The organism is Paenibacillus sp. XY044 (genome assembly GCF_002257645.1).
Taxonomy (GTDB): domain Bacteria; phylum Bacillota; class Bacilli; order Paenibacillales; family Paenibacillaceae; genus Paenibacillus_AQ.
This window is the reverse complement of record NZ_NQMO01000016.1, coordinates 1-57,671: the sequence shown is the minus strand read 5'-3', so window position 1 is coordinate 57,671 and position 57,671 is coordinate 1. Positions and strand designations below refer to the sequence as shown.

Annotated in this window: 58 protein-coding genes, 1 rRNA gene and 1 riboswitch (1 of these 60 running past the window's edge); of the genes, 55 read left to right on the top strand and 4 right to left on the bottom strand. The window is 52.6% G+C overall.

Translation table 11 applies throughout. The features are described 5' to 3' along the window. The 4 genes from CJP46_RS34510 to rsmI form a co-directional block, all read left to right on the top strand. Positions 1-392, top strand: partial view of a PSP1 domain-containing protein gene (locus CJP46_RS34510; RefSeq protein WP_094600141.1) — the end only. It extends 409 nt beyond the left edge of the window; the window shows 392 of its 801 coding nt (coding positions 410-801); its start codon lies off the left edge, out of view; it ends in the stop codon at positions 390-392. Between the two features lie 29 nt (positions 393-421). Next, positions 422-787, top strand: coding sequence for a DNA replication initiation control protein YabA (gene yabA / locus CJP46_RS34505; protein ID WP_094600140.1), 366 nt, complete (start codon positions 422-424; stop codon positions 785-787). Positions 788-900: 113 nt separating this feature from the next. Continuing rightward, positions 901-1,668, top strand: a complete 768-nt coding sequence (locus CJP46_RS34500; protein ID WP_094600139.1) for a tRNA1(Val) (adenine(37)-N6)-methyltransferase — start codon at positions 901-903, stop codon at positions 1,666-1,668. Beyond that, a complete protein-coding gene (rsmI, locus tag CJP46_RS34495; RefSeq protein WP_094600138.1) occupies positions 1,665-2,549 on the top strand; it encodes a 16S rRNA (cytidine(1402)-2'-O)-methyltransferase in 885 nt (294 codons plus the stop codon). The genes CJP46_RS34500 and rsmI overlap by 4 nt, the downstream gene beginning before the upstream one ends. A 305-nt stretch (positions 2,550-2,854) precedes the next feature. Here rsmI and CJP46_RS34490 read toward each other — a convergent pair whose 3' ends face one another. Beyond that, the gene (locus CJP46_RS34490) at positions 2,855-3,109 is read right to left on the bottom strand and encodes an AbrB/MazE/SpoVT family DNA-binding domain-containing protein (protein ID WP_036712714.1); all 255 of its coding nucleotides are present in this window, start codon (positions 3,107-3,109) and stop codon (positions 2,855-2,857) included. Positions 3,110-3,115: 6 nt separating this feature from the next. Continuing rightward, on the bottom strand, positions 3,116-3,286 hold the full coding sequence (locus CJP46_RS36765) for a hypothetical protein (protein ID WP_179281447.1): 171 nt from the start codon (positions 3,284-3,286) through the stop codon (positions 3,116-3,118). Positions 3,287-3,431: 145 nt separating this feature from the next. Here CJP46_RS36765 and CJP46_RS34485 point away from each other — a divergent pair, with 145 nt between their 5' ends. From CJP46_RS34485 to CJP46_RS34425, 13 genes are all read left to right on the top strand, one after another. Further along, positions 3,432-4,712 (top strand): HD domain-containing protein, encoded by a 1,281-nt coding sequence (locus CJP46_RS34485; protein ID WP_094600137.1) that lies wholly within the window; start codon positions 3,432-3,434, stop codon positions 4,710-4,712. Between the two features lie 58 nt (positions 4,713-4,770). Then, the gene (locus tag CJP46_RS34480; protein WP_094600136.1) at positions 4,771-5,541 is read left to right on the top strand and encodes a TatD family hydrolase; all 771 of its coding nucleotides are present in this window, start codon (positions 4,771-4,773) and stop codon (positions 5,539-5,541) included. Between the two features lie 205 nt (positions 5,542-5,746). Next, positions 5,747-5,973, top strand: a riboswitch (cyclic di-AMP (ydaO/yuaA leader). A gap of 271 nt (positions 5,974-6,244) precedes the next feature. Then, positions 6,245-7,414 (top strand): resuscitation-promoting factor, encoded by a 1,170-nt coding sequence (locus tag CJP46_RS34475; RefSeq protein WP_094600135.1) that lies wholly within the window; start codon positions 6,245-6,247, stop codon positions 7,412-7,414. A 235-nt stretch (positions 7,415-7,649) separates the two neighbouring features. After that, positions 7,650-8,207, top strand: a complete 558-nt coding sequence (rnmV, locus tag CJP46_RS34470) for a ribonuclease M5 (protein WP_094600134.1) — start codon at positions 7,650-7,652, stop codon at positions 8,205-8,207. Then, positions 8,204-9,094, top strand: coding sequence for a 16S rRNA (adenine(1518)-N(6)/adenine(1519)-N(6))-dimethyltransferase RsmA (rsmA, locus tag CJP46_RS34465; RefSeq protein WP_094600133.1), 891 nt, complete (start codon positions 8,204-8,206; stop codon positions 9,092-9,094). Before rnmV ends, rsmA begins: the two co-directional genes overlap by 4 nt. A gap of 56 nt (positions 9,095-9,150) precedes the next feature. Next, positions 9,151-10,050 carry a sporulation peptidase YabG gene (gene yabG / locus CJP46_RS34460; protein ID WP_094600132.1) on the top strand — a complete coding sequence of 300 codons (900 nt, stop codon included), beginning with the start codon at positions 9,151-9,153 and terminating at the stop codon, positions 10,048-10,050. Positions 10,051-10,277: 227 nt separating this feature from the next. Then, positions 10,278-10,553 carry a biofilm formation stimulator Veg gene (gene veg, locus CJP46_RS34455; protein ID WP_076176655.1) on the top strand — a complete coding sequence of 92 codons (276 nt, stop codon included), beginning with the start codon at positions 10,278-10,280 and terminating at the stop codon, positions 10,551-10,553. A 135-nt stretch (positions 10,554-10,688) separates the two neighbouring features. Beyond that, positions 10,689-10,868 carry a small, acid-soluble spore protein, alpha/beta type gene (locus CJP46_RS34450; protein ID WP_076176656.1) on the top strand — a complete coding sequence of 60 codons (180 nt, stop codon included), beginning with the start codon at positions 10,689-10,691 and terminating at the stop codon, positions 10,866-10,868. A gap of 360 nt (positions 10,869-11,228) precedes the next feature. After that, the gene (ispE, locus tag CJP46_RS34445; RefSeq protein ID WP_094600149.1) at positions 11,229-12,083 is read left to right on the top strand and encodes a 4-(cytidine 5'-diphospho)-2-C-methyl-D-erythritol kinase; all 855 of its coding nucleotides are present in this window, start codon (positions 11,229-11,231) and stop codon (positions 12,081-12,083) included. Positions 12,084-12,203: 120 nt separating this feature from the next. After that, positions 12,204-13,034: a pur operon repressor gene (gene purR / locus CJP46_RS34440; RefSeq protein WP_094600148.1), complete on the top strand. Its 831-nt coding sequence runs from the start codon at positions 12,204-12,206 to the stop codon at positions 13,032-13,034. Between the two features lie 194 nt (positions 13,035-13,228). Next, positions 13,229-13,513 (top strand): septation regulator SpoVG, encoded by a 285-nt coding sequence (gene spoVG / locus CJP46_RS34435; RefSeq protein ID WP_076176659.1) that lies wholly within the window; start codon positions 13,229-13,231, stop codon positions 13,511-13,513. Between the two features lie 123 nt (positions 13,514-13,636). Then, positions 13,637-15,028: a bifunctional UDP-N-acetylglucosamine diphosphorylase/glucosamine-1-phosphate N-acetyltransferase GlmU gene (gene glmU, locus CJP46_RS34430; RefSeq protein ID WP_179281448.1), complete on the top strand. Its 1,392-nt coding sequence runs from the start codon at positions 13,637-13,639 to the stop codon at positions 15,026-15,028. A 104-nt stretch (positions 15,029-15,132) separates the two neighbouring features. Continuing rightward, the gene (locus CJP46_RS34425; protein ID WP_094600130.1) at positions 15,133-16,086 is read left to right on the top strand and encodes a ribose-phosphate diphosphokinase; all 954 of its coding nucleotides are present in this window, start codon (positions 15,133-15,135) and stop codon (positions 16,084-16,086) included. Positions 16,087-16,161: 75 nt separating this feature from the next. Here CJP46_RS34425 and CJP46_RS34420 read toward each other — a convergent pair whose 3' ends face one another. Further along, the gene (locus tag CJP46_RS34420; protein WP_076176662.1) at positions 16,162-16,362 is read right to left on the bottom strand and encodes a hypothetical protein; all 201 of its coding nucleotides are present in this window, start codon (positions 16,360-16,362) and stop codon (positions 16,162-16,164) included. A gap of 151 nt (positions 16,363-16,513) precedes the next feature. Between CJP46_RS34420 and pth the strand changes: the two genes are divergently transcribed. From pth to lysS, 36 genes are all read left to right on the top strand, one after another. Continuing rightward, positions 16,514-17,074 (top strand): aminoacyl-tRNA hydrolase, encoded by a 561-nt coding sequence (gene pth, locus CJP46_RS34415; protein WP_094600129.1) that lies wholly within the window; start codon positions 16,514-16,516, stop codon positions 17,072-17,074. A gap of 84 nt (positions 17,075-17,158) precedes the next feature. Continuing rightward, on the top strand, positions 17,159-17,389 hold the full coding sequence (gene fin / locus CJP46_RS34410) for an anti-sigma-F factor Fin (RefSeq protein WP_094600128.1): 231 nt from the start codon (positions 17,159-17,161) through the stop codon (positions 17,387-17,389). Between the two features lie 239 nt (positions 17,390-17,628). Further along, positions 17,629-21,153 (top strand): transcription-repair coupling factor, encoded by a 3,525-nt coding sequence (mfd, locus tag CJP46_RS34405; protein WP_094600127.1) that lies wholly within the window; start codon positions 17,629-17,631, stop codon positions 21,151-21,153. Next, a complete protein-coding gene (locus tag CJP46_RS34400; protein ID WP_094600126.1) occupies positions 21,140-22,303 on the top strand; it encodes a foldase protein PrsA in 1,164 nt (387 codons plus the stop codon). Before mfd ends, CJP46_RS34400 begins: the two co-directional genes overlap by 14 nt. 244 nt (positions 22,304-22,547) lie before the next feature. Continuing rightward, positions 22,548-23,090 carry a stage V sporulation protein T gene (gene spoVT / locus CJP46_RS34395; RefSeq protein WP_094600125.1) on the top strand — a complete coding sequence of 181 codons (543 nt, stop codon included), beginning with the start codon at positions 22,548-22,550 and terminating at the stop codon, positions 23,088-23,090. 191 nt (positions 23,091-23,281) lie between these two features. Then, a complete protein-coding gene (locus tag CJP46_RS34390) occupies positions 23,282-24,961 on the top strand; it encodes a putative polysaccharide biosynthesis protein (protein ID WP_094600124.1) in 1,680 nt (559 codons plus the stop codon). Between the two features lie 221 nt (positions 24,962-25,182). Further along, complete coding sequence (gene yabN, locus CJP46_RS34385) at positions 25,183-26,673, top strand: bifunctional methyltransferase/pyrophosphohydrolase YabN (RefSeq protein ID WP_094600123.1); 1,491 nt, start codon at positions 25,183-25,185, stop codon at positions 26,671-26,673. A 320-nt stretch (positions 26,674-26,993) separates the two neighbouring features. Further along, a complete protein-coding gene (locus CJP46_RS34380; protein ID WP_076176669.1) occupies positions 26,994-27,266 on the top strand; it encodes an HU family DNA-binding protein in 273 nt (90 codons plus the stop codon). A 1-nt stretch (position 27,267) separates the two neighbouring features. Then, the gene (locus CJP46_RS34375) at positions 27,268-27,546 is read left to right on the top strand and encodes an RNA-binding S4 domain-containing protein (RefSeq protein WP_094600122.1); all 279 of its coding nucleotides are present in this window, start codon (positions 27,268-27,270) and stop codon (positions 27,544-27,546) included. Positions 27,547-27,762: 216 nt separating this feature from the next. Beyond that, positions 27,763-28,044, top strand: a complete 282-nt coding sequence (gene yabP / locus CJP46_RS34370) for a sporulation protein YabP (protein ID WP_094600121.1) — start codon at positions 27,763-27,765, stop codon at positions 28,042-28,044. Next, positions 28,041-28,619, top strand: coding sequence for a spore cortex biosynthesis protein YabQ (gene yabQ / locus CJP46_RS34365; protein ID WP_094600120.1), 579 nt, complete (start codon positions 28,041-28,043; stop codon positions 28,617-28,619). Before yabP ends, yabQ begins: the two co-directional genes overlap by 4 nt. A gap of 51 nt (positions 28,620-28,670) precedes the next feature. Continuing rightward, positions 28,671-29,036: an FtsB family cell division protein gene (locus tag CJP46_RS34360; protein WP_094600119.1), complete on the top strand. Its 366-nt coding sequence runs from the start codon at positions 28,671-28,673 to the stop codon at positions 29,034-29,036. Between the two features lie 125 nt (positions 29,037-29,161). Further along, complete coding sequence (locus CJP46_RS34355) at positions 29,162-29,650, top strand: S1 domain-containing RNA-binding protein (protein WP_094600118.1); 489 nt, start codon at positions 29,162-29,164, stop codon at positions 29,648-29,650. A gap of 654 nt (positions 29,651-30,304) precedes the next feature. Continuing rightward, positions 30,305-32,716: a stage II sporulation protein E gene (spoIIE, locus tag CJP46_RS34350; RefSeq protein WP_373558073.1), complete on the top strand. Its 2,412-nt coding sequence runs from the start codon at positions 30,305-30,307 to the stop codon at positions 32,714-32,716. 167 nt (positions 32,717-32,883) lie between these two features. Beyond that, entirely contained in the window at positions 32,884-33,621 is a 738-nt protein-coding gene (locus tag CJP46_RS34345) for a vWA domain-containing protein (protein WP_094600116.1), read from the top strand. Then, entirely contained in the window at positions 33,605-34,552 is a 948-nt protein-coding gene (locus CJP46_RS34340; protein WP_094600115.1) for a serine/threonine protein kinase, read from the top strand. The genes CJP46_RS34345 and CJP46_RS34340 overlap by 17 nt, the downstream gene beginning before the upstream one ends. A gap of 75 nt (positions 34,553-34,627) precedes the next feature. Beyond that, positions 34,628-36,073: a tRNA lysidine(34) synthetase TilS gene (tilS, locus tag CJP46_RS34335; RefSeq protein ID WP_094600114.1), complete on the top strand. Its 1,446-nt coding sequence runs from the start codon at positions 34,628-34,630 to the stop codon at positions 36,071-36,073. Positions 36,074-36,125: 52 nt separating this feature from the next. Then, positions 36,126-36,665, top strand: coding sequence for a hypoxanthine phosphoribosyltransferase (hpt, locus tag CJP46_RS34330; RefSeq protein WP_094600113.1), 540 nt, complete (start codon positions 36,126-36,128; stop codon positions 36,663-36,665). A gap of 114 nt (positions 36,666-36,779) precedes the next feature. Beyond that, a complete protein-coding gene (gene ftsH / locus CJP46_RS34325) occupies positions 36,780-38,894 on the top strand; it encodes an ATP-dependent zinc metalloprotease FtsH (protein WP_094600112.1) in 2,115 nt (704 codons plus the stop codon). Between the two features lie 364 nt (positions 38,895-39,258). Beyond that, positions 39,259-40,197, top strand: a complete 939-nt coding sequence (gene nadA, locus CJP46_RS34320; RefSeq protein WP_094600111.1) for a quinolinate synthase NadA — start codon at positions 39,259-39,261, stop codon at positions 40,195-40,197. A gap of 39 nt (positions 40,198-40,236) precedes the next feature. Continuing rightward, on the top strand, positions 40,237-41,853 hold the full coding sequence (nadB, locus tag CJP46_RS34315; RefSeq protein ID WP_094600110.1) for an L-aspartate oxidase: 1,617 nt from the start codon (positions 40,237-40,239) through the stop codon (positions 41,851-41,853). Further along, positions 41,843-42,709, top strand: a complete 867-nt coding sequence (gene nadC / locus CJP46_RS34310) for a carboxylating nicotinate-nucleotide diphosphorylase (protein ID WP_094600109.1) — start codon at positions 41,843-41,845, stop codon at positions 42,707-42,709. The genes nadB and nadC overlap by 11 nt, the downstream gene beginning before the upstream one ends. A gap of 5 nt (positions 42,710-42,714) precedes the next feature. Continuing rightward, positions 42,715-43,482 carry a type III pantothenate kinase gene (locus CJP46_RS34305; RefSeq protein ID WP_094600108.1) on the top strand — a complete coding sequence of 256 codons (768 nt, stop codon included), beginning with the start codon at positions 42,715-42,717 and terminating at the stop codon, positions 43,480-43,482. Between the two features lie 109 nt (positions 43,483-43,591). Continuing rightward, positions 43,592-44,476 carry an Hsp33 family molecular chaperone HslO gene (gene hslO / locus CJP46_RS34300; RefSeq protein ID WP_094600107.1) on the top strand — a complete coding sequence of 295 codons (885 nt, stop codon included), beginning with the start codon at positions 43,592-43,594 and terminating at the stop codon, positions 44,474-44,476. 17 nt (positions 44,477-44,493) lie between these two features. Further along, entirely contained in the window at positions 44,494-45,450 is a 957-nt protein-coding gene (locus CJP46_RS34295) for a peptidylprolyl isomerase (RefSeq protein WP_094600106.1), read from the top strand. 248 nt (positions 45,451-45,698) lie between these two features. Then, positions 45,699-46,637 (top strand): cysteine synthase A, encoded by a 939-nt coding sequence (gene cysK / locus CJP46_RS34290; protein WP_094600105.1) that lies wholly within the window; start codon positions 45,699-45,701, stop codon positions 46,635-46,637. Positions 46,638-46,827: 190 nt separating this feature from the next. After that, complete coding sequence (locus CJP46_RS34285) at positions 46,828-48,426, top strand: anthranilate synthase component I family protein (RefSeq protein WP_094600104.1); 1,599 nt, start codon at positions 46,828-46,830, stop codon at positions 48,424-48,426. Between the two features lie 4 nt (positions 48,427-48,430). Continuing rightward, a complete protein-coding gene (gene pabA / locus CJP46_RS34280) occupies positions 48,431-49,012 on the top strand; it encodes an aminodeoxychorismate/anthranilate synthase component II (protein WP_094600103.1) in 582 nt (193 codons plus the stop codon). After that, positions 49,009-49,896, top strand: coding sequence for an aminotransferase class IV (locus tag CJP46_RS34275; RefSeq protein ID WP_094600102.1), 888 nt, complete (start codon positions 49,009-49,011; stop codon positions 49,894-49,896). The genes pabA and CJP46_RS34275 overlap by 4 nt, the downstream gene beginning before the upstream one ends. A 35-nt stretch (positions 49,897-49,931) precedes the next feature. Next, positions 49,932-50,756, top strand: a complete 825-nt coding sequence (folP, locus tag CJP46_RS34270; protein WP_094600147.1) for a dihydropteroate synthase — start codon at positions 49,932-49,934, stop codon at positions 50,754-50,756. Positions 50,757-50,837: 81 nt separating this feature from the next. Continuing rightward, on the top strand, positions 50,838-51,200 hold the full coding sequence (folB, locus tag CJP46_RS34265; RefSeq protein ID WP_094600101.1) for a dihydroneopterin aldolase: 363 nt from the start codon (positions 50,838-50,840) through the stop codon (positions 51,198-51,200). Positions 51,201-51,209: 9 nt separating this feature from the next. Further along, positions 51,210-51,758, top strand: coding sequence for a 2-amino-4-hydroxy-6-hydroxymethyldihydropteridine diphosphokinase (gene folK, locus CJP46_RS34260; RefSeq protein ID WP_094600100.1), 549 nt, complete (start codon positions 51,210-51,212; stop codon positions 51,756-51,758). Continuing rightward, complete coding sequence (locus CJP46_RS34255; RefSeq protein ID WP_094600099.1) at positions 51,710-51,913, top strand: helix-turn-helix domain-containing protein; 204 nt, start codon at positions 51,710-51,712, stop codon at positions 51,911-51,913. The genes folK and CJP46_RS34255 overlap by 49 nt, the downstream gene beginning before the upstream one ends. Positions 51,914-51,977: 64 nt before the next feature. Further along, a complete protein-coding gene (gene dusB / locus CJP46_RS34250) occupies positions 51,978-53,000 on the top strand; it encodes a tRNA dihydrouridine synthase DusB (protein ID WP_094600098.1) in 1,023 nt (340 codons plus the stop codon). A gap of 272 nt (positions 53,001-53,272) precedes the next feature. Then, positions 53,273-53,749 (top strand): transcription elongation factor GreA, encoded by a 477-nt coding sequence (gene greA, locus CJP46_RS34245; RefSeq protein ID WP_094600097.1) that lies wholly within the window; start codon positions 53,273-53,275, stop codon positions 53,747-53,749. 292 nt (positions 53,750-54,041) lie between these two features. Then, positions 54,042-55,556: a lysine--tRNA ligase gene (gene lysS, locus CJP46_RS34240; RefSeq protein ID WP_094600096.1), complete on the top strand. Its 1,515-nt coding sequence runs from the start codon at positions 54,042-54,044 to the stop codon at positions 55,554-55,556. Positions 55,557-55,640: 84 nt separating this feature from the next. On the opposite strand, the gene CJP46_RS34235 is transcribed toward lysS, so the two are convergent. After that, complete coding sequence (locus CJP46_RS34235) at positions 55,641-56,261, bottom strand: TetR/AcrR family transcriptional regulator (RefSeq protein WP_094600095.1); 621 nt, start codon at positions 56,259-56,261, stop codon at positions 55,641-55,643. A 91-nt stretch (positions 56,262-56,352) separates the two neighbouring features. On the opposite strand from CJP46_RS34235, the gene CJP46_RS34230 reads away from it, so the two are divergent. Both CJP46_RS34230 and CJP46_RS34225 read left to right on the top strand, forming a co-directional pair. Next, the gene (locus tag CJP46_RS34230; RefSeq protein ID WP_094600094.1) at positions 56,353-56,892 is read left to right on the top strand and encodes a hypothetical protein; all 540 of its coding nucleotides are present in this window, start codon (positions 56,353-56,355) and stop codon (positions 56,890-56,892) included. 424 nt (positions 56,893-57,316) lie between these two features. Then, positions 57,317-57,671 (top strand): 16S ribosomal RNA (locus CJP46_RS34225); the annotation flags it as partial.

The window sequence follows — 57,671 nt, the reverse complement described above, 5'->3', positions numbered from 1 at the left end:
TCCGGACACGGATCGAGCTTAGACAAATTGGTGTGCGTGACGAAGCCAAGATGCTGGGCGGAATTGGCCCATGCGGTCGCATTCTTTGCTGTTCGTCCTGGCTCGGTGATTTCGAGCCTGTATCCATCAAGATGGCTAAGGACCAGAGCTTGTCGCTGAATCCGACCAAAATCTCCGGCTTGTGCGGAAGACTCATGTGCTGTCTGAAATATGAGCATGATAATTATGAAAGTGTGAAGGAAGAGCTGCCATCAGTAGGCAAAATCGTCATCACATCGTTGGGAGAAGGCAAAGTGGTCGGCATCAATGCCGGCAGCCGAAGCGTCCATGTCCAGCTGTTTGATATCAGCAAGGTCAAGGAACTGCCATTGGATGATGTTGTCATCAAGTAGACCGTAGAGGTTACTTTCGGGGTGGAAACTTGGAAAAGAAAAATATTTTTGCACACATTCAAGAGATGGAAACACAAATGGAGCAGGTTCACAGTGATCTGGGTGAAATGAAGCTTCTCATCAAAGAGCTGCTGGAGGAAAACAACCGCCTGAGCCTGGAGAATGAGCAGCTGCGCAAAATATTAAAAGGAGCCATACCGGAGGAAGGATCTCCGCTGCCGCAACCGGCCCATGCCAAAGATGAGCAGGAGCATGAGATGGAGGACGTGGTGGGGGAAGGATACGACAACCTCGCGAGGCTCTATCACGAAGGTTTCCATATATGCAACGTCTATTATGGACATTTGCGCACAGAAGGCGATTGCCTTTTTTGCCTGTCTTTTCTGAATAAATGAAGCCGTAGGATAACTCCCTACGGTTTTTTTTCAATGTTTTCATGGTTTACAATGATTTAAGTATGATGTATCAAGGAATGTTAACCCTATGCTGCAGAGAAGGAAAATGAAGAATGAATATTGATAAATCACAAGTAACCTTGCGGCCGACGGAACGTCTTGACGATCTGCTGACGCATGATTTGCATATTATCCAGAGCGACGAAGTTTTCAGCTTTTCCATGGATGCGGTACTTCTGGCACGTTTCGCCGGAATTCCGGCCAAGGGGAAAGTGCTCGATCTGTGTACGGGCAACGGCGTCATTCCGCTGCTGCTCACCACCCGTACCGCGGCGGCCATCGAAGGGATTGAAATCCAGCCCCGTCTGGCGGATATGGCCCGGCGAAGCGTGGAACTGAACTCCTTGGATAACCGGATTCTCATCCGCGAAGGCGATCTGCGAGAGCTGCACAAGGAGACCGGGCACGGTGTGTATGACGCCATTACGGTAAACCCGCCCTATATGCCGTTGAACGGCAGCGATATCAAGCTGAATCCTCACCAGGCGATCGCCCGCCATGAAATCAGCTGCACCTTGGAAGAGGTCATTCAGACCTGCTTCAAGTTGGTCAAGCCCGGCGGGAAGGTCAGCATGGTCCATAAGCCGCAGCGGCTTGCAGATATTATATCGCTGATGCGGCAGCACCGGCTGGAGCCCAAGCGGATTCGTTTCGTACATCCCAGGGCCCATTTAGAGGCGAATATGGTGCTGGTCGAGGCGATGAGGGAAGGGAAGCCGGAGGTGCGGTTGCTGCCGCCGCTCATTGTATATAATGAGAATAACAGCTACTGCCCGGAAATTCTGGATATTTATTACGGAGCTAAAGAGGGGAAAGAATGAGTCTGAGCATACAAAGCAGTTTCCAGGAAAAAGAGGAGGGCGCGCCGGGTTCGCTATACCTGGTGGCCACGCCAATCGGCAATTTGGAGGACATGACCTTTCGGGCGGTGAACACGCTGAAATCCTGCGACATCATCGCCGCAGAGGATACAAGGCAGACGCGCAAGCTGCTCACCCATTTCGACATTTCCCCGTCCATGCTGTTCAGCTACCATGAGCATAATAAGGCGGCAAGCGGGCCTGAATTAATACGCTATATAATAGAAGGAAAAAATTTGGCCCTCGTCAGCGACGCGGGACTGCCGGCGATCTCCGACCCCGGATCTGACCTCGTCCAGTTGGCGTTAGAACAGGGAATTTCCGTCATTCCGGTCCCGGGAGCCAATGCAGCATTGTCCTCTCTGATCGTTTCGGGGCTGCCGACTGAGCGCTTTACGTTTATCGGCTTTCTTCCCCGGGAACGCAAGGAGATTCAAGCGGTGCTGGAGCCGCTGCAGGCGGCTTCCGGAACGCTGCTGTTTTACGAATCGCCCCACCGGGTAATGAAGACACTCAAAGCGATCCTTGAAATTCTCGGGAATCGAAAAATTGTGCTCGCCCGCGAGCTGACCAAGCGATATGAAGAGTTTGTAAGGGGAACGATTGAAGAGTGCCTGGAGCATCTGGAGGAGCATGCACCACTCGGGGAATACTGCCTCGTTCTGGAAGGTGCGGATCCGCAGGAGGAGCAGAAACAACGGGATGCCTGGTGGCAGGAGTTGACCGTGGAACAGCATGTGCAGCATTATGAGACTGAAGGGCTAACGCGGAAAGAGTCTATGAAGAAGGCAGCCACCGACCGCGGCGTCTCCAAAAGGGATGTTTATAACGCGCTATTGTAACGAATGCAAGCTTAAGGGAGCAGCAGGCGGGAGGGACAGATATCTGGTTCTTAGCCGAACTCTTCGAAAACCAGTCGCCTTTTATAGGGATGAAAGTTTTTCCGGAGATTAGAAACTTGTGTCAAAATAGAAGCAGCCGGGATTTCGCCCGGCTTCGGCTGTTCCTGATCTCCTTAATGCGGTGATATCGCCGCCAATCAAAAAAAATGCCTCCCACGGCCGGGTTCTAAGCCGAGGAGACACCAAGGAGATATGAAAAAGGTTAGAATTAACAATTTGAATACTCTTATTATATACTAAAATTCTTAATTTGTCACAGGTGTTGGGATTTCTGATATACAATCGTGACAAACAATTTTTCCTTTGAAGTAAGTTACATTCTCGGCATTGCCGCAGAAGATGCAGGCCGGTTCGTATTTCTTGAGCATAATACGTTCTCCGTCCACGTAAATCTCAAGTGCATCTTTCTCTCCAATGCCCAAGGTACGGCGCAGTTCAATGGGAATAACTACCCGACCCAGTTCGTCTACCTTTCTTACAATACCAGTTGATTTCATCATAACTGATCATTGCTCCTCTCGCCATAGTTTTAAAATGTCATAATTCGACAACGTTCTCTCTTTATTGATATCAATAATACCAACGATTCCCAAAACAGTCAACCAGTAAATTTGGTTCAATAACCTTACAAATAGCATAACAGCTAGGAAATCACTCATATCAGGATTCTTTTCCAATTATATCTCCTTGGTAGGATAATGTCGATTTGGAAATCCTTAATTCTGCTTATTTCGACATGCCTCGACATAAATTGTCAAAAATATTTCAAAATTAAAACAATTTGGAACCATAATTCACAAAAGAAACGGAGTTGACCTGAACATGAATCCACTACATGAGGAAAAAGTATTTAAAGATCCGGTTCATAATTATATTCACGTCCAGGACTCCACGATTTGGCGGCTCATTAATACAACCGAGTTTCAGCGCTTGCGGCGGATCAGGCAGCTTGGAACCTCTTACTTAACGTTTCATGGAGCGGAGCACAGCCGTTTCTCTCACTCATTAGGGGTATATGAGATTACGCGGCGGATTATTTCGCAATTTGAGCGCAGCGGGTATCCGGACTGGCCGAAGGAAGAGAGGCTGCTGACGTTGTGTGCGGCGCTTTTGCACGACTTGGGACACGGTCCGTTTTCCCATTCTATTGAAGAAGCGTTTCACATGAACCACGAAGACTGGACGCGCCGGATTGTTACCGGAGATACGGAAGTGAACGGCATTCTGAGCGAGATTGCCCCGGGCTTTCCGGACAAGGTGTCCTCCGTCATCGCAAAAACCTATGACAAACCCATCGTGGTGAATCTCGTTTCAAGTCCCCTGGATGCTGACCGCATGGATTACCTGCTTCGGGATGCTTATTACACTGGGGTGAACTACGGTACGATTGATATTGACCGTATTTTAAGAATGCTCCGTCCATACCAGGGGAGAGTAGTGGTCAAGGAATCCGGAATGCATGCCGTGGAGGATTATTTGATGTCCAGGTACCAGATGTACTGGCAGGTATACTTCCATCCGGTGACCCGCAGTTCGGAAATTATATTGCGCCAGATTTTCCGCCGGGCCAAGGAGCTATACCAGGATGCATATTCATTTGGCTTTATGGTCGAGCCGCTGCCGCAGCTGTTCGAAGACAGGCTGGATGTTAAAGATTACCTGAAGCTGGACGAGGCTCTGATTCAGACGGCATTCCTCCAGTGGTCCTATGAGGACGACCGTATACTCAGCGAGCTGTGTACCCGGTTTATGCACCGCAATCTGTATAAATATGTAGAAATGGACTCGGTCGATTTGGAAATGATCGATGAAATCCGCAGGGAGTTTGAACAAGCCGGGATGAATCCCGAATATGATCTGGAGATTGATTTTCCGACTGATCTTCCTTACGATGTATTTCGTCCGGGCGATGAGTCGAGCCAGAAACAGATCTTGCTGCTCGACCGCCAGGAGCATCTGAGGGAAATATCCGAGGTGTCGGATATTGTCCGTTCCATCAGCGGCATTCACCGCGGGAAATATCACTTATATTACCCCGAAGATAAATTGGAAAAGGCAATAACTGCCCTTTCTCCTTCGATTTCCCGCATTTTCAAGCTTTAATGACAAAATACCGTACAAAGACGGGACTTGTTTCACCGACAAGAAAGGAGTTTTATTCATGGAGCTGTTCGACACACATACCCATCTGGATGCGCATCAATTCGACGAAGACCGGGAGCAGGTCATAGATCATGCCGTACAAGCCGGCGTAACCCGGATGATCAACGTTGGCTTTAACCGGGAGACGATTCCATCGACGATGAAGCTGGCGGAGACGTATGATTTTATGTACGCGGCAATTGGTTGGCATCCGCAGGACGCCGTTATTATGCAGGAAGGCGATCTGGAGTGGATTGCATCCTTATGCAGTCACCCCAAGGTGGTGGCGATCGGTGAAATTGGTCTGGATTACTATTGGGATACCTCTCCGAAGGACGTGCAGCACCGGGTCCTCCGTCAGCAGATTGGCCTGGCCCGAGAGCTTAGCATGCCGATTGTTATACATAACCGGGACGCCCACGAGGATATTGTGAAAATTTTACGGGAAGAGAAGGCTAGCGAGGTCGGCGGGGTCATGCACTCGTTTTCGGGGAGCTGGGAAACCGCAAAGCTGTGCCTGAATATGGGCTTTCATCTCTCGTTTGGCGGACCGATTACGTTCAAGAATGCCAGAGTCCCCAAAGAAGTGCTGGCCCAGGTTCCGATGGACAGGCTGCTCATCGAAACCGACTCCCCTTATCTCACCCCGCATCCCTTCCGCGGGAAAAGAAACGAGTCGGCAAATGTCCGCCTGGTGGCTGAAGCGGCAGCCCAGATTAAAGGGGTTGACCTGGAGGAAATTGCTCAGATTACCACCCGAAATGGGCTGGAACGATTTGGAATTATGTGAAATCGGGAGGAAAACAGCCAAAATAATGAGCATGAGCGAATGATTAAAGATTTTTAATAAACAAAACGCCGAATATTACATTTTTTTAACCACTTTTTCAAATAAACGTGGTTGATTACCGCTTTACAACATGCATCAAAACAGGATATCATCTTTTCAGTGAATCATTGAGCTGTCGTTAAGGTCTTACCTTCGCAGCTTTCATGAACCAGTCTCGCTGAGTCTCCCGCATGGGAGAACGGGGGAACCATTACAGGAGCGGGTCATTACGGACCGGAAGCGGTCCCAAGCTCGCAAGCGTAATTGATTTCTTTCTTGGGTCTCTGGGGTGAATTGAACGTCTTTACGCCATGAGCGTAAGGTCGCGAATAGGGCGGCTCTCTTTCGCCCGAACCCGACAGCTAACCCCGTAAGCGTATAAAGAGAGGTACCCTCGTGCATGACAATTCCGATATTCAGACATCCGGAAGCCACGAAAGAGTTCCTCGTAAGCTCTTTTCTATCGGCTTCTTTTGTTTTGAATAAAGGAGGGGCAGTCAACATACTGTTGTATAACAGGAGGTGACAAATCATGATGGGGAGATTGGTTCATGGTGCAAGAACGCATGCTTTCTGCGGGTTCTTGTAAAAAATTGAGTATAGTCGCGTCAAACACAATCATGCATAACTCTAGACGGCGAGGCTATGAAGGAGGATCGAGAAAGTGGGCGTTTTCCAACCAGAGAAGACCCATGATTCAAAAATCTCCAGCATGTCTTACGCATTGCGATGGAAGCATGAGAATTTGCGCCAGATCTCCACTGCAGCTATCGTTTCAATCGCGGTTACCTTGATGATCTTGCTGCTCGTGTACAGTCAATCGCGAAAACAAGTTTATTTGGTAGTAGACGGTCAAATGAAATCTATACAGACCAATACATCGTTACTTCAAGAAATGCTGGATGAGCAGGAAATCAGTCTGAAACCCCAGGACCAAATATCGATGCCGCTGAGCGGGGCCATATCCGACGGCGACAAGGTCGTGATCGACCGCGCGAGTCCTGTCAAGGTGACAGCTGATGGTGCAACGAAGCATTTGTATACAACGGCCAAAACGGTCGGCGACGTGCTGAAAGAAACCGGCGTCAAAGTCAAGGAATCCGACATTGTCTCTCCGGCTATTGAAACGTCGGTCTCCGCTAATACGGACATCCGAATTGTTCGGACGAACAAACAAGTAGTACAACGCCATGAGTCCCTCCCCTTCCGGGTGGTTAAAACCTCGGACCCCAGCATTTACAAAGGCGAGTCGCGGGTGATTCAGCAGGGATCCCCAGGCGTCATGGTGCAGTACATTGAGAAGCAGTACAAAGACGGCAAGCTGGTGTCCATGAAGATGGTGGGCAAAGAAGTGCAAACGGTGACCAAGGATAGGGTCATTGCCGTCGGCACGAAGAAGAAACCCGTTCCCGTGGTAACCGAAGTCAAAACTGCCGTTGCCAATCATTCTTCCACCCCCGCTAAGGTGAAGAAGGTCAGCAGCAGCAGTAACAACCGGGTAAGCAAGGCCGGCGTTGACTTTTCCTACAAGAAGCTGCTCAAAGTCTCCATGACCGCATATTCTTCTGGCGAGTCCGGAGTCGGCACACGCACCGCCACAGGAACACGCGTCACGGAAGGCCGCACGATTGCGGTTGATCCAAGCGTCATTCCATTGGGATGGTGGGTTTACATCGAAGGCGTTGGCTTCCGCCGTGCGGAAGACACGGGCGGAGCTATTAAGGGAAATATAATCGATATCTATTACGATTCTGTGCAGCAGGCACGCAACTTTGGCCGCAAATCAGGCCTTAAAGTGTACGTGATCGGTCCGGTCAAACCGGAGCTGAACTAATTTCGTTTTACTTTGCCATTCTAATGTTATAGTATTATGATCATGAAAATGTCATGCTAAAGAAGAGGAGCTTTCCTCTTCTTTTTGTTGTTAATTTATAGCTGTTTGTCTAATCTGGGGCCTCCTCAGCTTACCTGAACAGGCCCCACATTTATACCCAATATGTATTGCATGGATACTTGGCTGTCTGGCTGCATTGACGGGTATAATGTATTCGAAAGGAAGACAGGGAATCATGATTAAAGAAGTCATTGTGGTGGAGGGCCGGGATGATACCGTGGCCGTGAAGCGGGCAGTGGATGCCGATACGATCGAGACGGGCGGCTCTGCCATCAATGCACGCATATTGCAGCGGATCGCGCTGGCTCAGGAGCGGCGTGGGGTCATTGTGCTGACAGACCCGGACCACGCCGGCGAAAGAATCCGCAAAATCATTTCGGCCAAGGTGCCCGGCTGCAAGCATGCATTTATCCCGGAAGCTGATGCGACCCGCAAAGGTGATATCGGCGTGGAGAACGCCACGCCTGAGGCGATCCGCAGAGCTCTGGAGCGGGTTCATACCTCTTATGAGGGGGCGGAGAGCCAGATCGACATGGAGGATCTGATGGAGGCGGGGCTGCTGGTGCACCCGGATGCTGCCGCCCGTCGGATGGCGATGGGCAACCTGCTTGGTATCGGTTACTGCAACGGCAAACAATTTTATAAGCGACTCGCTATATTTCAAATATCCCGCGAGGAATTTGCGGATGCGCTTGCCCGTATCGAAGATGAAGGAGGAGGGCGGACAACGTGAACGGCATGGAGGACATCGCCACACCGAGGCGAACCAAAGAAATTATCCAGCGCCACGGCTTTTCATTCAAAAAGAGCCTGGGGCAAAATTTTTTGATCGACCAAAATATTTTAAATAAAATCGTGGACGCGGCCGGGCTCGATTCCACCAAGGGAGCGCTCGAGATCGGCCCAGGCATCGGCGCCCTGACCGAGAAGCTGGCCCAGCAGGCGGGGGCCGTAACGGCGGTCGAGATCGACCAGAGGCTGATTCCGATCCTTGAGGAGGTTCTCGCCCCTTATCCCGGCGTAAAGGTTCACCATGGAGACGTGCTGAAGACGGATCTCGCCGATCTGTTTAGGAACAATTTTGCCCAAGTGTCTAAAGTCAGCGTCGTGGCTAACTTGCCTTACTATGTGACGACGCCGATCCTGATGAAGCTGCTCGAGGAGCGGCTGCCGCTCGAGAACATCGTCGTGATGATTCAGAAGGAAGTAGCGGACCGGATGGCCGCCCGGCCCGGTACGAAGGAATACGGCAGCCTGAGCATCGCCGTACAGTATTACAGCGTACCGGAGCTGGTGTGCATCGTGCCGAAGACGGTATTTATTCCGCAGCCGAACGTGGAATCGGCGGTGATCCGTCTGTCGGTAAGGGAACAGCCGCCGGTTGCGGTGGACGATGAGCAGCATTTCTTCGAAGTGGTACAAGCTTCGTTCGCCCAGCGGCGAAAGACGATCTCGAACAATTTGAAGAGCCGCTTCTTCCCCAAAGAAGGACGGGAGCGCCTAGATCAGCTGCTGCAGGAGGCGGGAATTGACCCGTCCCGCCGCGGCGAGACGCTTAGTATTGAGGAATATGCCGTGCTCAGCAATCTGCTGCGGAAGAAAGGCATCGGCTTAAATTAAACAAAAGATGAACCAATAGGGGGATTCGCCCATACCATGGGGTAGGGGTGATGTTCATGAATATTGGAGACCTGGTCGTGCGCAGATCCTACGGCGGCGATATCGCGTTTCGCGTAGAGGATTTGCGCAGGGATGAAGCGGTGATTAAGGGAACGGAGTTCAGACTTCTGGCGGATTCTCCGCTTGATGATTTGGTAAGGGTTCCCTATGCACCGGTAAGCGAAAAAACCGAGAAAGCAAATATTAGAGCAAACGAGTCGCTCAGTATGCTGAAACGTCACCGCCAGGAGCAGACCCAGCGGAATCAGGCCACCTTGGGCGGAAGCGGGGAATGGGGAACAGCTGAGCCGGCTTATTTCGAAGTCCCCGGGAAGGTGCTTCATCTGGATGGAGATCCAAACTATTTAAAAAAAAGCCTGAATCTGTATGAGCAGCTTCGGGTTCCCGCCGAAGGCCAATATGTGAATGAGGCGGGAATGGCGGACGCCTTGTACCGGCTGTTGCCTCGAATCCGTCCGGATATTGTGGTGATCACCGGTCATGACGGTGTGCTGAAGCATCGCCAGAACCAGGATCTGTACAGCTTGAACAGCTATAAAAACTCGCAAAATTTCGTCAGGGCGATTCAGGTGGCACGCCAGTTCGAGCGCCATTACGATCAGCTGACGATTATCGCCGGGGCATGCCAGTCGCACTTTGAGGCGCTGCTGCAGGCCGGAGCCAATTTTGCCAGTTCCCCGGGGCGCATATTAATTCATGCCCTGGATCCGGTCTACGTTGCCGCCAAAGCGTCTTTTACATCGGTGAGAGACACGATCAACATGACGGATGTGCTTCACAATACGATCAGTGGTACGCAGGGCGTCGGGGGAATAGAGACCCGCGGGAGTTACCGGATCGGTCTGCCCCGGCTGAACGATTTAACCAAGCTTAAAGTGACACCGTCGGCCATTTAGCCTGTGGTATGGCTCTTGATTTGACAGCATAACGATGAATGCAGGAACCGTAATCTGCCGGCGGATTACGGTTTTTTGTCGTTTTCCGGTTGTAAGCAGAATTGAACTAAAGTTCCGTAAAAAAATTCGTTGACAACATAAAATTGTTGCTGATATAATTATTGTTTTAATTTGACAAAACTCTCTTTTCGAGTTATAATGGACAAGGAAAGAGGTGGTCGTCGACAATGGCTAAAAATACGCTGTTGGAAATCAAACGCAATCTCGAAGCTCATGTGGGTCAGAAGATCTCGCTTCGGGCTAACGGTGGTCGTCGCAAGACCGTCGAGCGTACTGGTGTTTTGGAAGAAACGTACCCATCTGTTTTTATTGTGAAACTGGATCAAGAACATCAAACCTTTAAACGTGTTTCATACAGCTATGCCGATATTCTTACTGAATCCGTGGAGGTTATTATCTGCGATGATAATACCGGCACCCGGATCGAGTTGGAGAAAGCGTAACTTTATTGACAAAACAGCCTTCCTTATGGAGGGCTGTTTTTTGTTGGCAGGGGGATATGGAATGAGGAACGTCCGGGAGCGGGATAATACTAAAGGCAAGCAGCCTAATTCCGATGGAACCAAAGGAGGATGTTCATGAGCCGCAGACGTCGCAGTGTCATGTCGGATGAGCTGAAGAATGAGCTGGCTAAGGATTTGGGTTTTTATGAAACCGTCCAGCAGGAAGGCTGGGGAGGTATTAAGGCCAAAGATGCGGGCAACATGGTAAAAAGAGCGATCCAGCTTGCCGAACAGGCCGCCGCACGCAAATCCTGATCTCACCAGCAGTGCCAGCGGAGGCCTCCCAAGTGGAGGTTCTCCGTTTTTGAGTTAAGGGGCTTCGTCCGCTCTGTCTTTTCTCTCTAAACGGAAAATGACTTGACTGGTTCAGTTTGATATAATGATTTGAAGTTGCAGATTTCGCATTGAACCGTAAAAAGCCAAAGCAGTATGAGTTCATTCCGGATAACTGGATTGAACCCAAGGAGAGGATATCGCTTGAATTCGTTCCAGAACACTGGAAGGAACCCAAGAAGAACTCGCTTGGATTCATTCCAGATCGCCGGACTGAACGAAGGAGAAAAGATGGCTTGTGTTCATTTCGGATAGAGGGAATCTTGAGAGTGGGTGAAAGCCTTGAAAATTTACGAAAAAGCTCCGGCCAAAATCAATTTGATGCTGGATGTATTACATAAACGGCCAGACGGCTATCATGAGGTTGAAATGGTCATGACTATGGTCGACCTGGCGGATCGGCTGGAGATGTCGGCTTTGCCCCGGGATACGATTATTATTTCGAGCCAGGCGGGATACATACCGCTGGATGAGAAGAATTTGGCCTTTCAGGCCGCACGACTGATTAAGGACCGTTATGACGTCAAGAGCGGGGTGCATATCCATCTGGATAAAAAGATCCCCGTAGCAGCGGGTCTGGCCGGAGGAAGCAGCGACGCCGCCGCTACCCTTCGCGGCCTGAACCGACTGTGGAATTTGAACATTCCGGTCGGGGAGCTGCAAAAGCTAAGTGCTGAGCTCGGGTCGGACGTTCCGTTCTGTGTGACCGGGGGCACTGCGCTGGCTACCGGGCGGGGAGAGAAGCTGACGCCCGTAGCGAACCCACTCCAGTGCTGGGTGATTTTGGCCAAACCGCCGATTAACGTGTCGACCGCGGAGGTTTACGGCAAATTCAGGGCGGCGCAGATCAAGGAGCATCCGTCGGCCAAAGGAATGATCAGCGCGATTGAAACAGGTGACTTCCACGGCGTATGCAGCCGCTTGGGGAACGTGTTGGAGGATGTGACGCTGAGGCTGCATCCCGAAGTACAGCAGTTGAAGGAAGGGATGCTGCGGCTCGGCGCGGACGGGGCCTTGATGTCGGGCAGCGGTCCGACCGTATTCGGACTGGTGTATAAGGAGTCGAAGGTGGCGCGGATCTATAACGGGCTGCGGGGCTTTTGCAAAGAAGTGTATGCGGTGCGCCTATTGACCTAACTTCGTCAATCAGGTTGTACATATCCGTACAAAAATGATATATTCTTACTATAATATTCGGATTTTCTGGGTGATTTTGTTTTGAATTCCGATGAATACAGCGATAGCGAGGAGTATTTCGTGAAAAAATTAAAGCGAAGCGCGCGTTTGGTGGAAATGACGCAGTATCTTCTGGCCAGACCGCATACATTGATCCCGCTCACCACATTTGCCGATAGATACGGAGCCGCCAAATCCTCGATCAGCGAAGATTTGGTCATTATCAAGGAAGTGTTTGAGGAAGAGGGCATCGGGGACCTGCTGACGCTAGCAGGGGCCGCCGGAGGCGTGAAATATATTCCGAAAATTCCGAAGGAGCAGGCGCTGGTGTTTGCGAACGATCTTTGTTCCCAGCTTCAGCAGAAAGACCGGATCCTGCCCGGAGGATATTTGTACATGTCCGACCTGTTGGGTCAGCCTTCCCTGATGAACGAAGCGGGGAAAATTATTGCCACTGCATTCTCCGGCAAAGAAATCGACGTGGTCATGACCGTGGAGACCAAGGGGATCCCGCTGGCTTATGCCACCGGGGCCCAGCTGAACCTGCCGGTCGTTCTCGTGCGCCGGGACCATCAGGTGACAGAAGGATCTGCCGTAAGCATCAATTACGTGTCGGGCTCGCATAAGAGTATCCACACGATGTCCCTGTCGCGGCGGGCGCTGAAGGAAAAATCGCGCGTCTTGATCGTGGACGATTTCATGAAAGCGGGCGGTACCATTCAAGGCATGGTGGATCTGCTGGCTGAATTTGATGCAGAAGTCGCAGGCGTAGGCGTATTGGTCGAGTCGGGAGCGGTGGAATCGGAGGAGCGGCTCCTGCACGATTACGTGTCATTAGCAACACTGACGGCAGTCGATCCGAAGACGAAGGAAATATTTGTGAGCCCGGGGAATTATTTCGATCCATCCTAGTGTCGAGGAAGCCTGCGGATTTTGTCGATAAAAATATTTTATCGGCGAATAGTTCCGAAGTCTGTCGACACTCACAATCATATAAAAAAATTCCTGATTTTAGGACATTTTGTTAACTTAAAAAAGAGGATTTCGCGGATGCTGTGTGGAATTATACACCAAGTCTCTGATGGAAAAAGGTGGTGAACACACACATGCAAATTACGGATGTCAGACTCCGCCGCGTTAACTCCGAGGGGAGAATGAAAGCAATCGCATCCATTACCATTGATAACGAATTTGTTGTTCATGACATTCGGGTCATCGATGGAAACAATGGAATGTTCGTTGCTATGCCGAGCAAACGCACTCCGGATGGAGAATTCCGCGACATTGCCCACCCAATCTCTTCCGGCACCCGGGAGAAGATTCAAACGGCCGTCTTGGCGGAATATGAACGCGCTGCCAGTGAAGAAGAAGTAATCGAGGAAGGCGCTTAAGTTTACAATTGGGGTTCAAGGAAAGGAGAGCCAGGACTATGGCTCTCTTTTCTTTTTGCTTATAATACGATATATTCAGTATTGAGCGAGTACTAGAGTAGGAGGTCAAGATCCTTGAAAAGAATGGCGATTGTTCTTGCTGCAGGGCAGGGAAAACGAATGAAATCCAAACTATACAAAGTGCTACATCCCGTCTGTGGCAAACCGATGGTTGGTCACGTGGTGGATACTGTCAAACAGGTGAACTGCGAACGCAGCATTGTCATAGTTGGCCACGGGGCAGAGGCTGTCCAATCTTATCTGGGTGAGGCCGCTGAATATGTGCTGCAAGAGCAGCAGCTAGGTACAGGCCATGCCGTGAAGCAAGCCAAAGCTTTACTTGGCACAGAAGAAGGCTCAACCATTGTCATCTGCGGCGATACTCCGCTGGTCACAGCCGAGACACTGCAGGGGCTGACTCAGCTGCATGAAAGCAACAATGCTGCCGCCACTGTACTGGGTGCCTATATGGACCAGCCTCAGGGTTACGGACGCGTAATCCGCAGCGAGGACGGAAGCGTACAACGTATCGTTGAACAGAAGGACTGCACACCGGAAGAGGATGCGGTTCGTGAAATCAATACAGGCACTTATGTTTTTGATAATGCGAAATTGTTTGCCGCTTTGGAGAAAGTTACGAACAACAACGTCCAACAGGAGTATTATTTAACGGACGTGATCGGGATTCTTGTAGGCGAGGGAGAAACCGTTCTTGGCTATGTGACCGACGACTACGCTGAGTCGATCGGCGTTAATGATCGCCGTGCACTTTCAGAGGCTGAAGGGTTAATGCGGGAACGCATTAATATCCGTCATATGCTGAACGGAGTCACGATCATCGATCCCGCCTCGACGTATATCGGTGCTGACGTGACCATTGGGGCCGACTCCGTGATTTATCCCGGTACGGTACTAAAAGGAAAAACCGTCATCGGTGAGGACTGCGTGATCGGTCCGCAAAGCGATATCAGCGATTCCGTTATCGGCGACGGCGTAACCGTCAAACATTCGGTGCTGGATCAGGCCGAGGTAGGTTCAAGAACATCAGTAGGCCCGTATGCATACTTGCGTCCGAAATCCAAGCTTGGGGAAGACGTGAAGATCGGCGATTTTGTGGAAGTGAAAAATGCAACGATCGATAACGGCTCCAAGGTTTCGCATCTAAGCTATGTCGGCGACGCGACGGTAGGCAAAAACGTCAATGTCGGCTGCGGTGCGATAACGGTCAACTACGATGGGTATAATAAGTTTATGACTGAAATTGAAGATGATGCTTTTATCGGCAGCAACGTGAACCTGGTGGCTCCGGTGAAGGTCGGCAAAGGAGCATACGTGGTCGCAGGCTCGACGATTACCCAATCGGTTCCGGAGAATGACCTGGCCATCGCCAGAAAACGCCAGGAAAATAAGCCTGGATATGCCGAGAAGATCCGCTCCAAGGCTAAAGCCAAGAAGGAAAGTAAGCAGCAGGTATAAACGTAAAGTGCCCCCGTCTTATCGGGGAGTATGAGATACATGGTTTCAAGCGGCATGGAGGCAGGCCAGAATTTCAATGAACCAGCACGGAGGGTTTTAATTCTATGACTTATTGTGATTCGAAGTTAAAAATATTTACATGCAATTCCAATCCGAAGCTCGCACAGCAAATTGCGGATTATATCGGCATCCCTATGGGGGATTCGCATACGACCAGCTTCAGCGATGGTGAGATTCAGGTAAAATTATCGGAGAGCGTCCGCGGCTGCCACGTTTATGTCGTGCAATCGACGTGCGGTCCGGTAAATGACAATCTCATGGAACTGCTGATCATGGTCGATGCGCTGAAGCGTGCTTCTGCGAAGAGCATTAACGTCGTAATCCCTTACTATGGGTATGCGCGTCAAGACCGTAAGGCCCGTTCCCGTGACCCGATTACCGCCAAGCTGGTTGCGAATCTGATTGAGAAGGCGGGTGCCCACCGTGTCATCACGATGGACCTGCATGCGATGCAGATTCAAGGCTTCTTCGACATTCCGGTTGATCATCTGCTTGGGGTGCCGATTCTGGCCCAGTATTTCCGTTCCAAGCAAATTGAGAATCCGGTTGTTGTGTCTCCTGACCACGGTGGTGTGGTTCGTGCCAGAAAACTGGCTGATTTCCTGAATGCCCCGCTGGCTATCATTGATAAACGCCGTCCGGAACCGAACGTTAGTGAAGTCATGAACATCATCGGCCATATCGAAGGCAAGACGGCCATTTTGATCGATGACATTATCGACACGGCCGGCACGATCGTACTCGGAGCCAATGCCCTGATGGAAGGCGGCGTCAAGGAAGTGTATGCCTGCTGTACGCACCCTGTCTTCTCGGGCCCGGCGATGGAACGCCTGGAGAATTCCCCGCTTAGCGAGGTCATCGTAACGGACACGATTCCGATTATGCACCCGGAGCCGAGCAATAAGATCAAGGTGCTGTCGGTAGCTCCGCTGATGGGTGAAGCGATTATCCGCGTTCATGAGGAATTGTCCATCAGCAAGCTGTTCGAAATCGAATAAGGCAAGGCAGGTATATGCAAAGAGAGGGTTATGTTTCCTGGCTCCAGGAAATATAACCCTTCTCGCGCATGATTTTTAATATCCGGGAGTCGACACAAACGTGTACAAATTCCGGTTGTACAGCGTACCTTGAATTTCAACGAAGTGTTTGGTAAATGAGGTAATCGTTCCAATATCCACATGTACGCCCTGGCGGAGAACCTGAACGGGGATTCCGTGGATTTGGTGCTGCTGAAAGTGCCGGTGCAGCGTAAGCAATTGGCCGAATTCGGTCATGAACCGTTCCACCTTCTTATGGTGATCATGGATGCAGAAGCAAGAAGCGAGAAACAACATCCTAAACTCTATTGTAACAAAATTTGGTGCTAATGCTACCTTGCGAAAATGGCGTAGCAGCAGCGGTCGGTTTGGAGGATCGAATAAAGCAATGAAATGGATTGTAGGACTCGGGAATCCGGGATCCAATTATGAAAAGACGCGTCACAACGTCGGTTTTATGATGCTGGATGCGCTGGCTGATCGGCACGGTATCAAGTTTGGGCCGAGCAAGTGCAAGGCGCTGATCGGCGAGGGCTTTATCGGATCGGATAAAGTCGTTCTCATCAAGCCAATGACTTACATGAACCTGTCCGGAGAATCGGTACGCGCTTATATGGACTATTACAAGGCCAAACTCGAGGACATGATCGTTGTTTATGATGACCTGGATACGGAAATCGGCAAAATCCGCCTGCGGTATCAGGGCAGCGCCGGGGGCCACAACGGTATCAAATCGATCATTCAGCATACGGGAATACAGGTGTTTGACCGGATCCGGATGGGCATATCCCGTCCTGAGCCCGGATTCGCGATCGTCGACTATGTGCTTTCGAATTTTCCGAAAAAGGAGAATGAGCTGCTGAAGCATATGATCGAGCAGGCTTGTGACGCCGCAGAATTCAGTTTGGATCATACCTTTGAACAAACGATGGCCAAATTTAACGGTTGATCTCGGGGGCAGGTGACACGACGAGGCTAAACGGACGTTTTTTCGGGCATACTGAAGTATAAATGACTTTCAGGAGGCATATAGATGGCAATAAATTATATTTGCCGGCACTGCCGCACGCCGCTCGGAAGAATAGATTCGTCCCTGGTTACCGACGCCCAGCTGGGGTTCCATTCCTTGACCCCGGCAGAACGTAGAGATATAATAGCGTATGATTTAAGCGGTGACGTAACGGTCAAAGTGATCTGCGATTACTGTAGAGAGGCGCTGGAGAACAATCCGGAGCTGAGTCTGTTGGTAAACCCGCTTCAATAATGTTGTGCGCGAAACCGCAGAATGCGGACAGATACCGTGAATGGAAGGGCCTTGGCAGTGCTGCTGAGGCTCCTTTTGGGTATTCCTTTTGTCTGGTTTCCCTATAGATAGGGGATGTCTCCGACCGGTAGATATATTTTAATGAAGCACAGCGAAAAATCACCGCAGTCAGGTATTTTATGGTAAAATTCAATCTACCATCCAAAAGATAACAAGTAAGCATAAGAGAGGTGCCCCCTTTGTTACATGCACTTATAGAAGCTTTCTCTAAAGATCCGGATTTAAAGTCGATTACCGCCGGGTTATCGGCCGGGATGAAGGAACAGCTCGTTTCCGGGTTATCGGGGTCCGCACGACAGGTTATGCTGTCGGCACTCTTTGAAGAAATCAAGCGCCCGATGCTCGTCGTCACTCACAACATGTTTTCCGCCCAGAAAATCGCGGAGGATCTACAGGAAGCGCTTTCACCGGACCGTGTGCTGCTATATCCGGCCAATGAGCTGGTGGCGGCGGAGTCCGCAGTATCCAGCCCAGAGACCCTTGCGCAGCGTATTGATGTGCTGATGAAGTGCGCGCAGGGGTTTTCGGGTATTGTGGTGGCACCGTTTTCGGGTGTGCGCCGGTTTTTGCCTGCCCCGGAAGTAATGGCCAAAGCCCAGATTGTGATTCGGGATGGCGGCACGCTGGATGCCCAAGCATTCTTGTCCCAAATGATCGAAATGGGGTACGAACGGGTCGAGCGGGTGGAAGGCAAAGGCGAAATGAGCGTCCGCGGGGGAATTATCGATTTTTACCCGATGACCTCCCTGTTGGCCTTCCGCGTCGAGCTATTTGACGACGAGATCGATTCGATCCGTACGTTTGACCCATCCGATCAGCGGTCGATCGATAAGGTCAAGGAAGTTACGATTACGCCCTGCAAGGAGATCATCGCTGATCATCAAAGGCTGGAGCAGGCGGCCGCAGCCACCGCTCAACTGCTGGAGGAGCAGCTGGGCAAGATGACCGACCGGCAGGCGAAGCTGCGTCTAACGGAAGAAATGAACCGGGAAATGGAGCTGCTGCGCGAGCATGTCTATTTTCCGGAAATCTATAAATATATTTCTCTGCTCTATCCGGAGCGGAAGACGTTGTACGATTACCTGCAGAAGGACACCGTTCTCGTTCTTGACGAGCCGGCACGCCTTCTCGAAACGGCCAAACAGCTGGAGCGCGACGAATCCGAGTGGAACCTGCATCTGCTGCAGAACGGAAAGACGCTGCCTCAACTGCTTTTGTCCGTCGACGGCGACGAGGTGCTGTACCAGCGCCCGTTCCAGACAATATTCATGTCCATTTTCCTGCGCCAGGTTCCGCATACCCAGCCTCAGAACATCCTGAACTTTATCAGCCGGGGCATGCAGGATTTTCATGGGCAGATGAACGTACTGAAGGCGGAAATGGACCGCTGGCATAAGTCCGGGGTTCAGGTGATGATGCTTGCCAGCAGCGACGAACGTCTTGACCGGATGCGGCGTGTGCTGCAGGATTACAACATCGAGGAACCGGTCATGCTGCAGGGCAACCTGCAGACGGGTTTTGAGATGCCATCCATTCATTTGGCGGTCATTACCGAAGGCGAAATGTTCTCCCAGAAGCAGCGGAAGATCCGCAAGCTGGGTAAAAACATTGACAACGCCGAGCGCATCAAGAGCTATACCGAGCTGAAGGTCGGCGATTATGTCGTCCATCAAAACCACGGCATCGGTAAATATATGGGTATCGGCACGCTGGAAATTAACGGCATCCACAAGGACTATATGCATATCCTGTATGCCGGCGGCGACAAGTTGTCCGTGCCGATCGAACAGATTGACCTCATTCAAAAATACGTCGGTTCAGAGGAAAAAGAGCCGAAGATCTATAAACTGGGCGGCAACGAGTGGACACGCGTCAAAAACAAAGTCCGCTCTTCCGTTCAGGATATCGCTGACGATTTGATCAAACTATACGCCGAGCGGCAGTCGACGCCGGGATACGGCTTTGAGAAGGACACGACCGAGCAGCAAGAATTCGAGGAGATGTTCCCATACGACGAGACACGCGATCAGCTGCGGGCGATCGAAGAGATTAAGAAAGACATGGAGCGGAACCGTCCGATGGACCGGCTGCTGTGCGGAGACGTGGGCTACGGCAAGACCGAAGTGGCTATCCGCGCCGCATTCAAGTCCGCTATGGAAGGCAAGCAGGTGGCCGTCCTTGTTCCGACGACGATTCTGGCGCAGCAGCATTATGAGACGTTCCGGGAGCGGTTCTCGGGATATCCGATGAACATTCAGGTGCTGAGCCGGTTCCGTTCGCGGAAAGAGCAGAACGAGACGATCAAGGGACTCCGCCAGGGCACGGTTGACGTCGTGATCGGGACACACCGCTTGTTGTCCCAGGATCTGGTGTTCAAGGATTTGGGCCTCTTGATTGTGGACGAGGAGCAGCGGTTCGGCGTGACGCATAAGGAGAAGCTGAAGCGTCTGAAGACCAATGTCGACGTGCTGACCCTGACAGCGACGCCGATCCCGCGGACGCTGCATATGTCCATGCTGGGAGTCCGGGATCTGTCTGTCATCGAGACGCCACCGGAGAACCGTTTCCCGGTGCAGACGTATGTTGTGGAATACAGCCAGACGCTGGTGCGGGAAGCCATCGAACGGGAGCTGGCCCGCGGCGGTCAGGTGTATTATCTGTACAACCGGGTTCAAGGCATTCATGAAATGGCGGCCCAAATTTCGGCGCTGGTGCCGGAGGCCAAGGTTGGGGTAGGTCACGGACAAATGTCGGAGACGGAGTTGGAGAAGACGATCCTCGACTTTCTGGACGGGGAATACGACGTCCTGGTCAGCACGAGCATTATCGAAACCGGCGTCGATATCCCGAACGTGAATACGCTCATCGTACATGATGCTGACAAAATGGGCTTGTCCCAGCTCTATCAGCTGCGCGGCCGGGTTGGCCGTTCCAACCGGATTGCGTACGCGTATTTTACGTACCAGCGGGATAAGGTGCTAACCGAGGTGGCGGAAAAACGTCTGCAGTCGATTAAGGAATTTACGGAGCTCGGCTCCGGTTTCAAAATCGCGATGCGCGACCTGGCGATCCGCGGGGCAGGAAACCTGCTCGGTGCGGAGCAGCACGGGTTCATTGCCTCCGTTGGCTTCGATTTGTACTCGCAAATGCTTGCCGAGGAAATTCAGAAGCGGAAGGTGTCCGTTCTCGGGGAAAAGGCCGAGCCGGAGAAAACGTGGAATACTGCGCTGGATATCGGCATCGATGCATATTTGCCGTCCGAGTACATTTATGACAGCATTCAAAAGATCGAGATCTATAAAAAAGTGGCGGCAGTTTCTTCGTTCGATGACGGAAGAGAGCTGGAGGATGAACTGCTGGACCGCTTTGGGGAGCTGCCTGAGGCGGTAACGAACCTGCTGACCGTCGCCCGGCTGAAGGTATACGGCAAGATGTACGGCATTGACTCCATCAACCGCCGTGGGGATGATCTGACCCTCAAATTTTACGAGGGGCGGGAAAAGGCGGTTAGCACCGCGAAGCTTGCACAGGTTGGCAATCGCTTCGAGAGACGTGTACAATTTGAGCAGGAAGCTCAAATGACGATCAGAATCAAAGGCAAGGGGCTTGATGACAAGCAGCTGCTCGATCTGCTGGAACAATTCTTGGAAGCGATCCGTGGGCTGTTCAAATCGAAGGAGGAACTTCAGGATGTTGTTCAATAAGAAAAAAGCATGGAGAGGAATTTTGCTGACGTTGGTGTGTGTACTGACCCTTTCCGTGCTGGCAGCCTGTGAGAAAGGCGGCTCCGATGACCAAAAGGATGCCAGCAAAGCCGTGGCAACTTACGAGGGCGGAGAAATTACGGAAAACGAATTTAACACGCAGAAAAAAATCATGACCTTTATGTCTCCTGAATATGCCCAATTTATGGACATGGCGGACTTTCAGGATTATTTGGTAAAGCAGAAAATTGCCTTCAAATATTTGAGCGGCAAGGCTACGGACGATGCTAAGAAGGAAGGCGAGAAAAAGGCCGGCCAGCAGATCGACCAAATGAAGAAGCAGGTGGGCGATGACCAGTTCAAGCAGCTGCTCGATCAACAGAAGCTCAAAGAGGATGAGCTTAAACAGTACTTGGTGCAGGTCATGACCGTCATGGAGGACATGAACGCCAAAGTGACCGAAGATGACATCAAGAAGCAATATGAAAGCAACAAGCAGGATTTCATGGTGGCTACGGTGCATCATATTCTGATCGGCCTGACCGATTCGAATAACAAGGAGCGGACCAAGGAAGAAGCGCTGAAGATCGCCAAGGATGTCAAATCCCAGCTGGACAATGGGGGAGACTTTGCCGAGCTGGCCAAAAAGTACTCGGATGACTCCTCTTCCAAAGACAATGGCGGCGTCTACAAAGACTTTACCGTCGGGCAGTGGAGCGTGCAGGAGTTTAAGGAGCAGGTGCTGACCCTTCCGCTGAACAAGATCAGCACTCCTGTAGAATCCAACCTCGGATACAGCATCATTAAGGTCGACTCCCGCAAGGACACGCCTTATGACAAGCTGACGAACGATCAGAAAGAGATGATCCGGAGCAACCTGGGCGCATCGAAAATCGACCAGTTCATGCAGAGTGACCTGACGAAAATCATTAAAAAAATTGATCTGCCGAAAACGGCGGATACGTCCAAGAGCGGCGCGGGCACGACCGATACGGGAACCACGGGCAGCGGCACGGAAGGCTCAACTTCCGGGACAGGTACGACAGGCAGCAGCAACAGCGGTGGTACTGGAGAGTCCAAGGGCAGTGATACAGGAACGACCACTTTCGAAGAAAAGGGAAACGTATCAGGCGAGGGATCGGGCAAGTAACCAATATTCTTCGTTAATCGTTTGCATATAGGACAGGCGCGGGCCAGGCCCGCGTCTTTTTTTGCGGCATTTGCTGGATAAAATGTGCAGAAGAACCGCAACTAATAGTTCCAACATCATGTATAAGGAATTGGGAATGGATGAATACTATGGGCAGATATCACAACTTATATTCCTGGGACTCACCTCTTCCCATAAGAACAGTAGTTGAAAAATCTTCTCTAGAAAGCGGGGCAACATGTAAATGAAAGCTACTGGAATAGTCCGCCGTATCGATGACCTGGGCAGAGTGGTCATCCCAAAAGAAATCAGACGTACACTGCGTATCCGTGAAGGAGATCCGCTTGAAATTTTTGTAGACCGTGATGGTGAAGTTATTCTGAAGAAGTATTCCCCAATCGGCGAGCTTGGCGATTTCGCCAAGGAATATGCGGAATCGCTGTATGAAGGCACTGGACATACGACCATCATTTCCGACCGTGATACCTTTATTGCCGTTGCGGGCGGCTCCAAAAAGGAATACTTGGAGAAATCGATCGGATCCCTGATCGAAAATTGCATGGACAGCCGCAAGACGCTGCTGGAAACGAACCCGGGCAGCTACGAAATCAGCAAGGATCATCAGGAGAGCCTATCCTCCTTTGTGGCTGCGCCGATCATTTCCGGCGGAGATCCGATTGGTGCGGTGATCCTGCTGAGCAAGGACGAAGCAACCAAGATGTCGCAGCTAGAAATCAAAATGTCCGAAACAGCCGCCGCCTTTCTCGGCAAGCAAATGGAGCAGTAGTCCGGCAGCCCCGGTACGGCTCTTCACCGAGTACTAGAAGCTCCCCCTTCATATCCACGGATGATCCGGGAATGAAGGCGGGAGTTTTTTGTGTCCACCTTCCTCAGGTATAATAGGTGTATTCGTATCGAAAAAACGAAAAAAGCAACACCAAATATTGAGGTTGAATCCGGGCAAAAGTAGGGAAGAGGATGAAACAGACAGGTGCGGCATCAAAAATGCTGCAGGGGGCTTTGATTTTGAGCATGGCGATGGTGCTGTCGAAACTCATCGGCACGCTGCAGAAAATTCCGTTGCAAAATATGGGTGGAGATGCGGTGTTTGGCATCTATAACACGGTTTATCCGCTCTATTCATTAATGATGACGATCGCGCTCGCGGGCCTGCCCGCAGCGATCTCGAAATTCGTGGCGGAGGACGAAGCCGTCGGAGGAACAGGGGAAGGACTCCGGGTGATGAGGCTATCCTCTTTACTGCTGGCTCTGCTTGGCATCGTCCTGGGGGCTGTGGTTTACACATGCGCTCCGCTCATCGGGACCTGGATCGACAATTCCAGCGTCGTGCCGGCGGTACGGACAGCGTCCTTAGCACTGCTGTTCGTGCCGGTGATGACCGGGATGCGGGGCTTTTTTCAGGGATATCAAGACATGATGCCAACCGCCGTCTCACAAATCACGGAGCAGTGCGCGCGGGTGGCTGTCATGATCGGTCTTCTGATTTATCTGACGGGGATCGGAGCGAGTCCGGAGACCATCGCGGCCGGGGCGCTGCTGGGATCAGCCGCTGGCGGAGCCGCCGGGCTCATCGCCATGCTCGGCTATTGGCGTAGGTTCCGGCGGATTCGGCGGAGTGCTGCCGGCGCGGAAGGAGCCGCGGTGACGACGCACCAGGAGTCCGCCGTTCGGCCGGACCAGCCGCGTCAAGCCATGCGGGAGAGCAGCTGGAGCCTGCTGAAGCGGGTCCTGCTGTACGCGATTCCCGTCTGCCTGGGTTCACTCGCCGTTCCATTGATCGGCATGGTGGACAGCTTTACCGTACCGCGGCTGCTCAAAGCCGGAGGCGCCGGGGAGGCAGGAGCGATGATCCAGTTTGGCATCTATAACCGCGGCATTCCCATCGTCCAGCTGGTGACAATGCTGGCCACGTCGCTGTCGGTGCTGTTCATCCCGGCACTGGCCGATGCTAAGGCCAGGGGCGACCGCGAGCTGGTAGGCGAGCGGACAAGGCTGTCCCTGCGCTGGTTTTGGCTGCTGGGACTCGCCGCCTCGGTGGGGATTGCCATACTGGCCAATCCCCTGAATATCGCGCTGTACCAGGACACGGCAGGCAGCAGCGTCATGCGCTGGATCGCCTTCACCGCCGCAGGCAGCGCGCTCAGCATCATTTCGGCCGCGCTCCTGCAGGGCGTCGGCATCGTGCGTGCGCCGGCCGTGCACCTGCTGGCCGCGGCAGCGGCAAAGACGCTGCTGAACCTGCTGCTGGTTCCGCAGCTGGGCATTACCGGCGCGGCCATCGCCGGCGTGGCCGCGCACTTCCTGGCGGCAGCGCTCAACATCGCGCTGCTGGCCCGCGGCACCGGCCTGCGCATTCGCGCCGGTGCCGCCTTGGCCAAGCCGGCGCTGATGCTGGCCGGCATGGCCGTAGTGGCGGGCGCTGCGGCGCTCGCGGCGGACGCGGTGCTGTCCGCGCTCGGGCTGCCCGCCCGCCTCGTGGCCGCCGCGGCAAGTGTCGCCGGTGCCGCGGCTGGAGGCGCCGTGTTCCTTGCCGGCGCCGTGCTGGCCAAGCTCCTTACCAAAGAGGAGCTTGAGATGCTGCCGAAGATCGGCCGCCCGCTGACCGCCTTACTGAAGCGGGTCCGGCTGCTTCGGTAATCGCCGCGGGCGACGGAGGAATCTTCTATTTTTGGGCGTAATAGAGGGAGATTCATAGAAGGCGGCGGATCGACGGATTCCGCCAAACAGGCTTCAGATTAAGGGGCGGGCCATGCGAAAACCCCCTTGCGCTTCTGGTTTTCTTTTAAAAAAGAAACCGTGATATAGTATATTTATGACCCATTCCCGGAAGAATGGGAAATAGAGCGGAGGAATGACATATGAGCGCAGTACTGAAGGTTGTCGGTCTCGGTTCGGGCAATCCGGACCGGCTGACAGTGGGTATTGTGAAAACGTTGCAGCAGGCATCACAAATCTACGTCAGAACGAAAGAGCATCCGGTAATGTCGATGCTGGAGGAACTGAAGCTCGAAATCAGTTCGTTTGACCACATCTACGAAGCGCATGACTCGTTTCCGGAGGTTTACGCCTCCATCGCGGACCGGCTGCTTGAATTGGCCTTGGCTGGCGAAGACCACAGCGTGATCGTCTATGCGGTGCCAGGGCATCCGATGGTGGCGGAGTCCACTGTCCAGCTGCTGAAGGAGCGCTGTCCGCAGCAGGGGATTTCCCTAGAAATTCTGGGCGGGGAGTCCTTTCTCGACGAGGCCTTTATCCGGCTCGGCTTTGATCCGATCGAAGGCTTTCAGCTTCTCGACTCCACCGGCATTCGCAGCAGCATGCTGCAGCCCCAGCTGCACACCGTGATCGGGCAGGTATACGACGAGTTTACGGCTTCCGAGGTGAAGTTGTGCCTCATGGAGCTTTACCCTGACGATTACCAGATCGTTGTCGGGCACGCGCTTGGTGTCGAAGGGGAGGAGCAGGTGCTTCAGGTTCCGTTGTTTGAGCTCGACCGTGCCCTTGGCTACGGCAACCTCTCGCTCGTGTACGTTCCAAGAAGCGACGACGAGAGTCTGCGTCAGCGGACCTTCGCCCGGCTTCATGAGATCGTCGGCATTCTCCGCAGTCCGGAAGGCTGCCCGTGGGACCGGGAACAGACGCATGAGTCGATCCGGAAAAATCTCATCGAGGAAACCTACGAGGTACTGGAGACCATCGACGACGATGACCCCGAGCATATGCAGGAGGAACTTGGCGATTTGCTGCTGCAAATTATGCTGCATTCGCAAATGGAGGAAGAGGAGGGCACCTTCAGCGTGTATGACGTCATTCAAGGGCTTAACGACAAGCTGATCTTCCGTCATCCCCATGTGTTCGGCGAGAACAAGGCCAAGGATGCGGAAGCCGCCCTGCAGAACTGGGATGCCATGAAGGCCGAGGAGAAGCGTCGTAAAGGAATCGAGCCCGAGAAGGCGTCCGCCCTGGACGGGATTCCAAGAGACTTGCCGGCGCTGATGAAGGCTTACAAGCTGCAGAAGAAGGCGTCCAAGGTCGGGTTCGACTGGGATTCCATCGAGGGTGTGTTCGACAAGATCGAGGAGGAGCTCGGAGAGCTTCGGCAGGCCGTGACTGAGGGACAGAGCGTGGACGAGCAGGTGGGCGAGCTGGGAGACCTGCTGTTTGCGGCGGCGAACGTAGCCCGGTTCCTGGATGCCGATCCGGAAGAAGCGCTGTCGAGAACGAACCGCAAGTTCGTTAACCGGTTCCGTTACATCGAGGATGTGCTGCACGCAGAAGGCAAAACGCTGCAGGAGTCCAGCCTGGATGAGATGGAGGCCATTTGGCAACGGGCCAAAAATGAGGTATGATATGAACTCTCCGGTCCCTAACGGGAACGAGAGGCGCCTTCAATGCCTGCGGAATGAAGCCCTTTTTAGCGATCAGGAATGAATGGCTTCTGTGTTTTCATGACTTTGAATTCGCGCAAAATTTCCGTTAGATGACGTCCTGCAGCTTGTTTTAACAAGGATTTCCTCGGAAATTATAAAAAATTGGCGGATTGAGGCAGGAATTTGGGCAGCACAGCAAGAATACCATACAGAACGCGCCAAAAGCGGTATGTTTTGGGGGCTAGGTTCCTCTACCGCGCCAATAATTATTTCTTTGTATATTGGGAGGATTATAATTTATGAACAAGACAGATCTGATCAACAACATTTCCACGAAAAGCGGTTTGACTAAAAAAGACGTGGAGTCCGTTCTGAACGGTTTCCTGGGCGAAATTGAGGAAGCTCTGGCAAGCGGTGAGAAAGTTCAGCTGATCGGCTTCGGCACTTTCGAAACCCGCAAGCGTTCCGGCCGTACGGGCCGCAACCCGCAAACTGGCAAAACCATCGAAATTCCGGAATCCAACGTTCCTGCTTTTAAAGCGGGCAACAAGCTTAAAGAAGCCGTAAAGTAAGATGCGCGTCGACAAATTCCTTAAGGTATCAAGGTTAATCAAGCGGCGTACCGTTGCAAAGGATGTCTCCGATCAGGGAAGGGTCCTCATTAACGGCAGGGAAGCCAAGCCCAGCAGCACCGTCAAGGTCGGCGACGAGATCACCGTCCAATTCGGCCAGAAGCTGGTCACCGTGAAGGTGGAGCGGCTTGCCGAAACGACCCGTAAGGACGAGGCGACCAGCCTCTACACCTTGGTCAAGGAAGAACCGATCGCCAAAGATAACGGTTTAAACTGGTAGGCGGGCATTCCAGAAGGCATATACAGTATCGAAGGCATCTTCCGATCACAATCGGGGGATGCCTTTTTAGTTTTCTCGGATATATCGTTTGCTTCCAGCCATTCCCAAAATGGCACCCCATCGGTGCTGAAAGTTCCCTACGGTTCACCCTGCGGGGCTGGTTCTAAACCCGGAAACCGCTCCATAAGCTATTGATAAGAAGGAGGGGTACATGCCATGATCGAGCAAGCGAAAAACAAGCAGCACGAAATGCATATGCTGAATCGCAAGCAGCTGCACCTGACGGGGGTAAATAATGTGGAGAGTTTTGACAGCGAGGAGTTTCTGCTCCAGACCGAGCTAGGGCACCTGACCATCAAAGGCCAGAATTTACATATCAAGAATTTGAACCTGGAAGAAGGTCTGCTCTCGATCGAGGGGCATGTCCATTCCCTGGTTTATTTGGATCCCGGTTCGCACAGCAAAAACAAAGGAATGCTCGGCAAGCTGTTTAAATGAGTCCTCAGATCCAATGGATTACCCTGCTGTGGATGCTGTTCTCGGGAGCGGCTTTGGGGGTGGCCTATGACAGTTACCGGGTGCTGTCGGGCCAGCTCCACTTTCCGAAATGGACCCTTCATGTATTGGACGTGCTGTACTGGAGCGCTGCGGCCCTGTTTGTGTTTCGGATGCTGTATATCAGCAATTACGGCCAGCTTCGGTTTTATGTGTTTGTGGGACTCTTTATCGGGGTGTGGTTATATTTTTTAATCTTGAGTGTTACAACCCAGCGTTTTGTGGTAATGTTAATAAGGACAGTACGCTACGTGATTGATGTGGTCAAGCGTTTGTTTCGGGCGCTCATCTGGGCTCCGATCCGGGCGATCTTGAAACTGCTGAAATGGATTGCCGTCATGATCGGCAGTCTGCTGATGTTTTTTCTCCACGTGATCCTGCGCTGTCTCATGCCTTTCTGGAAGCTGCTTCAATGGATGCTCCGCCCCATCACCTCCCGTCTGAAGATGCCCGAGTGGTTCAGAAAGTTTCTCACCGCAGCTGCAGAGCTGTGGAAGCGATGGTTCTCTAAGGAGTAAACAAGGGCCCGTTACGCAACAATTTCCGTATTTGTTAAAAAGGAGGCATTCATGGGAAAATACGCTGCATCACCAGCCCAAACCCGCTCGCAGACGGCACAAAAGAATGACAAGCAGCCTGCCGGTCATCACGCTGGCGCACGGAGGCGGATTTTTTTATGGCTGACTTTCATGATTCTGTTTATGGGGTGGGCAGGTTATACCTTTATTGACCAGAATTCGCAAATTGCGGACAAGAGTTCCGAGCTGTCGAAGAAGCTTAAGCAGGAGGCACAGACCACGCAGACGAAAGCGCAGCTCGAGCGGGACGTGAAACGGCTGAACGATCCGGAGTACATCGGCCAGTTGGCAAGGAAAAATTATGGTCTGTATTTGCCGGGGGAAACCCCGATTCATGCGGAATCCACCAGCCCTTAATATAGGCGCTGAAGTGGGTTATTACTCAGTTGACCTGGGTTTGCGCTTTATGTATAATCAAATCACCACAGCCAAGGTTTTATTAAATCTTGTTGTATATTTTTAAGGGAGGATCATTTTATTCTATGGCAATCGAAGTGGGCACCAAGTTAGAAGGCAAGGTGACAGGCATAACGCATTTTGGAGCATTTGTGGATCTGTCAGGAGGTGTCACGGGTCTCGTTCACATCTCGGAAATCGCCGATAATTACGTCAAGGATGTCAACGATCACCTGAAGATCAATGATGTTGTGACAGTGAAGGTGATCAATGTCGATAAGGACGGCAAGATCGGGCTTTCCATCAAACAAGCTGTTGATAAGCCGGCATCCGAAGCTCGTCCCCCAAGAGGACCAAGACCGGAGCGTACCGGTGGAGGCGGCGGAGACCGTTTTGGCGGCGGCGGTGGAGGTTACAATCGTGAACGTGGCGGGCGTCCGTTTAAGCCTGCGGCCAACAAGACTTCATTCGAGGATAAAATGTCTCGTTTCCTAAAAGACAGCGAAGAGCGCATATCGTCGATCAAGAAGAACACGGAATCCAAGCGCGGAGGCCGTGGCGCGAAACGCATGTAGTTTCATTAACAGATTAGAGCATACGATAACCGTATGAAGCAGATAACCGTTGAGGGCATCCACGCCTTCTGCGGTTTTTTTGTTTTTTAGATTGTAGAATTTTTAAATTATCAGCGGAGCTGAACCATTCTATAATCGCAAGAAAAACTTCCTATAAACGCGGTCTGTCTTCTATGAATGTACGTCGATAGACGTTTTTCTTATTTCGGCCAGGCACGTTCCATAGTCATCATCCGATCAAGGACTGCATTCGTTAGGATAAATTTGTCGCTCCGCAAGAAATTACCGACAGCATCCAACGTCATTCCAGCTATCTCTGTCGCAATCGCTAGTCGAGGCGGCGATTTAATTCGGGAGATTGTCCCGGATCGAAGCAGATGGAAACCCGCTGGAAGTGTTGGGGGACAACCAGTCGACCCAGATTTCCGTTCATTCGGGAACGCAGGCTTTTTTGTCGGAAATTTCTTGGGCGCTTGTCCGCTGTTCTGACAAACTTTCATGTTTCTTCGGTTCTATAATGGGTACCAACAAATCCAATGAAATGGTGGTGCCAAGATCATGGAAAAATGGAATGTGATGGACGTGCCTGTCATGAAATCGGCAAAGGGGGAAGCGGTCGTGGACGGACTGAGCTGGACGGAACGGATCCGGAACATGTCGGCCGTGCAGCGGCCGATGCATTTCATCGCGGCGAAGAAGTGGATGCTGCTGCTGACGTTTATGGGCTTCTTACTCGGAAAAGCCATGATATTGGACCAGCTGTCGCCGTTCGCGATCGCCTTCTTTGCGGTCATCGCCTTCATGCGGCGGGATTATATCCTTCCGGTGGGGATGGCGGTGATCCTGGGCTCCCTGTTTGCCCCGTTTCCGGCACCGCTGATTATCGCCGCCGAGCTCATCATCTTCCACCTGATGTACAAGGGGCTGAACGCCTTTGAACACGCCGAGTTATCCTACGCGCCGCTGATGGTGTTTGTCTCCTCCTTCTGCGTCAAAATATTTATGGTGCTGATCGGTCCGCCGTTTACGTGGTATGCCCTGATGATGACCGCCGTCGATGCCGTACTCAGCTTTGTGCTGACGCTCGTGTTTATCCAGGCGATCCCGGTGTTTACGTACAGGAAAAAGAATTATCAGCTGAAGAACGAAGAAATTCTATGCCTGATTATCCTGCTTGCTTCCGTCATGACGGGGGCGGTGGGTTGGAGCATATACAATCTGTCCGTGGAACATATCCTATCCAGGTATCTGATCCTGGTGTTTGCGCTGGTCGGGGGGGCACCGCTCGGGGCTTCGGTCGGCGTAGTGACCGGGTTGATTCTAAGCCTGGCGGATATATCGGCTATATATCAGATGAGTCTGCTCGCCTTTTCCGGGATGCTGGCCGGCATGCTGCGGGAAGGGCGGAAGGGTGCCGTATCGATCGGCATGCTGCTGGGCTCTTCCATTCTGTCCATCTATTTCAGCGGGCCGGGTGACGTCATGCAGTCCACCTGGGAGACCTGTATCGCCATCGGGCTATTTCTGCTGACTCCGAAAGCTATGATTGCGGTGATCTCCAAGTATGTGCCAGGCACGACAGACCACAGCAAATCGCAGCATGAGTATGCCAAGCGCGTAAGAGATCTGACGGCCGAACGGGTTACGCAGTTCTCTCAGGTATTCCGTCAGTTGTCCCAGAGCTTCGGCCAAGTGTCCGGAACAGAGGAGGTGAGCAAACGGAACGAAGAAATGGACCACTTTATGAATGCCGTGACGGAAGGGGCGTGTGCGAACTGCTTCAAGAAAAACCATTGCTGGGACGCGAAGTTCTATCAAACTTATAAATATATGACCGATGTGATGACTTCGGTGGAGGAAAATCCGGGGATGTCGGCTGAGGACATTCCGGCGGAATGGAAGAAAATTTGCGCTAAAACCGACGACGTCGTCGATGTCATGAAGCAGCAATATCATCTCTACCAACATGATATGCAGTGGAAACGGCAAATATACGACAGCCGCCAGCTGGTCGCCGAGCAATTATCGGGCGTATCCCAGGTGATGGAGGACCTGGCAAAGGAAATTCAACGGGAAGGACAAGCGATGTACCGGCAGGAGGAACAAATCCGGGACGCTTTGGAGAAGCTGGGACTGTCGATCCAAGGGATCGAAATCATCAGTCTGGATCCCGGACACGTGGAAATCGAAATTGTGCATGCGTATACAAGGGGGTACGATGAATGCCGTAAAATTATTGCGCCGCTGCTGTCCGATATATTGGACGAGCATGTGGCCGTGCTGAATGAAACGTTAAGCAGCACCAAAGACGGGCTTGCAGCCGTCATGTTCGGATCGGCCAAAACGTTTGAAATTACGACAGGGGTGGCCGGGGCCGCCAAAGGAGGAGATCTGCTGTCAGGCGACAGCTTCAGCACGGTCGAGCTGGGCAACGGCACTTTTGCCGTGGCGCTGAGCGATGGTATGGGCAACGGAGAGCGGGCGAGGCTGGAGAGCAGCACCGCGCTGAACATTTTGGAACAGCTGCTGCAGTCGGGCATGGATGAGAAGCTGGCGATCAAGTCGGTGAATTCCATTCTGATGCTGCGATCTCCGGATGAGATTTATGCGACGGTGGATATGGCGTTAATTGATCAATATACAGCGGAAACGACGTTTATGAAAATCGGCTCTGCTCCAAGTTTCATCAAACGGGGCAATGAAGTGATCCCCGTGTCGGCTAGCAACCTGCCGATCGGCATTATCCAGGATATTGAGGTGGACCTGGTCACCTTGAAGCTGCAGGCGGGGGATATCGTCATTATGATGACGGACGGCATCTACGATGCACCGGGATACGCCGTGAATAAGGAATTGTGGATGAAGCGGATGCTGCAGGAGATCGAAAGCAACGATCCGCAGCATATTGCCGACTGCCTGCTAGAGAAAGTGATTCGTTATCAGCAAAATCAAATTCATGACGACATGACCGTTGTTGTCGGAAAGGTGGAGCACTACCAGCCTGAGTGGGCTACCCTGCATGTGCCGGGCGTCGACCGCATGGAGCGGCCGCGCACGGTCAGTTAACCGGCCTTGGCAGGCACGATCGGAGGTGAAATGTAAACTTTTCATTGTTAGCCTTCCCATTGCCCGGGAAATGGGAAGGAGAGACCGGGCTGCCGTTTGAATCTCTCAAAAGTGGAAATACTAGAACCAAAAGGGTGATAGACACTTTTGGGAGGTATGATGCCATCATGAAACAAATTTTATTAATTACGGACGGTTGTTCCAATGTCGGGGCGAGCCCGGTTATGGCCGCAGCTCATGCGCTGCAGGAGGGAATCACGGTAAATGTTGCCGGTGTTATCGATTACGGGACGATTGGAGAGCTTGGAAGTTTGGAAATCGCTGAAATTGCCAAGGCTGGCGGGGGGGTGAGCCACATTGTGGGGACCAGGCAGCTGGCCCAGACGATGCAAATGATGACGCGCAAAACGGTGGTTCAGACGATACAGCAGGCGGTTAATAAGGAGTTAAAGACGATTTTGGGGGACGGATCCTTGGAGGAGCTTCCGCCCCAGCAGCGGTCCCAGGTCGTTCAAGTCGTGGATGAGCTGACCGAAACGACGCCGCTGCAGGTTGCCCTGTTGATTGATGCCAGTGCCAGCATGAAGCCCAAGCTGGCTGCGGTCGAGGACGCCATCCGGGATTTGATGCTCAGTCTGCAGGCCAGAGAAGGCCGCAGCGAACTGGCCGTGTTCCATTTTCCCGGACGCAACAGCACAGAGGACGCCGTCATGGACACCGATTGGATCCAGGATTTTAACGGTGTGCGCAATCTGTTCCAACGAATCCAAATGAAAGGGGCCACGCCAACCGGACCGGCGATTCTGAAGGTGATTGATTTCTTCCGTTATGGTACACTAGACGGACAAACCTGGCGGGGAAATGACGAAGAAGGAGAAGGGATGCTCGGTGACTACGTCGTCTAGACCGGCATATCCGGCCGGAACGGTAATTACGGGAAAATGGCATAGCAACCGCTTTGTAATCCGGCGAGTGCTCGGACAGGGCGGCAATGGCATCGTGTACCTCGTTCATAAGGCTGGATCCCGGAATTTGTACGCGCTGAAAATGGGGTACGATACGCTTGATCTGCAGTCGGAGATCAATGTGCTGACCTCATTGCAGTCACAGAGCAGGCGCCAGGAAGGGCTCAAGGGGAGTTTCAAGACTCCGTTTCTGCTCGAAGTCGACGATTTTACGGGGATGAATAAAGAAGTGCCATTCTACGTGATGCGTTACATTGAGGGAAACCCAATCCATCATTTTATCCGCCGACGGGGTCAGGAATGGGTAGGCATTACGGGACTAAGGCTGCTTGAAAAGCTAACCGGCCTGCACCGGCTTGGAGTTATATTCGGAGACCTTAAGCCCGACAATGTCATGGTATCGGATTATGGGCAGGTGGAATTAATTGATTACGGCGGCGTCAGTAAAATCGGACGGAGCGTCAAGCAGTTCACAGAGTGGTATGACCGGGGGTACTGGAACGCCGGTACCCGCAGCAGCGATGAGGCTTACGACTTGTTCGCTTTTGCCGTGCTGATGATTCAGCTTCTGAATGAAGACGGGCTGAAGGCGGCCTGCGCGCAGCTGTTGCCGCAGACGCGGAGCCGTTCGGAGCTGTTATCCCTGATCGGCCGGAGTCCGAAGTTGAAGCCTTATGCCCAGTGGCTGCGCAAAGCGGTTCAAGGTGAATTTGCGGGGTCCAGGGAAGCGCTGGCTATGTGGAAACAGCAGATTTATGCACCGGCCGTTTCCGGCAAAGTTCCGGGTAAGACGCCGAGGTGGCTGATCAATACGTTTGCTTTCTCGGTCGTTATGCTGGGCGTTACGGTTTACTTTGTGTTTTTTAAATGAGCAACGCGAACTCGGCGAGCTGTATAATAGAAGATATCGATACATAGGCACGAATGCGAAAAAAGGAGAACATGAATGGAGAGCAGGCAGAAGTTCAGCACAATTAAAGAGCACGTGCTCCGCGTGGCGGAAGAGCACCGCTTATGGTCTCCCCATGACACCCTCGTAGTCGCAGTATCCGGAGGTCCGGACTCTGTGGCTCTTTTGCATGTTCTGAAGGACATTTCCGAAACGGTTACCCCCCTCAATCTTGTTTGCGCCCACGCCCACCATGGGCTGCGGCCGGAAGCGGATGAGGAAGCCGAAATGGTCCGGCGGCTGGCGGTGGAACTAGGCATCCGGTTTGAAATGGCCAGAGTCGATGTTCCCGCATTTATGAAGGAAAGCGGCAAGGGCGTGGAGGAGGCTGCCCGGATCAAGCGCTATGAATTTTTGTTTGAAACAGCGCATAACTGCGGTGCCCACGCTATCGCTTTAGCCCATCATGCCGACGATCAGGCGGAGACGGTGCTGTTGCATTTGCTGCGCGGAAGCGGACCCGGGGGACTTCGGGGAATCCGGTTCAAAAGACGGGAAAAAAATGTGGAACTTATCCGCCCTTTCCTACGTATATACAAAACAGACCTCGTGGATATGTGTGATCAGTATGGTTATCCTTACGCTGTCGACCAGACTAACTTTCAGACCGAATACAGACGGAATGCAATTCGTCTGGATGTCCTGCCTTATTTAGGGCAATATAATAGTCGGATTGTTCAATCGATCAATCAGATGGCTGACATTATCGGCCCGGAAGACGACTTCGTGGAACAGGCAGCGGTGAACGCATACCGCGAACTGGTACAGTGTAATCATGGAAGGCACGCATTTCGGGCGCCTTCCTTTTTGGCCTTACATGTCGCTTTACAACGGAGGTTGATTAAACTAATATTAAATTATCTGTCGCCGGGTTCCGAAAACACCGATTATCACAAGATCGAAACCATTCGGCACGGGATTCACCAGAAAGACAGCACAACATGGCACCTGGATCTGGGCTGCGGCCTGGTCTGCATACGCGAATACGATTGGATTACGTTTATGCACGGGATGCCGGAGAAGATGATTCGCTATACATATCGGTTGGATGCAATCGTCCCGAAGTTGTGGTTGCAAGAAATAAGGAAAGTCCTGAGAATGGCGGAGCATACGCCTGAAGTAAATCAATTGTCCGAGATGGCCGTAAACGGTCATCAAGCGGTTTTTGACGCCGATGAGCTGCAGTTCCCGCTCACGATCCGTTCAAGACAACCTGGGGACACGATGAGAATCATGGGATTAAACGGAAGCAAAAAGGTAAAAGATATTTTCATTGACGCGAAGATACCTCCATCCATGCGCTCCCGCATACCGGTTCTTGTTGACGGTTCAGGCAGCATCATATGGATCCCGGGTGTACGGCGTTCGATTCATGCCGCTGTAGGTGCGCATACATCGACGGTGCTTCACTTTTCCCTGGAGGATACGGGGAATGGGGAGTAACTGTAATGGTCATTGTTAGGCTTTCATAGTATAACGTAGGAGGTTCGCTCAGTTGCAAAACGATATTCAAGAAGTTCTGATCAGCGAAGAAGAAATCCAGAAGAAAATTAAGGAACTCGGTGCCGAGCTCAGCTCGGTGTATGAGGGTCGCAACCCTCTTGTGATTTGTGTACTCAAAGGCGCGTTTATTTTTATGGCGGATTTGGTTAAAAATATGACAGTACCTATGGAACTCGATTTTATGGCCGTATCCAGTTACGGGGCGCAAACCAAGTCTTCGGGTGTTGTCAAAATCATCAAGGATTTGGATGTCCCGGTTGAAGGACGTGACGTGCTGATTGTCGAAGATATTATCGACAGCGGTCTTACGCTCAGCCATTTGATTGAATTGCTCAAGAGCCGCAATGCCAAATCGACGCGCGTGGTTACGCTCTTTGACAAACCTGCCCGCCGTACAGTGAAGCTCGAAGCGGATTATACCGGATTCGTACTCCCTGACGCGTTTGTTGTCGGATATGGTCTGGATTACGCCGAGCATTACCGGAACCTGCCCTACATCGGGATCTTGAAACCGGAAATCTATACCCACTAATTGCGCTACTCAAGCCCATGAGCTTAAAACAGGCTCATGCCTTTACCACCTCTATTTGAGATGGTCAGACAGGCTATGGTAAAATAATTAAAGTGTTTTGAGAGGAGGTAGGGGATGAATCGGTTCATCCGGAATTCTGGTTTTTATTTGATTCTTTTTTTAGTTGTGGTGGGCATTGTCCAGTTTGTCAGCAACAGCGGTGAATCTGCTGACAGCCCTAGATACGATCAATTGCGCCAGCAAATCGCTGCTGGTAACGTATCGGAAGTTACGGTTCAATTCGACGGTTACGCCTATCTGGTAACCGGTAAATATAAGAATAAACCGGCCGACGTTAAATCAGAGAATTTCTCGACCTACACTCCGGCTACAGATGCTGCAATCGATGAGCTGGTAGCTGCCAGTGACAAAACCGGCATGAAATTCACCCAGAAGAAAATGGAAGGCGAAAGCGTCTGGCTGACGCTGCTCTCCTCCCTGATTCCTTTGGTTATTATGTTTATTCTCTTCTTCTTCCTGTTCAACCAAGCGCAGGGAGGCGGGGGCAAGGTCATGAACTTCGGCAAGAGCCGCGCCCGCCTATATAATGAAGAGAAGAAAAGGGTTACCTTCGAGGATGTTGCGGGAGCCGACGAAGAGAAGCAGGAGCTTGTCGAAGTCGTTGAGTTCCTGAAGGATCCGCGGAAGTTTGCCGCGGTAGGTGCCCGTATTCCTAAAGGGGTTCTCCTCGTAGGCCCTCCAGGTACAGGTAAGACCCTCCTCGCCCGTGCCGTAGCGGGTGAAGCCGGAGTTCCGTTCTTCAGTATTTCCGGTTCGGACTTCGTGGAAATGTTCGTCGGTGTCGGTGCATCCCGTGTGCGCGACTTGTTCGAGAACGCCAAGAAGAACGCGCCATGTATCATCTTCATTGACGAGATTGACGCCGTAGGTCGTCAGCGCGGTGCCGGACTCGGCGGCGGGCATGATGAGCGCGAGCAGACTCTGAACCAACTCCTCGTGGAGATGGACGGTTTCGGCGGCAACGAAGGCATTATCATCGTGGCTGCAACGAACCGTGCCGACATTCTCGACCCTGCGCTTCTGCGCCCAGGCCGTTTTGACCGTCAAATTACGGTCGATCGTCCGGACGTGAAAGGCCGCGAGGCGGTACTGAAAGTTCATGCACGCAACAAGCCGCTGACCAAAGACGTCAAGCTGGATGTTGTAGCTAAACGTACGACAGGTTTTACCGGCGCCGAGCTGGAGAACCTGATGAACGAAGCGGCACTGCTTGCCGCACGCCGTAATCGTAAAGACATCTCCATGAGAGAGGTCGATGAAGCAATTGACCGTGTTATCGTCGGTACGGAGAAGCGCAGCCGCGTGATCAGCGACCGGGAGAAGCGGATCGTTGCTTACCACGAAGCTGGCCACACGATCGTGGGCTACTTCCTGGAGCATGCCGATATGGTGCACAAGGTAACGATCATTCCGCGTGGACGCGCCGGAGGATATGTGATCATGATGCCGAAGGAAGACCGGATGCTGGTAACCAAGCAGGAGCTGCTTGATAAAGTAACGGGTCTCCTGGGCGGCCGGGTTTCCGAGGAACTGTTTATCGGTGAAATCGGAACCGGTGCATACAGCGACTTCCAGCAGGCAACGGGCATTGTCCGCAGCATGATTATGGAATACGGTATGAGCGAGAAGCTTGGACCGCTTCAATTCGGGTCTACTCAAGGTCAGGTATTCCTGGGCCGCGACCTCGGTCACGAGCAGAACTACAGTGATTCGATCGCTTACGAGATCGACCAGGAAATGCAGCGCATGACCAACGAGTCCTACGAGCGGGCGAAAGACCTGCTGACGAAGTACTCGAAAGAGGTTCATCTCATCGCCAATACGCTGCTTGAGAAGGAAACGCTGGAGCTGGATCAAATCAAGGAATTGATCGAGCAGGGTTATCTTTCCGAAGACGGCCCGAAAGAGGGCGGAGATGGTGAAGGTTCTTCCGAGAGCGGCGCCCCTGTGATCGATAACGTCGGTGACGTACGGGTACGCATTCAAGGCAAGGATAACACCAGCCTGCCGACGGAAGAAATTCCGAACGATGTTCCTTCTAACCTGCCGAATGACCCGCCAAGCGACATCAATACTGATTCGCCGGGCGACATTCCGAACAACCATGGGGGAACCGATAAAAATCAAGGACCAGATCAAGGCGGAACGCCGCCGGAATCCAGATCCTAAATACGACAACAACAGCCCGGAGACGGCTCGCCGTCTCCGGGTTTTTTGTGTCCTCTACGGTCCGTTAGGTGGAAGTGAACTTACTGTGATTGAGGCCAGTTTAGGCTCCAATCGGAAGCGATGCGGCCAAATCGGACGGAATCGAGCGGGAAGCCTTGTTTTACTTTGGCTAGATAGCATATAAAGATCAATTTAGTCAATTGACAGTATCGTGAACCTTGTGTAAATTAGTTGATAAACGTGATGGTCTAAAGGTTATAACGGACAACTTTGGGAGAAAATTCACAAACTATTTATGATGTTATAAGGTTATGGAGCCATCAACGGGGTAAAATCATGAGATTTCAGAGGGAGTGGGTTACTGGTGGAAGCTCTGGCACTGGAGCATAAGCAGGAACAAAAGCGGGAACTGACGGAGAAGCTGCTGAAGCTGAAGAAGGAAAGAAACGCCATTATTTTGGCGCATTATTATCAAAGGGATGAAATTCAGGAAGTAGCGGATTTCCGTGGCGATTCCTTCCTGCTTGCCCAGAAAGCGGCTCAAACCGATGCGGAAGTCATCGTCTTCTGCGGGGTTCATTTTATGGGTGAAAGCGCTAAGATTTTGGCTCCGAACAAGACGGTGCTGATTCCGGATGAGCGTGCAGGCTGTCCGATGGCCGATATGGTAAACGTGGACGGACTCCGTAAATTGAAAGCACAGCATCCTAACGCCAAAGTGGTGACATATATCAACTCTTCGGCAGAGATCAAGGCGGAAACGGATATTTGCTGTACTTCTTCCAATGCGGTAAAAGTGATCCAATCGGTCGATTCCGATGAGATCATCTGGGTACCGGACAAAAATTTGGGTCACTACGTGCAGCAACATACCGACAAGAAGCTCATCATTTGGGAAGGGTATTGCAACACGCATGATATGCTGACGGTAAAAGACGTCGTGGAAATGAAAGCCAAGTATCCCGACGCCGAGTTTGTCGTGCACCCGGAATGCCGTCCGGAGGTCGTAGCCATGGGTGATTTCGTCGGAAGCACTACGGCGATTTTGGAATACTGCAAAAAATCAAGCAGCAAACAGTTCATCGTCGGAACTGAAGACGGTACCGGATACCAGCTTCGTCTCGACAGCCCGGATAAAGAGTTTCATTTCGCCACTAAGTTTTTGGTATGCCCGAACATGAAGGTGAACAATCTGAAAAAACTGGTGAGGTGTCTGGAAACCATGAAGCCGCAAATTTACGTGCCGCCGGTTGTTGCAGATAAAGCCAGAACTTCCTTAGAGCGCATGTTACAAGTACAGTAGCATGCGCTACTCTTTCTCTTAAGACAGGTGAACAGGCACATGATTCCACAATATCTGGTTGATTTTGATCTGCAGACTTTGCCCCGGACCAAGACGGATGTCATCGTCATCGGCTCGGGCATAGCCGGGTTGTATACGGCGATTCAGGCCAGTCAGGACCGGCACGTGATCATGATAACGAAAAAGGCACTGCTCGAAAGCAACACCCGGTACGCCCAAGGGGGGATTGCCGCGGTAATTTCGGAGGATGATTCCCCTCAGTATCACCGGCAGGATACGCTGATGGCCGGTGCAGGGCTGTGCTCTTCTTCCTCGGTGGACCTCTTGGTCAATGAAGGCCCTGAGGGCGTTAAGGAGCTGATCCGGCTCGGTGCAACGTTTGACCTGGAGAACGGGGAGCTTGCCCTGACCCAGGAAGGCGCGCACAGCCACCGGCGGATTTTGCATGCGAACGGGGACGCGACCGGCTACGAAATCGTCAGAGCGCTGGCTGAGAAGGTTGCGGAGCATGATAATATTGAGGTATGGGAACATCACTTTGTGATTGACGTCATTATGGAAGACGGCGAATGCAAGGGAGCACTGGTTCAGCGTCCGGACGGGCAGCGGATGTTTGTGCAGGCGAATGCGACTGTGCTTTGTTCCGGCGGCGCGGGACAGCTCTACCGGTACACCACCAATCCGGAAGTGGCCACGGCCGATGGCGTGGCGATCGCCTACCGGGCGGGGGCTAAGGTTCGCGATATGGAGTTTATCCAGTTTCACCCGACGGCCCTCTGTTACCCGGGTGCCCCGAGATTTTTGATCTCCGAGGCGGTTCGGGGCGAAGGTGCCGTTCTTCGTAATATTAAAGGCGAACGTTTTATGGAAAAATACCATGAGCTGCTCGAATTGGCGCCGCGCGATATTGTCGCCCGGGCCATCGTCTGCGAAATGGAAGAAACGAAATCCACTTTCGTCTATTTGGATATTACGCATGAGCCGGAAGATATGATTAAGCATCGGTTTCCGACCATATACGAAACCTGCATGACTTACGGGCTCGATATGTCGACGGATTGGATTCCGGTGGCTCCCGCTGCGCATTATATGATGGGCGGCGTCAAAACGGACCTAAACGGAGAGAGCAGCATCAAGCGGCTGTTTGCCTGCGGTGAAGTTTCCTCGACTGGCGTCCACGGCGCCAACCGTCTGGCCAGCAACTCGCTCTCCGAAGCGATCGTGTTTGGTCGGCGTATTGTGAACCGCCTGCGTGAGTTGTCCCCGCTGGACTGGGAACCCAAAGAGATCCGAGTCGATGAGGGGCGCTTGGAATCGCCAAGGCAGGCGATTGTGGAGCGGCGGCTCAAGCTTCAAAAGGTGATGGTGCGTTATGTCGGGCTGCGCCGGAACAAGACGCTGCTGCTGAAGGGACTGGATGAACTGAAGCGCCAGCTGCCGATTTTCCAATCAGGACTGAGCAAGCGTGAAGAATTTGAATTTGCCAACATGCTGACCAGCTGTCTGCTGGTGACCAGCGCGGCTGTCACCCGGGAAGAGAGCCGGGGGGCGCATTACCGGGAAGACTTTCCCCTGCGGGATGACGAGGGCTGGCGCAAGCATCTGCTGCAGCAGAGGGATCATGGAATAGTGGAGGAAATCAGCGATGACGTTTAACGGATATGATGAAAGTCTTGTGGAATCCATCCGGCTGTGGCTGAGAGAGGATGTCGGATCGGGGGATATGACGACGCTGTCAACCATCCCGGCCGGACATGAATCCAAGGGAATCATTCATGCTAAGGAAGATGGCGTGGTAGCCGGATTGCCCGTATCGGAACTCGTGTTTCAAGTCGTGGACCCGGCACTCACGTTCACGCCTCAGGTATCGGAAGGCGATTACGTAAAGAAGGGAACGGTGCTTGCTGTCGTGGAGGGCAGTACGCACCGGATTTTGACAGGAGAGCGGCTGGCCTTGAATCTGCTTCAGCGTCTGTCGGGCATTGCGACCCGGACGCGTTCGTTCGTGGATGCGCTGGAGGGCCTGCCTACTCGTCTGGTCGACACGCGGAAGACAACGCCGGGACACCGTATGCTGGAGAAATACGCGGTGCGCGTCGGCGGGGGAGCCAATCATCGCTTTGGGCTGTATGATGCTGTGATGATAAAGGACAACCATATCAAAGGAGCCGGCGGTATCCGCCAGGCTGTGGAGCGTGCACGGGCGTTTATCCCGCATACGATGACCGTTGAAGTGGAGACGGAATCGCTTGAGCAGGTCGAGGAAGCGATGGAAGCCGGTGCGGACATCATCATGCTGGATAACATGAGCCAGGAACTGATGAAAGAGGCCGTTCGGCGCATTAAGGCCAAGTCCCCGCATGTGACAGTGGAGGCCTCCGGCAATGTGTCCTTGAAGACCGTGAAAGGGATCGCGGCCTGCGGCGTCGACGTCATTTCGGTCGGCAGACTGACGTATTCCTTCGACAGCCTGGATATCAGCCTCGACCTCAATGCGGTGAAGGAGGGATAGCCCCCGTGATTTTGGTGATCGACATCGGGAATACGAACATCGTCCTGGGGATATACAGAAACCGGGAGCTATTGCACCATTTCCGTCTCAGCACGGTCAATCATTCCACGCCGGACGAGTACGGCATTATGTTCCGGAACATGTTTCAGATGTCCGGAATCCCGGTCAGCAACATTGAGGGCGTAATCATTTCTTCGGTGGTACCGCCTATGGTGCATGTCATTGAGGAGATGTGCCAAAAATATATCCACCAATCGCCGCTCGTCGTGGGACCGGGGATTAAAACCGGACTCAATCTTCGCTACGAAAATCCGCGTGAGGTCGGGGCTGACCGGATCGCCAACGCGGTTGCCGCCGTGGAGAAGTATCAGGGCCCGCTCGTCGTGATCGATTTTGGCACGGCCACCACGTTCGACTGCATCGATCCCAAAGGCGCCTATCTCGGCGGCCTGATCGTGCCGGGCATCGGCATTGCCACCGAAGCACTGTACCAGCGTGCGTCGAAGCTGCCGCGGATTGAGCTGGAGAAGCCGAAAAAGGTAATCGGACGAAATACGGTCCATGCGATGCAGGCGGGCATTATTTTCGGATATGCTGGACAGGTTGACGGCATTGTGGAGCGGATTCGCGGCGAGATGCAGGTTCCTGCTCTGAAAGTGGTCGCAACAGGTGGATCGGCGGATCTGATCGCCAGCGAAACGAAGGTCATTCAGGAAGTGAATCCACTGCTGACGCTTGATGGCCTCCGGATTATTTATGAGCGCAATCGCTAAATCGCACGCGAGCAGCAACCGGATCACCAAACGGGCCTGTTTTGCGGTAAAATAGATGGATAAGGGCAGAGCCTTCCCGGCTCATCCAATAAAGGAGGCAGTACAAACTATGGAAAACAAACAGGACCGCCTCATCCGGGGCACGGCCATGAATGGACGGGTCCGGGCCTTCGCGGTGAGAACGACGGCTCTCGTGGAGGAGCTTCGCAGAAGGCATGATACCTGGCCGACCGCCACAGCGGCGATGGGACGCACGCTGACGGCCGCTGCCATGATGGGAGCCATGCTCAAGGGCAAGGAAAAGCTCAACATTCAAGTCAAAGGCGACGGACCGATCGGACAGATCGTTGTGGAAGCCAACTCCTTTGGCGAAGTGACGGGATACGTCACCAACCCCCATGTCCATTTACCCAGCAACAGTCAGGGGAAACTTGACGTTGCCGGCGCGGTCGGCCGTGAGGGATACCTGCACGTCAGCAAGGATTTGGGCCTGAAAGAGCCTTATCGCGGTAGCGTACCGATTATTTCGGGAGAGCTCGGAGAGGACTTTACGTATTATTTTGCCGTATCGGAGCAAACACCGACAGCGGTGGGCTTGGGCGTACTGGTCGCTCCAGACAATTCCGTGCTTGAGGCGGGCGGCTTTATCGTTCAGCTGCTTCCGGGCCTTTCCGATGAGGAAATCACCGCGATTGAGCAGGCGGTTAGCGTGATTCCGCCGGTAACCACCCTGCTGGACCAAGGGCTGGAACTGGAAGATATGCTGAAGCAGCTGCTTCCGGATGTCGAGGTTCTTGAAGAGATGGATATCAAGTTCCATTGCCAGTGCTCCCGTGAGCGGGTGGAGCAAACGCTGATCAGCTTGGGTCAAGCGGAACTGGAGCGTTTGATCGAGGAAGATGGACAAGCGGAAGTCGTGTGCCATTTCTGTAACGAAGCGTATCATTTTGACAGGGAACAAATGCAGGACATTCTTGAACAAGCCATGAAGTAAGGCACGGGACCGATGATATGATAACCAGACAGGAGAAGGGGCTATGGGCCGCAGTCATTATTTTGGCAGCGGGCGTATTGTTTATGGGGAGTCTGATTGTCATCCGTGGACTTAAACCGGCAGGTGAGCCGTCACCGGCTGAAGACAAGCAAGCATGGACGGATGCAGTGGCGTCTTTTAACGGCAATGCCATTACGGAAAGCGACTGGATCGAGGAACTGAAGCGAACGCATGGGGAGGAAGCGTTGACGCAGATGCTGAATCACAAAGCGGTAAATGCGGAAGCCCAGGCACTGAAAATTAAGGTTTCCCCGGAGGAAGTAACGGAGGAGATTGACCGGGAGATGCAGGGGTACGCCTCGCCGGAGGACTATTACCGGGAGATGGCCGACCAACTGAGCCTCACTCCCGAGGAGATCCGGACGGAAACGGAGTACCGTCTGACTTTGGAAAAGATCGCTACCGCCGGAATCCGCATCACGGATGCGGAGGTACAGGGATATATCGACCAGCATAAAGAGGAATTTGCGCCCCAAAAAATCTATCATCTTGCCTGGATTCAGACGGAGACGGAAGATGATGCAAATCGGGTGCTTGATCGTCTACAGCAGGGAGAGGATTTTGGCGCATTGGCGTCGGCGTACTCCTTGGATGAATTTACTCGTGATCAGGGCGGCGATCTGGGGATGGTTGAAGCAGATGATCCCTTTATGGCTCCTGAAATACTGCAGACAGCTTCAACGCTGGAGCCAGGGGACGCGGCGGGCCCGGTAAGGATAAAAGACGGTTATGCGGTCGTCCGGGTCATCGACGTGGAGAACAGCAGTACAAAGAGCAGCGAGGAGATCGCTCAGGAGGCCCGCAAACAGCTGGCCCTAAGCGAAGCAGTTCCCCTTTCGCAGCTGGAAGAACAGTTGAGAAACAAATACGACGCCAAAATTTTGATCAAAATATCGCCATCCAAAGCATCCTAAAACGACAGAAGCGGCTGCCATGATTACGCATCTGGGTTACATACGTTTTCAGGATGCTTTTTTTAATACAACCAGGCCTTACGTCAGGGTTCGTATTGACATTGAGGTGGAAGGTTGATAATATGAAGGTATAAATACCTACTTAATTACTCGGATATAGTTTTGATCCAAGCCAGCCAGATTCTCTTTCAGAATTTTGTATATAGCAGTTATCCATTAAATTCATTATAAACAGGGAGGATTTACCTATGGCTAAGGTCGTCAACAACGTAACGGAACTAATCGGAGAAACACCCCTGGTCCGGCTGAACCGGCTTGCACCGGAAGACAGCGCGGAAATTTATCTGAAGCTGGAATATCAAAATCCAGGTTCCAGCGTTAAGGACCGGATTGCGATCAGCATCGTTGAACAAGCCGAAGAGGACGGCCTTCTGAAGCCTGGCGGTACGATTGTCGAAGCGACAAGCGGCAATACCGGTATCGGTCTAGCTATGGTAGCTGCAGCCAAAGGCTACAAGAGTGTCATCGTAATGCCTGAAACGATGAGTCTTGAGCGCCGCAACCTGCTTCGCGCCTATGGTGCCGAATTGGTTTTGACGCCGGGAGCCGAAGGCATGAACGGTGCCGTTAAGAAAGCCGAAGAAATCGTGAAGGAAAATCCGGATTACTTCATGGCTGAGCAGTTCAAAAACCCGGCCAACGTGAAGATTCACCGTGAAACGACAGGTCCGGAAATTGTGGAAGCGATTGATTCCATTGGCGGTTCCCTTGACGCATTCGTGGCAGGGATCGGAACGGGCGGAACGATTTCCGGTGCCGGCGAAGTGCTGAAGAACCGCTTCCCTGACATCAAAATTGTAGCTGTTGAGCCAGCGGCTTCCCCAATCTTGGCGGGAGGCAAACCAGGGCCGCACAAAATTCAAGGTCTGGGCGCCAACTTCATTCCGGATATCCTCAACCGTGACATTTATGATGAAATTATTCACGTGGAGAACGATGAGGCATTTGAAACGGCCCGCCGCGTCGCCAAGGAAGAAGGCGTTCTGTCCGGTATTTCTTCGGGCGCTGCCGTGTTTGCCGCGCTTAAAGTGGCCAAGGAGCTCGGTAAAGGCAAGCGTGTGGTAGTGGTCATCCCAAGTAACGGCGAGCGTTATTTGAGCACGCCGCTGTATAACTTTGAGGGATAATTAGCGTCTTATACATTGTAAAAGCTCTCGCCCCTGCTGCCGGTTGATCCGGCTGCAGGTTTTTTTTATTCCTGAAAGCGGCCTGCTGGCAGGCTATCAGGCTTCTTTTTGGAAAAAAGCTTTTCAAACCTGCCGACTCCAAGTATACTGACAACCAATAGACGGGTCTTGTATTGAAGGGGATCAGAAAATGAAGAGAAATGAGGGCGGCTTGATCACCTTGGATCAATGGATGGATTGGGCCGCAGAGGGTATCACGATGTTTCCATATGTGCTGTCGTCCGGAGGACCGGACTGGCAGGAAGAAGGGGAGCTCCCGGCGGCTTGGACGGCGGCCTGGGAACAGGCCTCGCCCTATTCCTTCGTGCTGGAGAGCGGCAAGGAGGGGCGGTATACCTACCTGGGGCTGCAGCCGGTATCCGTGCTTCGCGGGAAAGATAACGGCGGCGTCGTGACAGACCTGCCGAGCGGTGTCACTGAGAAGGTCGGCGGAAGTCCGCTGCAGGTGCAACAGCGGTGGATGGCGCCGTACCGGGCTGCCCAGCAGCAAGATGAAGACTTGCCGCCGTTCCTTGGGGGATGCGTCGGCTTTTTGGGGTATGACATCGTCCGTTCCCTCGAGTCTCTGCCGTCCACCGCAGCCGATCTTCCGGCATTCCCGGATTATTTGTGGATGCGGATGGAAGAGGTGTGGATCCATGACGCGGACAGCCGGAAGGTGTACTGCACGGTCCATGTGCATTTTGACGCGGAGGGACTGGACAGGGATGTGATCCGGCAGAGGCTGGGTGCGCTTTACGAGGAGGCAGCCGAACGGGCCCGGTCCATGCAATCGCTGTGGCTGTCCATAGTGAACCTGGACGATGGGACCCAGACCGCTGCGGACCGGCGGCGAAAGCAGGCGGAGGAAATGGCACCCCGGCTGGAGTGGCCGCAGCTGCGCACCGGATTCCCGCAGGAATCCTTTGAACAGGCTGTGCGGGCCATCCAGCAGTATATTCGCGAGGGGGACGTCTTCCAGGTGAATCTGTCGCTCCGTCAGGAGCTGGACCTGAATTCGCCGCCGGAACAGGCCTATGAATGGCTTCGCCTGCTGAACCCTTCCCCTTATATGGGGCTTCTGCGTTCCCCGGAATTGACACTGGTCAGCGGCTCCCCGGAACTGCTGGTGAAGCTGCAGGGGGAGCGGATCAGCACCCGCCCAATCGCAGGTACGAGACGCCGGGGGCTTACCCCGCAGGAAGATGCGGCCATGGCAGCCGAGCTGCTGGGCAGCGAGAAAGAGAGAGCCGAGCATATCATGCTGGTGGATCTCGAGCGCAACGATCTGGGGAAGGTGGCCGCGTACGGCTCGGTGCACGTCCCGGAGCTGATGACGGTCGAGCATTACTCCCACGTGATGCACCTCGTTTCTCAGGTTGAAGGCCAGCTCGCTCCGGGCAAAGGGGCATACGACGTGATCGCCGCCTTTTTCCCTGGAGGAACCATCACCGGCGCTCCCAAGGTGAGGACGATGGAAATCATCGAGGAGCTTGAACCGGTTAGGCGCGGGCCTTACACCGGCTCGATCGGCTGGATTGACTACAACGGCAATATGGAATTAAATATTATCATAAGAACGATGGCCGTCCTGGACGGCACGGGATATATCCAGGCCGGGGCGGGAATCGTCATCGATTCCGACCCTTACCGGGAATACCGGGAATGCCAAAACAAGGCGAAAGGCATGATCCTGGCGGTTCTCTGCAGCGAGGAGGAATCCGCCGCCAAATCTGGGATAAGGGGTTGAGCATATGATTTTGGTTATCGACAATTATGACTCTTTTACGTACAATCTGGTGCAGTATTTGGGGGAACTCGGACAGGAAGTGAAGGTATACCGTAACGATGAAATTACCGTGTCCGGCATTGAGGAGCTTGCACCCGATCATATCTTGATCTCCCCGGGTCCCTGCACGCCGAACGAGGCGGGGATCAGCCTGGAGACGATTGAGTATTTTAAAGGCAAAATCCCGATTTTCGGCGTGTGCTTGGGCCACCAGGCCATTGGGCAGGCATTCGGCGGCAATGTCATCCGGGCCGAACGGCTGATGCACGGAAAAACGTCGTCGATCCATCATCACGGCACTTCCGTGTTCGAAGGACTTCCTTCACCTTTTACGGCGACAAGGTACCATTCGCTCCTGGTGGAACGGGACAGTCTGCCGGACTGCCTGGAAATCACCGCAGAAACCGAGGAAGGCGAAATTATGGGGCTGCGTCATAAGGAGTATCCGATTGAAGGCGTTCAGTTCCATCCGGAGTCGATCATTACCGATTACGGTCACCAGATACTGCGTAACTTCCTGAAGCAGACCGCAGGCGCCAAAGCATGAAGAAGATAGGATTGAACGGCGGAATCGTTGATGCCGCCGACGCCGTGGTACCTGTAATGGATCACGGCTTTTTATACGGAATGGGCTTGTTTGAGACGCTGCGGACATACCGGGGGCAGCCCTTTTTACTGGATTGGCATTTGAAGAGGATGGCGGAGGGCTGCCGGATGCTGGGCATTCCTTTTTCGCCGGATGATGAGTTTGCGTCCATGCCTGGTTGGATTGCAGCCTTGATGGAGGAAAACGGCCTCGAGGAGGCCTATATCCGTTACACCGTTAGCGCAGGCGTCGATGTCCTTGGCCTTCCGGGGGAGGAGTACAGCCGTCCCAATCATGTTCTGCTTGTGAAGGCGCTGCCTGAGGTGCCGGAGAACCTCTACACCCAAGGAAAAGCCCTGCAGCTGCTGGACACGCGGCGCAACTCTCCCGAAGGTCCGATCCGCTTGAAGTCGCTCCATTACATGAACAATATTTTGGCGAAAAGAGAGCTGGCTGCTATAAGGGACCCGCGTTCCCGCCAGGCGGAAGGCCTTATGCTCGATGGGCGCGGGCATGTCAGCGAAGGCATCGTCAGCAATGTGTTTTTTGTGAAAGAAGGGGCACTCTATACACCTGATGTATCCACCGGGCTGCTGCCCGGCATTACGCGCCAGGTCGTGCTTGAGCTCGCCGGCGGGGCCGGCATCCGCTGCACGGAAGGCTTATATACGTGGGGAGATCTGCTGGCCGCAGATGAAGTGTTCGTGACCAGCTCCATTCAGGAGCTCGTTCCCGTTACGCTCCTGCTGGACAGGCAGGGAGCGGGTAGAACGGTGAGTCACGGCGCCGCCGGTCCAATCACCCGCAGGCTGCTCGATTTGTACCGACAGAAAGCAGGGATTTGACAGTGAAAACGACAATCTATGAGCGTACTTATACCATGGGCCAAGCCGTGCTAAAGCTCGGACAGTCCACCCAGCTGATGGGCATTTTAAATGTAACACCCGATTCCTTTTCCGACGGAGGCCGGTATGTGGATCCGGATACGGCCGTACGCCATGCGCTGAAAATGATGCTGGACGGTGCTGATCTGATCGATATCGGAGGAGAATCGACCCGACCGGGGTTTACCCCGGTATCTGTGGAAGAGGAACTGGCCCGCGTGATTCCCGTGATCAAGGCGATTCATAAAGCAGCCCCGCACATTCCGATTTCGATCGATACGTACAAGGCGGAAGTAGCGCGTCAAGCGATATTGGCCGGTGCCCATATCATGAACGATATTTGGGGAGGCAAAGGGGATCCGGATATGCTGAAGGTGGCGGCCGAGCTGGGCTGCCCGATCATTCTGATGCATAACCGGCACGACATGGATTATACCGATTTTGTGGAGGCTGTCGTCGCCGACCTGGAAGAGAGTGTGCGCCTGGCCTTGGCGGCCGGGGTGCGTCCCGAACGTATTATTTTGGACCCCGGAATCGGGTTTGCCAAAAACGCTGAGCACAACTTGAAGCTGATGACCCAGCTGGACCGACTGAATCAGATCGGGTATCCTGTGCTGCTTGCCACGTCCCGCAAAAAGTTCATCCGCAGCGTGCTGGATCTGCCGGTCGATGATTTGGTCGAGGGAACGGCAGCAACGGTGGCGTTTGGGATCGCCCAGGGCTGCCAGATCGTGAGGGTGCACGATGTGAAATCCATCAAACGCACCGTCAAAATGAGTGACGCGATGATCTATACTTCGGCGGTTGTGAGCCGGAAATAATTGCTGCTAGCTGGGAGGATCCGTTTTTACAGGATCCGTTTAGTATTGACGTTGATTTATTTGGAGAGGCGGGAACAGTAAATGGATAGAATGGTCATTCACCGCATGGAATATTACGGGTATCACGGCGTGTTCGAGGAGGAGCGCAAGCTCGGCCAGCGCTTTTATGTCGATCTGGACATGGAGCTGGATTTGCGTGCAGCCGGGGAGAACGACGATCTCACCCAGACGGTAAATTATGCCGAAGCCCACGAGACGGTCAAAAAAGTGGTGGAAACCGAGTCTTTTCGCCTGATTGAAGCTTTAGCTGAACGTATTGCATCTGTGGTACTGGACACTTATACTAGTATCAATGCACTGACGGTCAAAGTGACCAAACCGCATCCTCCATTTGACATCCACTTTCAGGGTGTTACTGTGGAGCTGCATAGAACAAGAAAGTGAGACTCCACCATGAATGCACATTCCACCTCTGAGATATCAGAGGCTTATATTGCTTTAGGGGCTAATTTGGGGGACCGTGAGCACACGCTCATGGAAGCCATTCAGCGTCTGGATGAGGATCCCCGCATTACGGTAGCCCGCTGCTCCCACCTCTATGAGACGGAGCCGGTGGGGTATGTGGATCAGCCCCTCTTTTTGAATATGGCCGTTTGTGTCCGCACAAGTTTGGATTCCCATGACCTGCTGCATGTTATGCAAGGGATTGAGAACGGGCTTGGGCGCGTTCGGGAAATTCATTGGGGGCCCCGGACCGTCGATTTGGATTTAATCTGGATGGAGGGCCGCAGGGAGACCACAGAAGAACTGGTGCTGCCGCATCCCCGGATGGAGGAGCGCGCCTTTGTGCTGGTGCCCTTATCGGATATTGTTCCTCCCGACGAGCCTTCCGGCTTATATACGATTGTAGAGACAGCTCTGGATAAGCTGGATGGAAAGGAAGGTCTGCAGCTTTGGAAAACATGCAGCTGGCGAAGCGCGTCCGCGCCTTCCGGAAGCTAAAAGGCTATACGCAGCAGGAGCTCGCAGCCAAGAGCGGGATATCGCTCGCGGTGCTGGGAGCCATCGAACGGGGAAACCGTCGTGCAGAAGAACAGGTTGTGATCAAAGTAGCGGAAGCGCTCGGCGTATCCGTTCAGGAACTGACGAACGGTTAGACTTTTGGGAAGCAGGAATACTGCTTATGTATATACAATGAATAACAAGGAGTGAAATGATGCGGTGCTGAAAATTGGCGGTATTGAAATGAAGAACCAAGTCGTGCTGGCACCGATGGCGGGCGTGTGCAATCCCGCGTTCCGCCTCATCGCCAAGGAATTCGGAACGGGACTGGTCTGCGCTGAGATGGTAAGCGGCAAAGCGATCGTTCACGGCAACCAGCGTACGCAGGAAATGCTGTATGTGGATGAGCGCGAGAAACCGCTGAGCCTGCAAATTTTTGGGGGAGACCGGGAATCGCTAGTGGAGGCGGCGAAAGTCGTCGACAAACAGACCAACGCGGATATCATCGATATCAATATGGGCTGTCCGGCTCCGAAAGTGACCAAAGCCGACGCAGGCGCACGCTGGCTGCTCGATCCGCAAAAAATTTATGAAATGGTATCCGCGGTCGTGGCTGCGGTCGATAAACCGGTGACCGTCAAAATGCGTACCGGATGGGACAGCGATCACATTTATGCGCTGGAGAACGCCCAAGCGGTGGAACGCGCCGGAGGCCAGGCGGTCAGCCTGCATGGCAGAACCCGGGAGCAGCTGTATACGGGCCATGCCGATTGGAGCATTATAAAACAAGTTAAAGAGTCGGTATCGATCCCGGTCATCGGCAACGGTGACGTGGTCACGCCGGAAGACGCGCGGCGCATGCTCGACGAAACCGGATGCGACGGGGTTATGATCGGACGCGGCGCTTTGGGAAATCCGTGGATGCTGTACCGTACGATTGAGTACCTCAAGAGCGGTGAGCTGCTTCCCGAACCATCGGCTGAAGAGAAAATCCGCATCGCGATTCTTCATATGGACCGTCTGGTCGCGCTGAGAGGCGAATCGGTAGCGGTGCGCGAAATGCGTAAGCATTTGGCATGGTACCTGAAAGGTCTGAGAGGGTCCGCACGGATCAAGGACGATATTATGGAAGGGACGAAGCGCGACGAAATGGTCAGAATTTTGGAGGATTTTGTGGCAGACCTGAGCCAGCGTGCCGAGATGGAGGCCGAGGGGAGAGGTGCGGAAGCGGTGGCCCAATAAGATGGGTGGCTGCGTCTGACACCCCTGTCATTGACATTTTGAAACGGTTACCATATAATTTTGCAGTATAAATTCGACTTTCCGTTTAACTAGCAGCAGGAGGATGTTCTGATCCTTCAAGTTTTGCATATAGTTTTGCATATATATAGATTGAACTAAAGTAAGCATTGCCATCTCCTGACCCACGGAGCAAGAACGTAAGTTTCTTTAGTTCATTCTATGGAAGCAGGGTGTAATTTAATTTTATTTACATGACAGGAGAATCGGTTAAGATGAGCGATAAAGAAGTCATTCTTACACAGGACGGACTTAAGAAGCTGGAAGACGAACTCGAGAACTTGAAATCAGTGAAGCGCCGCGAAGTAGCGGAGCGGATCAAGGTTGCCATCGGGTACGGGGATATTAGTGAGAACTCCGAATATGAAGACGCCAAGAACGAGCAGGCTTTTATTGAAGGCCGAATCATTACTTTGGAAAAATTGCTGCGCAATGCCCGTATCATCAATAATGATGAGATCAACACGGACGTCGTGGGCGTAGGTGCAACGGTAACGGTGCAGGACCTGGAATTCGGCGATACGATGGAATACACGATCGTCGGTACGGCCGAATCCGATCCGCTGAACAATAAAATTTCCAATGAAAGCCCGGTCGGCAAAGCAATCATCGGCAAGCAAAAAGGAACGGTCGTGGATGTGAACGTTCCTGCGGGCGTCATTCAATATAAAATCATTGATATCAAAAAGTAATGTCCATGCTTTAGGATTGAAAGAAAGCTTCCTTAAGGAAGCTTTTTTTCAAGATTGTAGAAAGTATAAATTTTCAGCGGAGCTGAACGATTCTATAATCGCAAGAAAAACGACCGCTGCAAGCGGACTGGCTTCTTGGAATGTACGTCGAAAGATCGCAGCGCACCTGAGCTAGCGTCGAGGCAGAAGCCCCACTTGGTGGGGTTATTTCAGATATAGGCGGCAGACGGCAGGCCCGTGTAGGACAAGCGGGAGAGGTTTAGCAGTGAAATGAAGGAGATGAAGACTGACCATGTCAGAAGAAGTGAACAACCAGGAACAGGAAATTGAATTAAGCGAGATGCTGAAAATCCGCCGGAGCAAGCTCGACGAGCTGCGTGCACTGGGTATCGATCCCTTTGGCAAAAAATATGACAGAACAAGCATGGCAGGCGATCTGCTGAGTAAGTACGACGGACTGACGAAGGAAGAGCTGGACGAGCAGCACGCTGAAGTCCGCGTTGCCGGACGGATTATGGCTAAGCGCGGTATGGGTAAGGCCATTTTTGCCCATATTCAGGATCTGAGCGGTAAAATCCAGATCTACGTGCGCCAGGATTCCGTGCCTGAGCATGCATTCGAGGCGTTCCGCCTGCTGGATCTGGGCGATATCGTCGGCATCGCCGGAACGATGTTCAAGACGAAAACCGGGGAAACGACGATCAAGGCCAGCGAGGTGGAGGTTCTGTCAAAATCCCTCTATCCATTGCCGGATAAATATCACGGCCTCAAGGACGTGGAGCTTCGCTACCGTCAGCGGTACGTGGATTTGATCATTAATCCGGAAGTACAGCAGACGTTTATTGCCCGCTCGCGAATTATTCAATCGATGCGCCGTTACCTGGATTCACAGGGCTACCTGGAAGTCGAAACTCCAACACTGCATGCGATTGCCGGCGGAGCCGCTGCCAAGCCGTTTATTACGCATCATAACGCGCTGGACATGCAGCTGTATATGCGGATCGCCATCGAGCTTCATTTGAAGCGCCTGATTGTCGGCGGTCTGGAAAAAGTATACGAAATCGGACGCGTATATCGTAACGAGGGCATTTCCACCCGTCACAATCCGGAATTTACGATGATCGAGCTGTATGAAGCTTATGCCGATTACAAAGACATCATGAACCTGACCGAGAACATGATCGCGCATATTGCGCAAGAAGTGCTCGGCACCAAAGTCATCAACTATCAAGGGAATGAAGTCAATCTGACTCCGCCTTGGCGCCGGGTATCCATGGTGGATGCGGTCAAGGAAGTTAAGGGTGTGGACTTCAGCGTGCACATGACGGACGAGGAAGCTCATCGTCTGGCCAAAGAGCATAACGTCAAAGTCGAGCCGCATATGACATTCGGGCATATTCTTAACGCATTCTTCGAGGAATTTGTAGAGGAAACGCTGATTCAGCCGACGTTTGTGACTGGACATCCGGTGGAAATTTCGCCGCTTGCGAAGAAAAGTGAGCAGGATCCGCGGTTTACGGACCGTTTCGAGCTCTTTATCGTCGCTCGTGAGCATGCCAACGCGTTTAGCGAGCTGAACGACCCGATCGATCAGCGCCAGCGGTTTGAAGCGCAGCTGAAGGAACGTGAGCAAGGCAATGACGAAGCGCATGAAATGGATGAGGATTTCCTCACCGCGCTGGAATACGGCATGCCGCCGACCGGCGGTCTGGGTATCGGCATCGACCGTTTGGTGATGCTGCTGACGGATTCTCCGTCGATCCGTGACGTGCTGCTCTTCCCGCATATGCGGAATCGTCAGGAGTAGTTTTCAGGTTTTCAACGGACATAAACAAAAGGAACAGCAGACGTGATCATGAATCACGTGGCTGTTCCTTTTTTGCGTTTTGACTTATGGTTTTTTTGACTTAGAAGAGACATCCGTCTGGCATAGGGACACCAAATGCCGCTCAATGACCGCAACCATAACCTCAGGTGTCACGCGGTCCGGACGCATCACGGCATGGATGGCCAGGCCGTCGAGGACTGCGTAGAAGCGTTCTACTTCGATGGCAAAGTCCAGGCCGGGAAGCAGGAGCCGTTTTTCCGATAAGCCGTTGAATACTGTAACGAAAATCGATCGCAGCTCGTCGTCCACCTGATGGCGCAGCGGGCGCAGGGATTCATCCGACAACGACTTGACGACAAATGAAAACCACACCTCCATTTCCAGCCGCTTTTCGTCATCGGTAGGGAGTACCTCATGCAGAAGAGAGGGAATATCCTGCATCAGATCTCCAGTGAACACCTTTTCGTAAACTCGCTCGGATACCCGTTCGGATACCCGTTTCATGGAATAGGACAGAAGCTCTGATTGGGTTGAAAAATAATGCCGCATTGAGCCTACGGATATCCCGGCCTCTTCTGCAATGTTGCGGACCGACGCCTGCTCGATGCCGTGCTTCTGAATGACTCGCCAAGTGGCCTCGGCTACTTTTGCTTTCTGGAGTTCATGATCGACAATTTTGGGCATGTATAAATTATACCACGCGCTTGATTTATTTAATACATCTGTGATAAATTGTTTTTAACACATTTGTATTAAAAAGAGGAGTGGGGAATGGTTGATCGCAGTATGGATTATTGGTTGCGAGATTGCTTTCTGGGTTTTGGTGTTAGCCGGGCTTAGTGTACGGTATTTGGCGAGATGGAAAAAGGGCGGTGCCGTTCTGCTGCTCATGACTCCTGTGGTGGACCTTCTCTTAATCGTTCTCACCATTATGGATCTGCGCAACGGGGTAGAAGCCGAATTTATGCATGGGCTGGCGGCAGTGTACATCGGCGTAACTGTTGCATGTGGCCACCGGATGATTCATTGGGCCGACGAACGGTTTGCATATCGCTTTGGGGGCGGGGACAAACCCCAAAAGGCACCCAAATACGGGAAGGCACATGCGAGACAAGAGCGGCAAGGGTGGTTTAGGCATGCGCTGGCGTGGGTGATTGGCTCGATTCTGATTTTTCTCATGATTGTGGTCGTTAATGACCCTGATCGTACCGAAGCGCTTAAGCGAGTTCCATTACTCTGGGCATGCATTGTTGGCATTGATTTCGTTATAAGCTTCAGCTATACGCTTTGGCCTAGAAAGAAGAAGGGTTACTGAATTATCCGCAGGTGCCGCGGCTATGAAATTCATGTGAGGGCAGACAGTCGGCATCTCATCCTTTATATTATATTAAATTGAGAAAAAGACTTGCATAATACAATAATGCGTGTTATATTAATATTCCGGCCGATGATTTGGTTGTTACTTCGATCGAATCGAGAGCTTCATATAAATCTAAAAAAGATTTAAAAAAGAGCTTGCTAAATTGCGCCGAACATGATATGATATAAAAGTTGCTGAGGCGATGGGGTCTTGGTAGCAAACGAAGTTTGATCTTTGAAAACTGAACAACGAGTGAGTATACATGCGATGGTCTTCGGACCGGAGCAACTTGAGATTAAATCAATCTCGTCAGATTCAAAATGAGCTACAAACTTTCGTTGGAAAGCTACTCCCTTCGGGTGAGCAGATTCTTCCAACTTTATTGGAGAGTTTGATCCTGGCTCAGGACGAACGCTGGCGGCGTGCCTAATACATGCAAGTCGAGCGGACTTGATGAGGAGCTTGCTCCTCTGATGGTTAGCGGCGGACGGGTGAGTAACACGTAGGCAACCTGCCTGCAAGACCGGGATAACCCACGGAAACGTGAGCTAATACCGGATATCTCATTTTCTCTCCTGGGGAGATGACGAAAGACGGAGCAATCTGTCACTTGCAGATGGGCCTGCGGCGCATTAGCTAGTTGGTGAGGTAACGGCTCACCAAGGCGACGATGCGTAGCCGACCTGAGAGGGTGAACGGCCACACTGGGACTGAGACACGGCCCAGACTCCTAC

Bases quoted from the DNA above. Each gene is read 5' to 3' on its own strand.
- nadB (WP_094600110.1), top strand. From the start codon at position 40,237: ATGATTCCACAATATCTGGTTGATTTTGATCTGCAGACTTTGCCCCGG.
- cysK (WP_094600105.1), top strand. From the start codon at position 45,699: ATGGCTAAGGTCGTCAACAACGTAACGGAACTAATCGGAGAAACACCC.
- CJP46_RS34285 (WP_094600104.1), top strand. From the start codon at position 46,828: ATGAAGAGAAATGAGGGCGGCTTGATCACCTTGGATCAATGGATGGAT.
- veg (WP_076176655.1), top strand. From the start codon at position 10,278: ATGGCTAAAAATACGCTGTTGGAAATCAAACGCAATCTCGAAGCTCAT.
- CJP46_RS34490 (WP_036712714.1), bottom strand. From the start codon at position 3,109: ATGATGAAATCAACTGGTATTGTAAGAAAGGTAGACGAACTGGGTCGG.
- greA (WP_094600097.1), top strand. From the start codon at position 53,273: ATGAGCGATAAAGAAGTCATTCTTACACAGGACGGACTTAAGAAGCTG.
- rsmI (WP_094600138.1), top strand. From the start codon at position 1,665: ATGAGTCTGAGCATACAAAGCAGTTTCCAGGAAAAAGAGGAGGGCGCG.
- spoIIE (WP_373558073.1), top strand. From the start codon at position 30,305: ATGTCGGCCGTGCAGCGGCCGATGCATTTCATCGCGGCGAAGAAGTGG.
- pabA (WP_094600103.1), top strand. From the start codon at position 48,431: ATGATTTTGGTTATCGACAATTATGACTCTTTTACGTACAATCTGGTG.
- rnmV (WP_094600134.1), top strand. From the start codon at position 7,650: ATGATTAAAGAAGTCATTGTGGTGGAGGGCCGGGATGATACCGTGGCC.
- CJP46_RS34345 (WP_094600116.1), top strand. From the start codon at position 32,884: ATGAAACAAATTTTATTAATTACGGACGGTTGTTCCAATGTCGGGGCG.
- CJP46_RS34485 (WP_094600137.1), top strand. From the start codon at position 3,432: ATGAATCCACTACATGAGGAAAAAGTATTTAAAGATCCGGTTCATAAT.
- lysS (WP_094600096.1), top strand. From the start codon at position 54,042: ATGTCAGAAGAAGTGAACAACCAGGAACAGGAAATTGAATTAAGCGAG.
- folP (WP_094600147.1), top strand. From the start codon at position 49,932: ATGGGCCAAGCCGTGCTAAAGCTCGGACAGTCCACCCAGCTGATGGGC.
- CJP46_RS34380 (WP_076176669.1), top strand. From the start codon at position 26,994: ATGAACAAGACAGATCTGATCAACAACATTTCCACGAAAAGCGGTTTG.
- CJP46_RS34355 (WP_094600118.1), top strand. From the start codon at position 29,162: ATGGCAATCGAAGTGGGCACCAAGTTAGAAGGCAAGGTGACAGGCATA.
- fin (WP_094600128.1), top strand. From the start codon at position 17,159: ATGGCAATAAATTATATTTGCCGGCACTGCCGCACGCCGCTCGGAAGA.
- CJP46_RS34450 (WP_076176656.1), top strand. From the start codon at position 10,689: ATGAGCCGCAGACGTCGCAGTGTCATGTCGGATGAGCTGAAGAATGAG.
- CJP46_RS34500 (WP_094600139.1), top strand. From the start codon at position 901: ATGAATATTGATAAATCACAAGTAACCTTGCGGCCGACGGAACGTCTT.
- CJP46_RS34275 (WP_094600102.1), top strand. From the start codon at position 49,009: ATGAAGAAGATAGGATTGAACGGCGGAATCGTTGATGCCGCCGACGCC.
- folK (WP_094600100.1), top strand. From the start codon at position 51,210: ATGAATGCACATTCCACCTCTGAGATATCAGAGGCTTATATTGCTTTA.
- CJP46_RS34420 (WP_076176662.1), bottom strand. From the start codon at position 16,362: ATGACCGAATTCGGCCAATTGCTTACGCTGCACCGGCACTTTCAGCAG.
- CJP46_RS34235 (WP_094600095.1), bottom strand. From the start codon at position 56,261: ATGCCCAAAATTGTCGATCATGAACTCCAGAAAGCAAAAGTAGCCGAG.
- CJP46_RS34400 (WP_094600126.1), top strand. From the start codon at position 21,140: ATGTTGTTCAATAAGAAAAAAGCATGGAGAGGAATTTTGCTGACGTTG.
- pth (WP_094600129.1), top strand. From the start codon at position 16,514: ATGAAATGGATTGTAGGACTCGGGAATCCGGGATCCAATTATGAAAAG.
- yabN (WP_094600123.1), top strand. From the start codon at position 25,183: ATGAGCGCAGTACTGAAGGTTGTCGGTCTCGGTTCGGGCAATCCGGAC.
- yabQ (WP_094600120.1), top strand. From the start codon at position 28,041: ATGAGTCCTCAGATCCAATGGATTACCCTGCTGTGGATGCTGTTCTCG.
- CJP46_RS34295 (WP_094600106.1), top strand. From the start codon at position 44,494: ATGATAACCAGACAGGAGAAGGGGCTATGGGCCGCAGTCATTATTTTG.
- spoVG (WP_076176659.1), top strand. From the start codon at position 13,229: ATGCAAATTACGGATGTCAGACTCCGCCGCGTTAACTCCGAGGGGAGA.
- CJP46_RS34390 (WP_094600124.1), top strand. From the start codon at position 23,282: ATGAAACAGACAGGTGCGGCATCAAAAATGCTGCAGGGGGCTTTGATT.
- nadC (WP_094600109.1), top strand. From the start codon at position 41,843: ATGACGTTTAACGGATATGATGAAAGTCTTGTGGAATCCATCCGGCTG.
- CJP46_RS34375 (WP_094600122.1), top strand. From the start codon at position 27,268: ATGCGCGTCGACAAATTCCTTAAGGTATCAAGGTTAATCAAGCGGCGT.
- folB (WP_094600101.1), top strand. From the start codon at position 50,838: ATGGATAGAATGGTCATTCACCGCATGGAATATTACGGGTATCACGGC.
- hslO (WP_094600107.1), top strand. From the start codon at position 43,592: ATGGAAAACAAACAGGACCGCCTCATCCGGGGCACGGCCATGAATGGA.
- yabP (WP_094600121.1), top strand. From the start codon at position 27,763: ATGATCGAGCAAGCGAAAAACAAGCAGCACGAAATGCATATGCTGAAT.
- spoVT (WP_094600125.1), top strand. From the start codon at position 22,548: ATGAAAGCTACTGGAATAGTCCGCCGTATCGATGACCTGGGCAGAGTG.
- CJP46_RS34425 (WP_094600130.1), top strand. From the start codon at position 15,133: ATGACTTATTGTGATTCGAAGTTAAAAATATTTACATGCAATTCCAAT.
- CJP46_RS34480 (WP_094600136.1), top strand. From the start codon at position 4,771: ATGGAGCTGTTCGACACACATACCCATCTGGATGCGCATCAATTCGAC.
- tilS (WP_094600114.1), top strand. From the start codon at position 34,628: ATGGAGAGCAGGCAGAAGTTCAGCACAATTAAAGAGCACGTGCTCCGC.
- glmU (WP_179281448.1), top strand. From the start codon at position 13,637: ATGGCGATTGTTCTTGCTGCAGGGCAGGGAAAACGAATGAAATCCAAA.
- CJP46_RS34360 (WP_094600119.1), top strand. From the start codon at position 28,671: ATGGGAAAATACGCTGCATCACCAGCCCAAACCCGCTCGCAGACGGCA.
- yabG (WP_094600132.1), top strand. From the start codon at position 9,151: ATGAATATTGGAGACCTGGTCGTGCGCAGATCCTACGGCGGCGATATC.
- ftsH (WP_094600112.1), top strand. From the start codon at position 36,780: ATGAATCGGTTCATCCGGAATTCTGGTTTTTATTTGATTCTTTTTTTA.